Origin of the sequence: Streptomyces sp. NPDC059861 (assembly GCF_042731435.1) — a bacterium.
In the GTDB taxonomy this organism is placed as follows: Bacteria; Actinomycetota; Actinomycetes; order Streptomycetales; family Streptomycetaceae; genus Streptomyces.
The window spans coordinates 1-56,977 of sequence record NZ_JBHWJQ010000047.1 but is presented as its reverse complement, the minus strand read 5'-3'; the positions used below and the strand labels follow the sequence as shown (position 1 = coordinate 56,977).

The following is a 56,977-nucleotide window of genomic DNA, read 5'->3' as shown; positions in this document are numbered from 1 at the left end:
CGCGGCCATGGCGTTGCCGAGGGCCAGCGCGCCCGCGGTGGCCACCACGGTGCCGAACGCGATGGCCGCCAGCTGTTGCAGGCCGTGCGCCAGCGACCGGTACACGGTCGACTGCACCAGGACTACCGCCACCCAGGGCGCGACGAACGCCATGGGTGCCTGGAGCCACCACCCCACCACGGCCCACGCCACCCACGCGGCCAACGCCGCCTTCACCGCCTGCACCGCCAGGTCGCGCTCCCGGCCCGGGGCCGCGCAGGCCCGCCGTACCGCGTCCACGGCGGCGTCATAGCCACGCCGCGCCTTGTGTCCTGTCGCGCGCATCGATCCCATACCCCCCAGGTGCCACGCATTCCGGGGCCTACAACCGGCCGGAAGACGAACGGGCACGAGGAGTGGTGTGGCGCGGATCACTCGGAAAGATCACCACTCGCCACATCGGGCCTCGCTGCGATTACCGAATATCGGACGCCGGGAAGTCGACTATGGAAGCTCGAAACAGCACCCGTATGCGACCTTTTAATCCAAGGTCTAACTACTCCCGCACCATCGAATGATCGAAACTTGAGCTCCGGTCTAGGCTTATGTCGTGGCGAGTCGGCACGGAAACCGCAGGAATTAACGTCCTGTTCATGAATCAGCTGGACGCACGGCCCCAGGCCGGAGACACGGACGCGGCCCCCGGCGGGGGGATGCGCGCCAAGGGCCTGAGCGGGAACTCCGTCGGCCTGCTGGGCAGCGCGGTCATCGGTGTCTCCACCGTGGCCCCGGTGTACTGCCTCACCTCCACGCTCGGCTCCACCGCGGGCGAGGTGGGCGTGCAGATGCCCGCCGTGTTCCTCGCGGGATTCCTGCCGATGCTGCTGGTCGCCTTCGCGTACCGCGAGCTGAACAAGGTGATGCCGGACTGCGGCACCTCGTTCACCTGGACGGTCAAGGCGTTCGGGCCGCGTGTGGGCTGGATGTGCGGCTGGGGACTGGTGATCGCCACGATCATCGTGCTGTCGAACCTGGCCGGCGTGGCCACGTCGTACTTCTGGCTGCTGGCCGGTGAACTCACAGGCAGTGAGTCCGTCGCCGCGCTGGACGGGAACAAGGCCGTCCACATCCTCACCTGTCTCGCGCTGATCGCGATCGCGACGGTGATCAGCTTTCGGGGGATGACCGCGACCAAGGGTGTGCAGTACGCGCTGGTGGCGCTGCAGCTGGTGGTGCTGGCCGTGTTCGTGGCGATGGCCTTCAGCAAGGCGGGCAGCGTCGACTTCCCGACCTCGGCTCCGTTCTCGTGGTCGTGGCTGAATCCGTTCGCCGTGCAGTCCTTCGGCGCGTTCACCGCCGGCCTGTCGCTGTCGATCTTCATGTACTGGGGCTGGGACGCCTGCCTGACCGCCAACGAGGAGACCAGCGGCAGCAGCCGCACCCCCGGCCGCGCGGCCCTGGTCGCCATGGTCGTGCTGGTCGGCTCCTACCTGGCCACCGGCGTGGCGGCACAGATGGTCGTCGGCTCCGGCGACCAGGGGCTCGGCCTCGCCAACCCCGAGACCTCCGACAACGTCTTCGCCGCGCTCGCCGGCCCGGTGATGGGCCCCGCGCTCGGCATCCTGCTCTTCGTCGCCGTGCTCGCCTCGGCCGCGGCCAGCCTTCAGACCACGTTCATCCCGGTGGCCCGTACCGTGCTGGCGATGTCGACGTACGAGGCCCTGCCCGCCTCGTACGCCCGGGTGCACCCCCGCTTCAAGACGCCGGGCCGGGCCACGGTGACCGCGGGGGTCGCGACCGGCCTGTTCTACACGGTGATGTCGCTGGTCAGCGAGCACGTCCTGGTCGACACCATCTACGCGCTCGGCCTGATGATCTGCTTCTACTACGCCCTGACGGCGTTCGCCTGCGCCTGGTACTTCCGTGCGGAGCTGCTGCGCTCCGGCCGCGACCTGGTCTTCAAGGGGCTGTTCCCCGTGGTCGGCGGCGCGCTGCTGGCGGCGGTGTTCGCCAAGACGCTGGTCGACATGTGGGACCCGGCCTACGGCAGCGGCTCGTCCGTGCTGGGGGTGGGCTCGGTGTTCGTGATCGGCGTGGGGCTGCTGGCCCTGGGCCTGGTGATCATGTCCGTGATGCGGCGGCGCAGCCCGGCCTTCTTCCGCGGCGAGGTGCTGACGGCGTCGACGCCGGCCCTGGTCGCCAAGGACTGACGCGCCGTCCAGCCCCCGAAAGGGGGTGGGCCTCCGCCGCGCGCAAGTCCCTGCGGGGCCCTGTGCCCCCGGTGTGGCGACGCGGTGCGCTCACGCCATCCGCACGGGACGTGCCCGCCTGGTCACGCTGTGAGTTTGACCGAGAACGTTCGTAGCAACCGTCGGGGGCGGGGTGAGCGCCCGCGGGTACCGCCGCACATGCGAGGAGCGGGTCCCCTCGTGCAGGGGACCCGCTCCTCCTTCGACCGTTCAGTGCTTGAACGTGTCCTTGGTCTTCTCCTTGGCCTGGCGAGCGTCACCCTTGGACTGTTCCGCCCTGCCCTCGGCGGTCATCCGCTCGTTGCCGACCGCGCGGCCGGCCGCCTCCTTGGCCTTGCCCTTGGCCTGTTCCATCTTGGCCTTGGCCTTCTGCTCTCGCGCCACGATCGTTCACTCCAAGCGTCGACGGCATTCGCTGTCACTGTCCGGGTGGCCCGATCAGCGAGGCTCAAACGCCGCTCACCCCCCGTCCGGTGGACCACGTGAAAGGTCCCGCCGTTCCAGCGGTCGTACCGCCGTCAGAGGTCCCGCCGTTCCAGCGGTCGTACCGCCGGGCCCTGGAGAACCTGGCCGTCCGGGGCGAAGCGGGAGCCGTGGCAGGGGCACTCCCAGGCCTGTTCGGCCCGGTTGAACGCCACCAGGCAGCCAAGGTGGGTGCAGCGCGCCGACACGGCGTGCAGCCGCCCGTCCTCGTCACGGTGGACCGCGCAGCGCCGGCCGCCGACGTGCACGACGGCGCCGTCACCGGGGGCGAGGTCGTCCACGCCCGGCCGGGTCAGGCCCGGCAGCCGGTCGCCGACGAAGTGCCGGGCGACGGTGGCCTGATGGCGGATGAACTGGCCGCCCTCGCGCAGCACCGGGGCGATGCGGCGCGGGTCGTACAGCTCGCTCCACGGCGGCGCCTCACCGCCGGTGATCTCGTCGCAGAGCAGCCGGCCGGCCATGATGCCGCCGCTCAGGCCCCAACCGCCGAAGCCGGTGGCGACGTAGACGTGATGGCTCGCGGGATGCAGCGGGCCGACGAGCGGCACGTGGTCGGTGGAGTCGTTGTCCTGTGTGGCCCACCGGTGGCTGAGGTGCAGCGTGCCGAAGTGGCGCTCGGCCCAGCCGGTGAGGGTCGCGAACAGTTCCTCGGTGTCCTTGCCGCTGCCGGGGGTGAAGTGCTCGCCGGTCACGATGAGCAGGCGTTTGCCGTCGGCGTAGGGTGCCGTGCGCACCGAGCGGGTGCGGTGCTCGGGGGTGATGTACATGCCTGTGGGCGCCTTGGCCGCTTCGACGGGAGCGGCGATCACCAGTTCTCGGCGGGGCGAGAGCCGGGTGAAGAGCAGGGCGCGGTCGAAGATCGGGTAGTGCGTCGCGACGACGACCGCCCGGGCGGTCACCCGGGTTCCCTCCTGCGTGGTCAGCACGCACGGCTCCCCCTCGGTGAGCCCGGTGACGCGCGTCCCCTCGTACAGCTGCCCGCCCCCGGCGCGAACGGCGTCGGCCAGCGCCAGCAGGTACTTGCGCGGATGGAACTGGGCCTGGTCCGCGACCCGCACCGCGCCCTCGACCGGGAACGGCAGGTCCGTCTCGGTGACGAACCCGGCGGTCAGTCCCGCCTCGCTGGCCGCCTCCGCCTCGGCCCTCAGCTCGGGGACACGGCGGCGCCCTTGCGCGAAGGTGTAGGCGGCGGTGTCCTCCCAGTCGCACGCGATGCCCAGTTCGCGCACGATATCGGCGGCGTGGTGGATGGCCTCCGTCTGCGAGCGCGCGTAGAGGCGTGCTCCGTCGACGCCACGGGTGCGGCGCAGCCGGTCGTAGATCAGGGTGTGCTGGGCGCTGAGCTTGGCGGTGGTGTGCCCGGTGACGCCGGCGGCGATCCGGTCGGCCTCCAGCACGGCGACCCCGTGCCCGCGCCGGGTCAGCTCCCATGCGGTGCTGAGCCCGGCGATGCCGGCGCCGATGACGGCGACGTCGACCTGGAGGTCACCGGCGGGCGGGGGTGCCGGTTCGCCGGGCGGGACCGTGTCGAGCCAGTACGACGCGTGGGATGCTGCCTGCTCGGTCATGGCGGCCGAGTTCCCGGGGCAGGTGCCGGTCACACGGAACCGTTCGTGCGAGGCCCGAGGCACCGGTCGTGCGCGGCCGAACGAACCGGTCGTGAGAGGTCAATGGCGCCGGAGCCGCCACACGTTGTCCTCGCGGAAGCCCTCCTCGCCGTCGGGCGAGACACTGGCCCGCCGTACCGTCTCCGGCGTCTCGACCGTCCAGCTCGCCTCCGGCAGGGCCAGTTCGGCCAGGACGCTGTCCCGCGTGGGGAACACGTGCGCGAAGGGCGGTTCGGTCTGCCAGGAGGGCCAGCCGGCGTGCATCACGATCAGGAGCGTGCCGCGCTCGGCGACGGCCTCGGCGGCGCACCTGAGCACCGCCTCCTGGTCCAGCCCGACCGGCGACTGAAGGTACTGCGCGTTGACCAGGTCGAAGGTGCCCTCGGGGAAGGTGTGGCCGAGTTCGTGCCGTTCCCAGGCGGTGCGGTCGCCGACACCGGCGTCGGCGGCGTGCCGGGCCGCGCGTTCCAGGGCGGTGGGCGAGATGTCGACGCCGGTGACCCGCCAGCCCTCGGACGCCAGCCACACCGCGTCGGCGCCCTCCCCGCAGCCCAGGTCGAGGGCGGTGCCGGGGCGCAGGCCGGTCACCTCGCGGACGAGCAGGGCGTTGGGGCGGCCGCTCCAGACGCGGTCGGTGTCGCGGTAGCGGGCCTCCCAGAAGGCGGCGGGCTCGGTGGGCGCGGGGAGTTCGGTCACGGGGTCTCCTCGGAGGCGACGAAGCTGGTCGGCGCCGGTTGGGCGCCCGGGGACCGAGCCTGTCCCGGCCGGGAAGAGCTCGACAAATGCCTTTGCCGATACCGCAAATGCCCTCCTTCGGCGCTGTCGTACGGTGGTGGCCGTGCAGAACAGCGACCAGGGGCCCGAAGCCGCGGCGACCCGCTTCACCGGGCGGGCGGTGACCGGTGTGCGACCGGTCTCCGGCACGCTCGCCGAGGTCACCCTCGACGACGGGCGGGTGGTGATGGTGAAACGCCAGGAGGCGCCGGGTGGCGCGGGAGCCGAGGCGGCGGGACTGCGGTGGCTCGGCGCCGCGGGCGCGGTGCGCGTTCCGGTCGTGCACGGCCACGACGCGCGCTGGCTGGTGACCGACCGGGTGCCGGACGGGCGGCCGGACACGCGGGCGGCGCTGCGGTTCGGGCGGGACCTGGCCACGCTGCACTCCTTTGGCGCCGGGTCGTTCGGGGCTCCGCCGCCGGGCGGCCCGACGGACGCCTCGATCGGGCTCGCCCCGATGCGCAACGTCCCGGGCACCGACTGGCCCCACTGGTACGCCGAGCACCGCGTCCTGCCGTATCTGCGGCGCGCCGTGGACGACGGCACGCTGCGCGCCGCCGAGGCGGGCGTCGTGGAGCAGGTCTGCGAGCGGCTCCCGGGACTCGCGGGGCCCGCCGAACCCCCCGCCCGCCTGCACGGCGACCTGTGGAACGGCAACGTGCTGTGGGGCGCCGACGGGCACGCCTGGCTGATCGACCCGGCCGCGCACGGCGGGCACCGCGAGACCGACCTCGCCATGCTGCGGCTCTTCGGCTGCCCCCATCTCGACGAGGTGCTCCACGGCTACCAGGAGACCGCCCCGCTGGCGGGCGGCTGGCGCGACCGGGTCGCGCTGCACCAGCTCTTCCCGCTGCTGGTGCACACCGTGCTGTTCGGCCGGTCCTACGCCGTGCAGGCGCTGGCGGCGGCGCGGGCGGTCCTGGCCCGCTGAGCCCGACGGGCCCGCGCGCTGCCCGTGGGAGCGCCCGGGTTAGAGTTCCGCCTTCGATCGAGAGGAGACACCACGGTGCGGGTCGGGGCGGGGAACACGTGGCGGGGGCTGGTCCACGTGGCGTTGGTGGCGGGGCTGTTGACGGGCTGCGGGGCGGCGGAGGACGACTCCGAGGCGTCCGCGAGCGCATCGACGGCAGGCAATGCCGGGCAGGCGGACCAGGCGGACTCGGCGGGTGAGAGTGTCGAGAGCGGCGGCACGATCGGGGCCGCGGGCTCTCCCTGTGAACTGCCCGTCACCTTCGACATCGCGGCGAAGTGGACGGCGGAGTCCACCAGCGTCCCCGGCGAGGACGTACCCGAGGATCTCGCCGACATGATGTGGCGGCAGGGGCCGGTCACCGCCGCCTGCGAGGTGGACGCCAAGCCCGCCGGGCACATCGGCTTCCTGCGGGTCTGGAGGGGTGAGCCGGGCGCCGCCGACGCGCGCGCCGTACTGGAGGGGTTCGTAGGCGCCGACACGGGCGGGAGCGAGGCGAAGTACCGGCCGTTCGAGGCGGGGGACCTCGCCGGCACCGAGGTGGAGTACCGGTACACCAGCGAGCTGCTGGACGAGACCAAGACGGAGCGCGCGCTCGCCGTCGTGACGCCGGACGGCCCGGTCGTCCTGCACCTCGGTGGGCTGGACACCGCCGAGCACGAGGCGATGCTCCCGGCGTACGAGCTCGCGAAGCGGACGTTGCGGGCATCCTGACCCTCGCGGTCACCGGCTCGGGCCGCTCGGCGCGCCCTTCGGCCGATCGGCGCCGTCCGGGCGGGTTCCGTGCGACCGCCCATGGCGTACGCTCCGGATCCACGCCCGCCCGGGTGCGGGCAAGGGGCGTCGTGGCGCATTCTTGCTGTGTCGCCTGCGCGACGGCGCGCATGGACGGGGTAGGGCCGATGACTGGGAGCGCCGAAGGCCGGAACGGGACACCCGGTGGGCTGGCCACGCTGCTGGCCGACGCCGCCGGTGCGGCGGTCCGCGCCGCCGACGGCCGCGCCGCGGGTGTCTATCTTCCGTCCGGCAGTCCCGGTGTGCTGCGGCTGGCCGTCCTCGTGGGTCTGCCCGGTCGGCTGTACCGGCCGTGGTGGCGGCTGCACGTGGACCGCCGGTTCCCGGTCGCCGACGCCTACCGGCTCGGCGTGAAGGTGGTGCTGCCGAACAGCACCGAGAGCATGCGCCGCTATCCGCAGTTCGCTGCCGGGCTGCCGTTCCCGGTGGCGACGATCAACGTGCCCGTCATGGGGTCGGCGGCACCCTTCGGCGTACTGACCGTGCTGCTGCCGCCGGTCTCCGACGCCACCGAGCTGCTGGCCCGGCGGGACCGGCTGACCGAGATCGCCGAGGAGCTGGCGACCGGTGTGCGGCGGCTGCAGGCGACGGGGGTGGCGCTCGTCTGGGAGGACGAGCCGCTGTGCATGCGACCGCCCGGAACGCGCCCTGCGCCGGGGCGGATCGGGCGCTTCGCCTGGCAGCCGACGACCGATGTCGTGACGCCGGACGACAGCGCCAGAATCCTGCTCCGGCTGGCCGAAGAGGAACGGCCGTGGGCTTCGGAGGCGCTGGTGCGGGCCGTGGCCGCGGAGGACGCGGAGGGGCTCGCGGACCTGCTGCGGGCGGCGGCCGGCGGCAAGCAGCCGCGCGGTCCGCTGCGCGTGCGCACCGCCGAGGGCGCGCCCCGGGTGGTGGAGCTGTGGAGCCCGGACGCCGCCGTGCACGGCCCGGACCAGCCGGTCGGCGGAATCGTGCTCGACGCGAGCTCGATGGCCGACGCGGCCGCCGACCAACTGCCCCAGGGCGTGTTCTGCATGGACCGGCTGGGGCTGATCGTCTACGCCAACCCGCGCGCCGCCGAACTGCTGGCCGAACCGCGGGCGCGCTTCCTCGGGCGTGCGCTGTGGGAGGGCGTGCCGTGGCTGGGGCAGTCGGCGTGCGAGGACCATCTGCGGGCGGCGCTGCTGTCCCCCGAGCCCGTGCACTTCCACGTCAGACGGCCACCGCCGGGCGAGCGGGAGACCTGCGCCGAGCCGTCCGAACCGTACGACGGTGACTGGCTGTCCGTCTCCGTCCACCCCGGCCCGGACTTCCTGACCTGCACCGTCGCCCCCGCCAGTCGCGGCACACAGGTCCCGGACCCGCCCGAGGCACCCGCCGACGTGGCGACGGCCGACGTGCCCGGCACCGACGTGGCCACGACCTCGCTGGTGCTCCGGCCGATCGTCCTGGCCATCGCGCTCACCGAGGCGACCACCGCGCGGCAGGTCTCCGCGGTGGTGATGCAGGAGCTGCTGCCCGCGTTCGGCGGCCGCCGCCTCGCCATCTATCTGCTTCAGGAGCGGCACCTGTACCTGGCCTGGGAGACCGGCTTCCCATCGGGCTTCCTCGCGCCGTTCGAGGGGGTGGGCCTCGACGCCCGGCTGCCCGGCGTGGAGACGCTGACCACCGGCCAGCCGCTGTTCTTCGACTCCATGCACCAGCTGGCGGACACCTACCCGGGCATCCCCCTGGACGCCACCGAGGGGGCACGCGCCTTCCTGCCGCTGATCGCGTCGGGACGGCCGGTCGGCTCCTGCATCCTCGGCTTCGACCGGCCCCGCAGCTTCAGCACCGAGGAACGCACGGTCCTCACCGCGCTCGCCGGGCTGATCGCGCATGCCATGGAGAAGGCCCAGCGCTACGAGACCGAGGCCGCGCTCGCGCGCGGCCTCCAGCGTGCCCTGCTCCCCCGGCGGCTGCCGGTGCATCCCCGGGTGGAGACGGCGGGCCGGTATCTGCCGGGCACGCAGGGCATGGACGTCGGCGGCGACTGGTACGACGTCGTCGAGGCCGGGGACGGACTCGCCCTCGTGATCGGCGACGTGCAGGGGCACGGGGTGCAGGCCGCGGCGACCATGGGTCAGCTGCGCAGCGCGGTGCGCGCGTTCGCGCTCGACGACCGGCCGCCGGACGAGGTGCTCAGCGGCACCAACCATCTGCTCATCGACCTCGACCCCGGCCAGTTCGCGACGTGCTGCTACGTCCGTCTCGACCCGCTCACCGGCAGGGCCATGGTGGCCCGCGCGGGGCACCCGCCGCCGCTGCTGCGCCGCCCGGGCGGCCGTACGCTCGTGCTCGACATTCCCGGCGGTGTGGTGCTCGGCGTGGATCCGCTCGCCCATTACCCGGTGACCGAGCTGGTGATGGACCCCGGAGCCGTGCTCGCGCTGTACACGGACGGCCTCGTCGAGCGGGCCGGCGCCGACATCGACGAGGGGATCAGCGCGCTGCGGGTGGCGCTGGCCAAGGCGGGCGGCGCCGCGGCGAGCGGTCGGGGCGGCCGCTCCCTGGTGACTCTCGCCGACCGGCTGACGGCCGTCGCCCGGCATTCCGCGAACCGCCCCGACGACATCGCCCTGCTCCTCGCGGCCCGCCGGCCCGGCAGGCCGAGCTGAGGGCCCCGGACCCGGGGCGGTGCCGTACAGGCAGGCCGGGCATCGTCCCGCCGCCCCGGAAAGGCGGCCAAGGACCGTATCTCCGGGCCCCGTCACATGGCACAAGCGGCTCACCACACGGCGTGACTTCCCTCGCCTCCGCGGGCTCGGGAGTGTAGACAGGGCACATGGTCCGCCCCCTGGGCCGATCGCGGACTCGGCCCACCCGTCCTCCCGCAGCAGAGCACGCCGCACGCACGCCTGTTTCCGGGCCGAGCGAGCGGCGGACGCGGTCTGCCGCGAACGGCGGGCCCGACGGGCCGCTGCGCGGCGGCCGTTCGCGGTGGAGTCCCGCCACGGCGGTGCGCTCCGCGCTCAGCGGGCGCAGCGTCGCCGGACAGGTCTTCGTCTTCCAGGTCCTCATCGTGCTGTTGCTGGTCGTGGTGGCCGTGGTGGCACTGGTCCTGCAGAGCCGCAGCGACAGCACCGAGGAGGCCCGCAACCGGTCCTTGGCGGTCGCCGAGACCTTCGCCAACGGGCCGGGCACCCGCGAGGCGCTGGAGAGCCCCGACCCGTCGGCCATCCTGCAGCCGAGCGCCGAAGCCGCCCGCAAGGCGACCGAGGTCGACTTCATCGTCGTGATGAGCACGGACGGCATCCGCTATTCGCACCCGATCCCGGACCGGATCGGCAAACCGTTCGTCGGCGATGTCGGGCCCGCGCTGGCCGGCGGGACCGTCGTCGAGGAGGTCGAGGGGACGATAGGCCAGCTGGTGCAGGCCGTGGTGCCGGTCAAGGACCCCGACGGCAAGGTGGTCGGCCTGGTGTCGGCCGGCATCACCACCGAGCACGTGGGCGGCGCGGCCAACCGGCAACTGCCCCTGGTGCTGTTCACCGCGGCGGGCGGGCTGGTCATGGCGACGGCCGGCACGGCGCTGGTGAGCCGGCGGCTGCTGCGCCAGACCCGGGGCCTCGGCCCCCGCGAGATGACCCGGATGTACGAACACCACGACGCGGTGCTGCACGCGGTCCGCGAGGGCGTGCTCATCGTGGGCGCCGACGGCGGCCTGCTGCTCGCCAACGACGAGGCCCGCCGGCTGCTCGGCCTGCCCGACGACGCCGAGGGCCGCGGCGTCCACGACCTCGGCCTGCCCGCGGACATCGCCGAGCTGCTGGCCTCGGGGCAGGTCGTCACGGACGAGGTGCGGCTCGTCAAGGACCGGCTGCTGGCGATCAACCAGCGGCCCACCCATCTGCGCGGCGGCCCGCACGGCAGCGTCGCGACCCTGCGCGACTCGACCGAGCTGCGCGCCCTGTCCGGCCGGGCGGAGCTGGCGCGCGAACGTCTCGACATGCTGTACGCGGCCGGTGCGGGCATCGGCACCAGCCTGGACGTCACCCGGACCGCCGAGGAGCTGGCGAATCTGGCCGTGCCCCGGTTCGCGGACTTCGCGACCGTGGACCTGTTCGACGCCGTGCTCAGCGGTGAGCAGCCCGAGGCCGCGACCGAGATGCGCCGTACGGCGCTGGCGGGCGTACGCAAGGATCCGCCGCTGTACCAGGTCGGCGATCGGATCCAGTTCGTGCGCTCCTCGCCGCAGGCCCGCAGCCTGCGCGCCGGGCAGGCCACCCTGGAGCCCCGCCTGCGCGACGCGCCGGGCTGGCACGCGCAGGACTTCGAACTCACCTCGCAGGCCCTGGACTACGGAATCCACTCGCTGATCACCGCGCCCCTGCGGGCGGGCTCCCTGATCCTCGGAATGGTCACCTTCTGGCGCGGGGCGGGCTCCGAACCCTTCGAGCCGGAGGACCTGACCCTCGCCGAGGAACTGGTCGCCCGCGCCGCCGTGTCCATCGACAACTCCCGCCGCTACACGCGCGAGCACACGATGGCGGTGACGCTCCAGCGCAGTCTGCTGCCGCGCAGCCTGCCCGAGCAGAGCGCCCTCGAGATCGCCTACCGGTATCTGCCGGCCCAGGCCGGGGTCGGCGGCGACTGGTTCGACGTGCTGCCGCTGTCCGGTGCCCGCGTCGCCCTCGTCGTGGGGGACGTGGTGGGGCACGGGCTGCACGCCGCGGCCACGATGGGCCGGCTGCGCACCGCGGTGCACAACTTCTCCTCCCTGGACCTCGCGCCCGACGAACTGCTCGGCCTGCTCGACGAACTGGTCGCCCGGATCGACCAGGACGAGGAGACCGAGGGCGGCACCGCGCCCGTCACGGGCGCGACCTGCCTGTACGCGATCTACGACCCGGTGGTGCGGCGCTGCGCCATCGCCCGCGCCGGGCATCCGCCGCCGGCACTGGTCCGGCCCGACGGCAGTGTGGAGTTTCCCGACGTGCCCGCCGGCCCGCCGCTGGGTCTGGGCGGTCTGCCGTTCGAGACCGCGGAGATCGAGGTGGCGGAGGGCAGCCGGCTGGTCCTGTACACCGACGGGCTGGTGGAGGACCGGGACCGCGACATCGACGTCGGCCTCGAACTGCTGCGCACCGCGCTGGAACAGGCCGGGCCGTCGCCGGAGGACACCTGCCGGGCGGTGCTGGACTCACAGCGGCCGGCCCGGCACAACGACGACATCGCCCTGCTGGTCGCCCGCACGCAGGCCCTCGGGCCGGACCGGGTGGCCGCCATCGACGTGCCGTCCGATCCGGCGGCCGTCGCCGAGGTACGTGCCTCGGTCACCCGGCGTCTGACGGAGTGGGGCCTGGAGGACCTGGCGTTCACCACGGAACTGATTCTGAGCGAGCTGGTCACCAACGCGATCCGCTACGGCGGCACGCCGATCCTGGTACGGGTGCTGCGGGACCGGAGCCTGATCTGCGAGGTGTTCGACGGCAGCAACACCGCCCCGCACCTGCGGTACGCGGCCATGACCGACGAGGGCGGCCGGGGCCTGTTCCTGGTCGCGCAGCTCGCCGAACGCTGGGGCACGCGCTATCTGCCGGGCGGCAAGGTGATCTGGGCCGAGCAGCCGCTGCCCTGAGCTGAATCGCGCACTGGTCCGTACCTGATTCCGTCCGAGGCGTTCTCAGCTCGCCCGGCTTCTGGTAGGAAACTTTCCTGTCGGTCCCGGGTCACACATGAACCACGGAACCCGCAGCACGGCACTTCCCCCACCCCCCACCTCACCGGGAGCCCCCGTGACACCCCCCTCGCACGAGCGCGTGCCTCGCGCCGTACCGTCATCGGACTCATCGGCGCCTCCCTGGCCGCCGTCCCGCTGCTGGGCGGCGGATCCGCCTCCGCCGCCGTGACTCCCGGGACACGGGCGCCGGGACTGGACGACCCGGCCAAGAAGGAGATCGCCATGAAGCTGGTCTCCAGCGCGGAGAACTCCTCGCTGGACTGGAAGGCCCAGTACCAGTACATCGAGGACATAGGTGACGGCCGCGGCTACACCGCCGGCATCATCGGCTTCTGCTCCGGCACCGGCGACATGCTCGACCTGGTCGAGCTCTACACCTCCCGCAAGCCGGGCAACGTGCTGGCGTCCTACCTTCCGGCACTGCGCAGGGTCGACGGCACCGACTCGCACACCGGACTCGACCCGAACTATCCGAGGGACTGGCGCAGGGCGGCGCAGGACACCGCGTTCCAGCAGGCGCAGAACGACGAGCGCGACCGGGTGTACTTCGACCCGGCGGTCGGGCAGGGCAAGGCCGACGGGCTGCGGGCGCTGGGCCAGTTCGCCTACTACGACGCCATCGTGATGCACGGCGACGGCACCGACCCACTCAGCTTCCGCAACATCCGCGAGCGCGCCCTGCGCAGCGCGGTGCCGCCGGCGCAGGGCGGCGACGAAGTGCGGTACCTGAACGCCTTCCTGGACGCGCGGGTGTGGGCGATGAGGCAGGAGGAGGCCCACAGCGACACCAGCCGGGTCGACACGGCCCAGCGCGTGTTCCTGCGCAACGGCAACCTGGACCTGAACCCGCCGCTGGACTGGAAGGTGTACGGGGACAGCTTCCACATCGGCTGACGGCGCCCGCACGTGCGAGAGCCCGGACACCGGCGCGTCGTCGGTGTCCGGGCCCCGGCCGCCCGGCGGGCCGCGTCGACGTCCGGGCAGGCCGTGCCGCGGACGGGATCAGCCGCCGCCGAGGCGGGAACGCAGCAGGGCCTTGCCCAGTTCGGCACCCTTGCGGCTGTCCGCCTGGGCCTTGCGGAACAGGTCCGCGACCTCCGTGTCCTTGTCGCGCTCCGCGTCCGCGATGTACGTGTCCAGGCGCAGCGCGTTGTTGAGGCACGCCTCCACGTACCAGATCAGGTTGTAGTCCTTGTCCGGGGTGCCGGTCACGCCGCCGGCCTCCGTGCCGCTGGTCATCCTGGCATCCTCCTTCACCGGTTCGGCGAGGCCCTTCGGGGGTGGGCCCCTCGGTGCGGCTCGGGTACCCCTGCGACCCCCGGGCACACCGCTGGGCCCACGCGGCGGGCGTCGCGCAGACGGCCGAACGTCGAACGGAACCGCCATGAACGCCAGCCCGCGCCACCCCTTCCGCCGCATAGAAATATCTACCAGCATGCATATGCCGGATCGGCCCCCGCCGGGACCGGACGGCCATCCCCCGGAGCGGAACATGAGCGATCTCGGCTGGACGCGCGGAGTGGAGTGGCTTGCCGCCGCCGCTCCGGATCCCAGGGCATGCAAGCGCGACTGGGACCGGGGCGAGGGCGTCGCCCTGCTGGAGGCCGGGCGCTTCTGGGACGTGCTGAGCGTTCCCGACCAGTTGGGTCTGCTCGCGCTGGACCTCCTGTGGCGGCCCACGCTGCCCCTGCCGGGACCGACGCTGGTGGACATCGCCGCCCACCGGGTCGGCTTCTTCCTGCCGCCGGACCCGGACAGCAAGTGGATCGGCGCCGGCCTGCGCAACGCCGGTCGCGGGGCGTGGGTGGCGGTCCCGCCGCCGTACCGGTCCACCCGGTGCCTGGAGTGGCTGGTCCCGCCCGACGGAACGGGCGCGCTGCACTCGCCGACCACCCTGGAACTGGCGCTGCGCCAGGCGAACAGCAGCCTCACCGTGCCGGCACCGCTCTGCGGCACCTGACGCCGCTCGCAGATCAACTCACTTGCTGAGCACGGCATTTCAGACAGTTGCCACAGAAGCGAACAGCGGGCGAGCGGATTCGGAACCAAGTACCACCTCACCGTGCGAGATCGGTCGCTGACGGTTGTACTGTGCTCCGAGTGCCTCGCCCCGGGGCCTCGGATTCCGCTCTGCCCGACCTCCCCTGGAACCGTTTCGATGATCGAACTACCGGACCTGGCCGCCGGTGCGCTCGCCGTCGGCACACTGTCCGCGCTCGCCCTCGGTGGCGGGCTCGTGCGGGCCCGCCGTCAACAGGCCCGGCAGCGGGTCCAGATCGCGTCATAACGGCGGCCCTTCGGCATGACCGGCCGCCCAGGCGGCCGCCCCCTGGTACCCGCGTATCTGGCGACGGGCGGCGTGGCCCGGCCGAGCCGCCCCCGGCTGGAGCGGCTCTCGGTGCTCACCGGCACCGGCGAAGCTCCACCGGCCGATCTGCCGGCCGCTCAGCTGGCCCTGCTGGACGAACTGGCCGACGGCGCGCTGACGGTGGTGGAGGCCGCGGCGCTGCTGCGGCTTCCGGTCTCCGCGGTGCGGGTGCTGGCGGCCGGGCTCGTCGTGTCGGCGTAGTAGCGGTACGGGCCACTACACCGAGGAGCAGCTGCGCACCGCGCTCGACCTGGATCCGGGCACGCCGACGGTGACGTGCGACGCCCGGGAGCGCGACTCCTCCCTCGACGCGCTGCTCGCCCTGGTACAGCATCTGATCGACCGCCATCTTCCGGAGTCCCGGTGACCACCTATCCCCCTGCCCTCGAGGCCTTCTCCCGCTCGGTGCCCGTGCGGCTGTGGGAGGACGGCTTCGCGCTGGATCCGTACCGCTACTACGCCGACCTGCGCGCCCAGGGCCCGATCGGCTGGGCCGAACTGGCGCCGGGCGTACCGGCGTACGTCGTCGTCGACCGGCGGGCCGCACTGGACCTGCTGCACGACACCGGGACGTTCTCGCACGACCCCCGGCCGTGGGAGGCGACCGTCGCCGACGACGCGCCGGTGCTCGGCATGATGCGCTGGCGGCCCAACACCCTCTTCGCCGACGGTGCCGACCACGTGCGCTACCGCAGCACGCTGATCGACACCTTCGACCTGGTCGAGCCGCACGACCTGCGGGCGCGGGTGCACCGGGCGGTGCATGTGCTGGTGAGCCGGTTCGGGCCGCGCGGCGAGGCCGATCTGGTGGCCGACTTCGCCCGCCCCCTGATGGCGCTGGTCTTCAACAGCCTCTTCGGGATGCCGGACAGCGAGAGCGAACGGCTCAACGCCGCCCTCGGCAAGGTGATCGAGGGCGGCGCCGGGGCCGCCGAGGGCGAGGTGGAGTTCGGCGACTACGTCATCGGGCTGATCGCCGCCAAGGTCGAGCAGCGCGGCGACGACCTGCCGAGCCGGCTCCTCGACCACCCGGCGGGACTCACCCCCGAGGAGGTCACCTGGCAGGTGTTCCTCACCCTCGGTGCCGGGCACGAACCGACCTCGAACCTGGTGTCGAACGCCCTGTCCCGGATCCTCGGCAACACGGCGTACTACTCGACCCTCACCAGCGGGGCCCGGCCCGTGAGGGCGCGGTGGTGGAGGTGCTGCACCACGAGACGCCGCTCGCCGACTACGGCATCCACTTCGCCCGCAAGCCCGTCTCCTTCCACGGCGTGTGGATCCGGGCGGCGGTGCCGGTGGTCATCTCCTACGGTGCGCTGGCGCACTTCGCGGAGCAGGAGCACGGCGACACCCGGCGCCCCGGGGACGCCTCCCACCTGTCCTGGTCGGCGGGCCCGCACGCCTGCCCGGTCAAGCAGCACACGCTGCTCATCGTCACGGAGGCGATCGAGCGGCTCACCCAGTGGCTGCCCGACCTGGAGCCCGTCGTGCCCCGGGAGCGCCTGACCTGGCGGCCGGGTCCCTTCCACCGGTCGCTGACCGCCCTGCCCGTGCGTTTCACCCCTCGCTCGCCCGACCAGCCAGGAGACCGCCAGTGACCGAGACCGAGCGCATCGCCATCGACCCGTTCAGCGCCGACATCTCCGCCGAGACCGCCCGGCTGCGCGCCCTCGGCGCCGTGGTGCCCGTGGAGCTGCCCGGCGGCATCCCCGCCTGGGCGCCCACCGGCTACGACGTGCTCAGGGAACTCATCCTCGATCCGCGGGTCAGCAAGGATCCCCGGCTGCACTGGAGGCTGTGGCCCCACATCGCCGGACATCCCTCCTGGGGCTGGATCCTGGGCTGATCGGCGTGGTCAACATGCTCTCCACCTACGGCGCCGACCACGCCCGGCTGCGCAAACTGGTCTCGCCGAGCTTCACCCACCGGCGCACCGAGGCGATGCGCCCGCGCGTCGAGGCGGTCACCGCCGAACTGATCGACGCGCTGGAGACGGCCGGGGCGGACGGTGGTGTGGTGGACGTGAGGGCCGGGTTCGCCCAGCCACTGCCGATGCGGATCATCTGCGACCTGTTCGGTGTGCCGGACGAGATGCGGGACGACACCAAACGGATGATCGCGGCGATCATGGACACGTCCGACCCCAGCCCGGAACACGCGGCCTCCGTGCAGCGGCAGATCGGCACGGTGCTGCCGGCCCTGATCGCCCACCGCAGCGAGCACCCCGGCGACGACCTCACCACCGAGCTGATCCGGGTGCGCGACGAGGACGGCGACCGGCTCAGCGACGAGGAACTGCTGTACACACTGCTCCTGGTGATCGGTGCCGGGTTCGAGACGACCGTGAACCTGATCGGGAACGCGGTGGTCGCCCTGCTGCGTCGGCCCGAGCAACTGGCGGCGGTGCGGGCCGGGGAGATCACCTGGGACGCCGTGGTGGACGAGACGCTGCGGGTGCACCCGTCCATCGCGTCGCTGCCGCTGCGGTTCGCCGTCACGGACATCGAGGTCGGCGACGTCACCGTTCCGGCCGGGGACGCCATCATCACGACGTACGCCGCCGCCGGTCTCGATCCCGCGCACTACGGGCCGGACGCGGACGTCTTCGACGCCACGCGGGGCGCGGACGACCATCTGGCGTTCGGGATCGGCGTGCACCGGTGCATCGGCGCGCCGCTGGCCCGGTTGGAGGCGCTCACCGCGCTGCCCGCGCTCTTCGAGCGCTTCCCGAAGATCCGGGCGGCCGAGGGCGAGATGCGACAGGTGCCGTCGTTCATCGCGTTCGGCTGGCAGGAGGTGCCGGTACGGCTGCGGGGCTGACACGGGGGACCGCCCGGGGCGCGACCGGTCCCCCGTTCCGGTCGTGCCCCTGCGGCCCGACTCGAACCTACGTGCATGGTCGGCTCCTTGTGAATCGCGTCCATGCCCGTTCCGGCGCCGCGAGGACTCAACCGTGCACAGGTGCGTCCGGATGGCCCGAATTCGCCCCCTGCAGGTCGGGCTGGTCGAGGTCACCGAGCGCCAGGTGGGCGAGCACAACCTCGTAGAGGTCACTGCCCCCGGCCAGAAGCTGCCGTTCGAGGACGGGCTCGGCGCTGCGGACGTGCTCGCGCACGGTCTGCGCGTGGACGCCCAGGAGCTGCGCGGCGCGTTCGGAGTTGCCCCCGGCCGCGATCCAGGTGCGCAGTGTGCGGCGCAGGTTGCGGGTGTCGGTGTCCAGGCGGCACAGCAGTTCGCCGGCCCAGGTGCGAAGGGCGGGACCGGCCAGCAGATCGGCCAGCCGGGTGTCCGCGCCGCCGTCGCCGTCGGGCAGCTGGGCGTGGCCGGCCTGGGTGTTGAGGGCCAGGTGGACGGTGGCCCGGACGGTGAGGTCGGACAGGTCGGTGCCCAGCAGGCCCTCGGCACGTTCCATCCGGGCGCGGACGGTGTTGCGGCTGACGCCGAGCACCGCGGCCGCGTTGACGGCTGTGAACTCCAGCCCCAGCCGGGTGGTGGCGAGGAGTTCGGCGCGGGTGTGGTGGGGCAGCGCGTCGAGCGGGCGCAGGACGCGGGCCGCCCAGTCGCGCAGGGCGGCCGGGTCCATGAGCCGTTCGGGGTGCGTGCGTTCGGCGTACACCGCCGACCTGTCCGGGCGGAAGTGCGCGACGGCGAGGGCACTGACGGCCTGGCCGTACGCGGTGGCGGTCCGGGCGAGGCTCTGCCGGGCGCTGCCGCCGAGGAAGGTGCCGGGGCGGTCGCCGACCAGCTCCCGCAGCTCCGCGGCGGCCCCCTCGCCCGGCGTCACGACGATCACGTGCGCGTCGACGGCCGGGCAGCGCACGACGAGGGCCTGCTCCGACGTGGCGCTGACGCACTCCTCGGCCAGCCGGTCGCGGTCCTCGGTGCGGCTCTCGGCGACATAGACGCAGGCCGTGTCCGTGTCGAGGAGGCCGGGCCAGAGCCCGGCGGCGACCCGGCGGGCGGAGACGGTGTCCTCGACCATCAGAAGCTGCAGGATGGCCAGCCGCAGGTCCGACGTGGCGCGCCGCAGCCGGCGTCCGGCGGCCGCGGTCTCCCGGGCCCGCAGCAGGAGTTCGAGCACCCCGGCGGTGTGGGTGACGATGTCCGCGGTGCGCCGGTCGAAGGGCGCGGGTCGGGCGACGGCGAGGACGCCCGCCGTGGCGGGGTGCGGGAGTTCGACCCGGACCAGCCGCAGATGGCGGTCGTGGTCCTGGAGCGCGGCGGAGGCGATCCGGCCGGTGGTGATGTCGGCGACCAGGGCCTCGTCGAGGGGTGTGCGGATGCCGGCCAGGAGGTTGCCGGCGTCGTCCTGGAGCGCCACGTCCGCCTGCGCGGCACCGGCGAGCCAGGCGACCACCTTGCGCACGTCACGCCCGGACGGCCGCAGATGGTCGAGCAACTCCTGCGCCCATGTCACGTCCGCGCCGTCCGCCATCTCCGCGCGACGGCCCTCGCCCTCTCGCCCGGCCACGTCGTCTCCCTGCCCCTTCACCTCGCTTTGCGCCCGCACCGGGCACACCGGTCGGGGACCTTACCTCACGGTGGGCCACGGAGCTCCGCGACTCTTGCGTGACGGACGGCCGAGCGGGCGGGGAAACGGGCGAAGAACGGGCATCGCACGGCGCGCCGCCCCGTCAGCCGGGCGGCGGCGTGGAGGCGGCCGGTCAGCGAGGTGGGCGCGCCGAGGACCATGAACACGCCGCGGCGGCCTCACGCACGCACCGGAGCCAGGAGGTCGCCCCGCGGCCTCCTGGACCGCCGCCCCGCCCCGCCCGTTCGGCCTCGCCCGCTCCCGCGGCATAAGCTCGGCAGATGGCGAAGTACTACGACGTGCACCCCGACAACCCCCAGCCGCGCACCATCACCCAGATCGCCGACAGTGTCCGGTCGGGGGCGCTCATCGCATACCCCACCGACTCCTGCTACGCGCTGGGCTGCCGGCTGGGCAGCAAGGACGGCACCGACCGGATCCGGTCCATCCGCCGGCTGGACGACCGGCACCACTTCACCCTCGTGTGCCAGGACTTCGCGCAGCTCGGCCAGTTCGTGCGGGTCGACAAGGACGTGTTCCGCGCGATCAAGGCCTCCACGCCGGGCAGCTACACGTTCATCCTGCCCGCGACGAAGGAGGTGCCGCGCATGCTCCAGCACCCCAAGAAGAAGACGGTCGGGGTGCGCATCCCCGACCACGTCGTCACCCAGGCGCTCCTCGCCGAGCTGGGCGAGCCCCTGCTGTCCAGCACGCTGCTCCTGCCCGACGAGGACGAGCCGATGACGCAGGGCTGGGAGATCAAGGACCGGCTCGACCACGTCCTCGACGGGGTGGTCGACTCCGGGGACTGCGGGACCGAACCGACGACGGTGATCGACTTCTCGGAGGGCGAGGCCGAGATCGTACGGCGCGGGGCGGGTGACACCACCCGGTTCGAGTAGCCCGGGCAAACGGCAAAGGCGGGCGGGTCGGCCGACGGGGCTCTTACCTGCGCGTGTCACGATGACCGCCGTCGGGCCCGCCGAACCGGCGGGCCCCTCGTCGTCGAACGCGCAGAGAGGCAGCCCCGCCATGACAGCCGCACAGGGAACGGACATCGACATCCCCACCGAGGACGGCATCGCCGACGCCTATCTGACCCGCCCCGGTGACGGCGGCCCGCACCCGGGGGTCCTGTTCTACATGGACGCCTTCGGCCTGCGGCCACAGCTGAAGTCGATGGCCGACCGGCTGGCGGGGGCCGGCTACACGGTCCTGGTGCCGAACCTCTTCCACCGTCATGGGCGCGCCCCCGTACTCGAGTTGCCCGAGTTCATCGACGACGCGTCACGCGGCGGACTGTTCCAGCACATCCTGCCGATGATGCAGCCCCTGACGCCCGAGGTGGCGATGCGCGACGCCGGGGCGTACCTGCGCAGGCTGGCGGAGCTCCCCGAGGTGGCGGACGGCCCGGTCGCGGTGACCGGCTACTGCTTCGGCGCACGGCTGTCGCTGATGACCGCCGGGGCGTATCCGGAGCGGGTCGCGGCGGCGGCCGGTTTCCACGGCGCCCAGCTGGCGACCGACGCGCCGGACAGCCCCCATCTGGTGGCCGACCGGGTCACCGCGGAGCTGTACTTCGGCCACGCCGACCACGACCCGTCGCTTCCGCCCGAGCAGGTCCAGCGCCTGGAGGACGCGCTGACGGCCGCGGGCGTACGGCACCGCTGCGAGGTCTACCCGGACGCGCCGCACGGTTTCACGCAGGCCGACACCGCGTCGTACCAGGCAGAGGGCGACAAGCGGCACTGGGCCGCCCTGCTGGACCTTCTCGACCGCACCTTCTGAACCGCCGCTTCTGAACCGCCGCTTCTGAACCGCGCCTTCCGACCGACCCCGTCCCCTCTCGGCAACGACGCACGGCGGCGCCCGCAACAGACGGGCGCCGCCTTTCTGTTGTCGGAGTCATTGACATGTTCGCGCCCTGGCGTAAATCTGAGAGCGCTCTCAAAATCAGGTACGGACCAACTCCCCCCACACCCGCACGGAGGTGGAGAGTGCTCGCAAGCCTCAAACACCGGCTCCTCACGGCAGCCGCGGCGTCCACCCTGCTCGGCGCCCTGCTCACGTTCGGCGCCTCACCGCCCGCGGACGCCGCGGTGCCCGCCACGATCCCCCTGAAGATCACCAACAGCTCCGGCCGGGGCGACCCGGTGTACGTCTACACCCTCGGCACCTCGCTGACGACGGGTCAGCAGGGCTGGGCCGACGCCAACGGCACCTTCCACGCCTGGCCGGCCGGCGGCAACCCGCCCACCCCGGCACCGGACGCGTCGATCCCCGGCCCGACCGCCGGGCAGTCCAAGACGATCCGGATCCCCAAGCTCTCCGGCCGGATCTACTTCTCGTACGGCCAGAAGCTCGACTTCCGGCTCACCACCGGCGGTCTGGTGCAGCCGGCCGTGCAGAATCCCAGCGACCCGAACCGCAACATCCTCTTCAACTGGTCCGAGTACACCCTCAACGACTCCGGCCTGTGGCTCAACAGCACGCAGGTCGACATGTTCTCGGCGCCGTACTCGGTCGGGGTGCAGCGCGCCGACGGCAGCGTGGGCAGCACCGGCCGACTGAAGGCCGGTGGCTACACCGGGGTGTTCAACGCCCTGCGGGCCCAGTCGGGCGGCTGGGGCGGCCTCGTCCAGACCCGCTCGGACGGCACGGTACTGCGGGCGCTGTCACCGCTGTACGGGGTGGAGACCGGGGCCCTTCCGGCGTCGGTCATGAACGACTACATCGACCGGGTCTGGCAGAAGTACGCCACGACGACGCTCACCGTGACCCCGTTCTCCAACCAGCCGAACACGAAGTACTTCGGGCGGGTCTCCGGCGGCGTCATGAACTTCACCAACAGCGCCGGCGCGGTCGTCACCAGCTTCCAGAAGCCCGACGCGAGCAGCGTCTTCGGCTGTCACCGGCTGCTCGACGCCCCCAACGACCAGGTGCGCGGGCCCATCTCCCGCACCCTGTGCGCGGGCTTCAACCGCTCGACGCTGCTCACCAACCCGAACCAGCCCGACACCTCGTCGGCCAACTTCTACAAGGACGCGGTGACCAACCACTACGCCCGGATCATCCATGACCGGATGGCCGACGGAAAGGCGTACGCCTTCGCCTTCGACGACGTCGGCAACCACGAGTCCCTGGTCCACGACGGCAACCCACAGCAGGCCTACCTGACGCTGGATCCGTTCAACTGACGCGGGGCACTTCGCACCGCCAGGCCGGGGCCCGCGGGCCCCGGCCCTCGCCGTCCGTCCGCGACGTCAGTGGACGACGGAGAAACTGCGCCACAGGCCCGTGGAGCGGACCGCGTCGTCCGATGTTCCCGTGGTCAGGTACACGCTCTGCCCGCCCCGCGGTTCGGTGCAGTCGGGCGTCGTGTACAGGATGATGTCGTTGAGCGTTCGATTGTTGACGTGCACCACCCCTTCACGGAAGCGGTGGCACCCGTCGACCGACGGGTCCGAGAGGGTCTCGACAGTCTCGCGCCCGGTACGCAACTCGATCGTGCCGAGCGCGTGATCCTCGCAGGCTGTCACCACGAGGCAGAGCACCACGACGCCGGTGAGCGCGGTCAGCGACCGTCTGGCGGCCATCGAACCTCCTGTGCGTGGCGAGAGCCGGCTGGGACGTCGTCCCGGCACCACTATCCGTCGGCGTCGCCGGATGCGCCCGGCGGAGACGGCCGTTGCGGGGACACGGGCGGCCGACGGCCGGCTCGCGCGCGGCGCGCGCGGACGTATCAGGTGATAGTGGACTCAAGGGCGTTTCCGGTGTCACTGCGGGAGGCTGGTTGGCCGACATGGTCCCTAGGGCGCGGGTGGTGATCGTCATGGGTGTGTCGGCCTCCGGGAAGTCCACCGTGGGCGCCCGCCTCGCGCAGCAGCTGGGCGTGCCGTTCCTGGAGGGCGACGACCTCCACCCCGCGGCCAACCGTGCCAAGATGGCGTCCGGGCACCCCCTCGACGACGCCGACCGCCGGCCCTGGCTGGCGGCACTCACCGAGTGGATCCGGTCGGCCGCGGCCACCGGGCGCGGGGGTGTCGTCACCTGTTCGGCGCTCAAGCGGGAGTACCGGGACCAGTTCCGGCGCACGGGGGCGGACGTCTGGTTTCTCCATCTGGCACTCGACCGTGCGGTGGCCGCGGAGCGGATCGCGCACCGGAAAGGGCACTTCATGCCGCCGCGGCTGCTCGACTCACAGTTGGACCTGCTGGAACCGCTGCAGGCCGACGAGCCGGGCGCGACCGTCGACGCGTCCGGCAGCCCGGGACACGTCCTGGCGGCGGCGCTGCGGGTGGTGGCCGAGCGCGACAGGCAGCGGGCGGCGCGCCGGACCGACGGCCCTGGAACCTAGGCCTCGCCCTCGGGAGGTGTCCGGATGAACTTGATCCACTTCCGCATGGTCATGCCGCGCACCCTCACCCAGCCGGTCGTCGATGGGCTCGGTGCGAACAGCCATGTGCTCAACCTCGTGGTCGTCACGTCGGCCCATGTGCCGGACCGCGACGCCCTGGAATGCGACGTGGTGCAGGGCGCCGCGAACGACGTGCTGGGCGAACTGCGCGAACTGGGCGTCGACCGTGCCGGGTCCATCGCCGTGGACGGCGTCGGCCTCATGTTCTCGCGGCAGGCGGAGCAGATCGAGGCGGGGCAGCCCGGTGTGCTGGTCCGGACTCCGCTGTGGGCCGCCGTGGACGCGCGCATCCGGGCCGAGGCCACGTACGCGCCGTCCTTCTACCTGTTCCTGGTCGTCGCCGGGCTCATCGGCGCGGTCGGCATCATGACGAACTCGCAGATCCTCATCGTGGCGGCCATGGTGGTCGGCCCCGAGTACAACGCGATCACGGGCATCGCCCTCGGTCTGGACCGCCGGGACCGCCGCAGGGTCCGGGAGGGGACACGTGCGTTCACGCTCGGTTTCCTGCTCGCCATCGTGGTCACGCTGGGTTTCGCCGCGCTGTCCCGGGGCGCCGGACTGCAGTCCGAGGCCTTCGAGCTGGGTCTACGGCCGGTCTCCCATCTCATCGGCACGCCGAACATCTTCTCCGTCGCCGTGGCGTTCCTGGCCGGCGTCGTGGGGATCGTCTCGCTCACCGAGGCGCGCGGCAGTGCCCTGCTCGGGGTCTTCATCTCGGTGACCACCATCCCCGCCGCCTCGGACATCGCCGTCTCGCTGGCCTTCGCCGGCTGGCACCAGGCGTGGGGCTCGCTGATCCAGCTGCTGCTCAACGTGCTGGTCCTCGTGGCCGTCGGCATTCTCACCCTGCGCGTGCAACGCCGCGTGTGGCACCGCGCGACACGCCGTGCCACCGCGCGGCCAGCGCGGTAGCGGGCCGGGATCGCCGTCCGCCGGGCGCTCCCGGCCGACAGGCCGAACCCGTGCCTGCGGCTTACGCTGATCCGGGGGGCGCATTCGGGTGAATCGCACACCGGAAGGGGCCGCCCCGATGGACGACTACCCCCTGATCGAGGATCACGGGCTCATCGGCGATCTCCAGACCGCGGCGCTGGTGACGACCCACGGGACCGTCGACTGGCTCTGCGTCCCGCGTTTCGACTCGCCCAGCGTCTTCGGCGCGCTCCTCGACAAGGACAGGGGCGGCGAATGCACCGTCCGGCCGCTGCACACGACGTACGCGACGAAGCAGTTGTACTTCCCCGACACGGCGATCCTCATCACCCGGTTCATGACCGAGGCCGGGGCCGGTGAGGTGATCGACTTCATGCCCGTGACCGGCAAGACGGCCGCGGCGAGCCACCGGCTGGTGCGCATGGTCCGCTGTGTGCGCGGCAGCATGACGTTCGAGATCGGCATCTCCCCGCGCTTCGACTACGGGCGCACCCCCCACCGGCTGCACCTCACCGAGCAGGGCGCGGTGTTCGCCGCGGAGGACGGCACGGAACTCACCGTGCACCCCATCCGCGAACCGGAGGACGAGCGGCTGCTGGACATCCTCATGGACCGGCAGAACGACCTGCACCTCAAGCTGACCCTGCAGGCCGGGCAGCAGCGCGGACTGGTGCTGGAGTCGGCCGCCGCCGGGCCGCCCCGCGAGATGCGCCTCACCGAGTACCAGCAACTCCACGACGACACCGTCCTGTTCTGGCGCTCCTGGCTGCGGCAGTCGCAGTACTCGGGGCGCTGGCGAGAGGTCGTGGAACGTTCCGCGATCACGCTCAAGTTGATGACGTACGCTCCCAGCGGCGCGCTGGTGGCCGCCCCGACGGCGGCGCTCCCCGAGCAACTGGGCGGCGAGCGCAACTGGGACTACCGGTTCACCTGGATCCGTGACGCGTCCTTCTCGGTGTACGCCCTGCTGGGGCTGGGCTTCACCGACGAGGCCCGGGCGTTCATCCAGTGGATCGGCGACCGAGTCAAGGAACGGGCCGGCCGGGACAGCGACACCGGTCCGCTGAACATCATGTACAAGGTGGACGGCTCCTCCGACCTGGACGAGGAGACCCTCGGCCATTGGGAGGGCTACGCGGCTTCCGCGCCGGTGCGGATCGGCAACGGCGCCGCCACCCAACTCCAGCTGGACATCTACGGCGAGGCGCTGGACAGCATCTACTTCGCCCACCGGCACGGTCTCCAGGTGGGGCACCGCGGCTGGAACGCGCTGCTGACGGACCTCGACTGGGTGTCCGACCACTGGGACAGGGGCGAAGAGGGCCTGTGGGAGACGCGCGGCGGCCGGCAGGACTTCACGTACGGCCGCGTGATGTCGTGGGTGGCCTTCGACCGTGCCCTGCGGCTCGCCGAGGCGACCGGCCGGCCCTCCTCGGCCGCACGCTGGAGCGGCACACGGGACGAGATCTACGAGCAGGTCATGGCCAAGGGATGGAGCGAGGGACGTCAGGCCTTCGTCCAGCACTACGGCAGCGACGTGCTCGACTCCTCGCTGCTGCGCATGGCGACGGTCGGGTTCATCACGCCCGGGGACCCGCTGTGGACGTCGACCCTCGACGCCATGGAGGACGAACTGGTCAGCGACAGCCTGGTCTACCGCTACAACCCCGAGGCCTCGCCCGACGGGCTGCGCGGCTCGGAGGGAACGTTCTCGCTGTGCACCTTCATGTACGTCGACGCGCTGGCCCGCGCGGGGCGGACCGAGCAGGCGCGCCTGGTGTTCGAGAAGATGCTGGGATACGCCAACCACCTGGGCCTGTACTCGGAGGAGATCGATCCGACAGGCCGCCAACTGGGCAACTTTCCGCAGGCGTTCACCCACCTCGCCCTGATCGACGCGGCGATCACCCTGAACGCGTCCCTGTGCCGGACGTAGCCGGCCGCGCCCCCCTTCAGCCGGTGGGCGTCCGCGCGGGCCCCAGGAGCACCAGCGCGTCGCCCTCCCCGGCGTCGGCCGGCACGGCCCCGGTGACCGGTTCCAGCCGGCCGTCACGCCGGACGACGAACAAGGGCTCGTACCCCGGCGGGGGTGGCACCGTCGCGGACCGCACGTGGAACGCGGCACCCTGCTGGTGACGCGTCGTCAGGGCGTGACGGGGGAGCCGCGGCCCGAAGACGGTGTCGCCGGCGGTGTACGGGGCGACCACGCCCTCGCTGTCCGGGGGCGGGCCGACCCGGTGGACCGGGCCGTCGACAGCGTCCCGCATGACGACCGAGGCGAGCGCGTTGAAGTCGTCGTCGTCCGTGAGCAGGTAGACCGACGTGACCCCCTCCAGGCGGGTCTCCGGCTCGGTGGCCACGGCCATGAACTCCCCTGCGGCCAGTTCGATCCCCGCGTCCTTGATCCGGCCGCGCTCCTCGGCGGCCCCCGCCCACATCAGCACACCGACTCCGGCGGCGCGCAGCGACCGGGCCAGATCGACGGCCCAGGGGGCGCCGCCCACCAGCAGCGGCCGGGCGCGCGAGGGCCGCACGACGCCCAGCCGGGCGGCCATGGGACCGGCGGTCAGCGCGTAGAACACGACCGTGCCGACGATCACCAGGAACGTGATGGGGAGGATCCGGTCGGCACCACGCAGTCCCGCCGTGGTGAGGGAGGCGGAGAAGGTCGTCGCGGTGGAGGCGGCGACGATGCCACGCGGTGCCATCCACCCGACGAAGGCACGTTCACCGGTGGTGAGGTCCGTCCTCATGGTGGACAGCAGGGCGACCAGGGGCCGCACCACCAGGACGAGCACCGCGACGAGGGCGAGCGCCGGCAGCAGCACCGGGGCGAGGGACATCGGCGTCACCGTGGCCGAGATGGAGACGAACAGCAGACCGATGATCAGCTGCACGAGCGTCTCGAAGAACGGCCTGCGTGCGGGCATGTCGAAGCCGGGCACGTTCGCGACGACGAGGCCGGTCACGATCGCGGCGATCAGCCCGGTGTCGTCGTACGCGAGGTCGCAGCCCGCGGCCACGACGACCACGGTGGCGAACTGTGCGAGCGTGCCGAGCGTCTCACCGAGGCGGAGCAGCCGGAGGGTGAGCCAGAGCAGCACGGCGCCCGCCACTCCTCCCACGAGTCCGATGGCGATGCCGCCGAAGAACACGCCCACCCGGAAGTGACCGGTCTGCAGCCCGCCCGCGAGCAGGGAGTGGAAGACGACGGCGCCGAGGATGCCCCCGACGGGGTCGATGAGGGACCCCTCCCACAACAGCACGCGCCGCACCTTGTCCGAGGGGCGGACATGCTCCAGCAGGGGGCCGACGACGGTCGGTCCGGACACCACGAGGATCACGCCGACCATGCTGGCCGCGGCCGACGGCAGACCGAACAGGACCGGCCCGAGCCCGAGGACGGCCGCCCACGTGAGGAACGCGCCGCACAGCAGCAGCCGCAGGACGACGTTGCGCGTCGCGCCCTCGAGGCGGCGCAGGTCCAGCGCCAGCCCGGCGTCGTAGAGGATGAGCGCCACCGACAGCGACACCAGGGCGGAGAAGTCGTCCCCCACGAGCTGCTCGGGGTGGACGACGTCGGTGAGGGCCCCGGCGGCGAAGCCGACCGGCAGCAGCACGATCAGGGCCGGGATCCGCAGCCGGCTCGCGAGGATCTGGGATCCGACGGCCAGGGCCACGGTCAGGCCGAGGCCCAGCAGGATCTCGTCCTCCGTCACGGTGTTCCCGCCCCTCGGGACGCACTTGGCGGCACCGCGGGCTCAGCCCTCGTCACCGGCACCACCGCGCCGCAGGTCGGCGTCGGTGAGGCCCTCCAACTCCCCGCGGGTGTCCAGCCAGTACAGCAGGGCGACCGCCGGGAGGATGAGCACCACCGCGACGAGGGTGACGAGGCCCAGCCAGCGCAGTGAGGTGTGCGCGCCCGCGCCGTCGGCGACGGTCAGGGAGGTCGGGACGAGGTACGGGCGCTGCGCCGTCCCCCAGGCGAGGACGGCCGACGCGACCACACCGACCGCCGCGACCCGGGACCAGGCGCCGGAGGGACGGATCAGCAGCCAGGCGGTGAGGAGTGTGGCCAGCGCCGCCAGGACGACGAAGAAGAGCCCCACGCCGTGCGTGAGCCCGTGCCAGACGTAGGGCGCGTCCTGATGGGTGACCGCCAGGGTGATCACGGCGAGCACGGCGACGACGGCCAGGGCGCCCAGGGCCCGCCGGCGGAAGTAACCGTCCAGGTCGGGCGTCTCGAACCGCCGGGCGTCCGCGGCCAGGAACACCGCCCCGAGCAGGGCCGTGGTCGCCACGGCGAGCAGGCCGAAGAGCACGGAGGTGGGGTTGGACCAGGCGTCCGCCGACGCCGTCGTCCCGGCCGCCACCCGGCCCGACGCCACTCCCCCCGCCGCGGCGCCGAGGAAGAACGGCGTCATAAGGGAGGCGACGGCGAAGATCGCGCCGTACAGGCGCCGCCCGGCCAGTCGCCGGGCGGGCTTGCGCAGGGCGAAACCTGCGCCGCGCAGCACGGTGCCGACGGCGGCCAGCGCCAGCGGCAGCCACATCGCGGTGAACACCTGTTGGAAGAGGACGGGAAAGCCGGTCCACATGATGACCAGCACGAAGATCAGCCAGACGTTGTTGACCTCCCACACGGGGGCCATGGCGTGGTCGATCAGCCGGCGGGGGCGCTTGCCGCGCTCCGCTCCGCCCGCGGTCAGGTCCCAGAATCCCGCGCCGTAGTCGGTGCCCCCGGCGCAGGCGTAGGCGGCGACGGCGAGCAGCAGTACGACGGCGATGACACCGGCGATCACGGACGCTCTCCCGGCGACGTGGCGGTTCCGTCGCCGCCGGGCCCGGCGGCGCTCCCTGCCGGAATCGTGGAGCGCGGTCCGTAGGGGGTGTCCGTCTCCGGTGTCCGCGCCGACGCCCCTGTCCCGCCCGCCTCGTCCGAGAGCCGCCAGTGAGTGCGCATCCGGAGCAGCACCGCGAGGAACGAGGCGAAGATGAAGACGTAGACCACGACGACGAGGCCGAACATGATCCACAGGCTGGTGGAGCGCGTCGAGGTCACCGCTTCGGCGACCCGCATGTTCTCGTAGACGATCCACGGCTGGCGGCCCACCTCGGTGGTGATCCAGCCGCATTCCACGGCGACGACGGAGGCGACCCCGGCCACGGCGGCACCCCGGTAGAACCACGGCGAGGCGGGCAGCCTGCGGCGGCGCAGCCACACCAGGCCGTACCAGAGGGCGAGCAGCGCCAGCAGGGAGCCGATGCCGACCATGATGTCGAAGGCCCAGTGGGCGATGGTCGCCTGGGTGGGGTTCGGCCGCTGGTCGGCGGGGACGGAGGTCAGCCCGGTCACCCTGGTGTCCGGGCTGAACCCGGCGAGGATGGAGTCGAGTTGCGGGACCTTGATGCCGCCGGAGACGGTCCCGTCCGGATGCAGCCGGCCGAAGAGGTACTCGGGGACATGCGTGTCGGTCTTCCAGACGATCTCCATGGCGGCGAACTTCACCGGCTGCTTCTGGAACACCTGCCGGGCGATGGAGTCGCCCAGCACGAACTGCACCGGTGTGAACACCGCGGCGACCGTGAAGGGGATCGTGAAGCCGAGCCGGTGGTAGCGGTCACGGCGGCCGCGCAGCCAGCCGACCGCGTAGACGCCGGCCACGACGTAGCCGGCGGTCAGGAGCATCGCCACGACGAAGTGCCAGTACTGGGGGCCGAACATGGGCGTGAAGATCGCCTTCCAGATCCTCACGTCCACCGGGTTGCCCACCGCGTCGAGGGTGAAGCCCCGCGGGGTGTTCATCCAGGAGTTGGCGGCCAGGATCCCGAAGGCACCGAGCAGGGCCGCGGCCGGCAGGGGCAGCCCGAGCAGGAAGTGGGTGCGGGCGGGCAGCCGTCGCCAGCCGTACAGATAGATGGCGATGAGGACGGCCTCCAGGAAGAAGGCCCATGCCTCGACCCCGAATCCGATGCCGAAGACATCGCCCCACCGGCCCATCAGGCCCGGCCACAGCAGCCCGAACTCGAAGGACAGCACCGTGCCGGTGACGACACCGATCGCGAACTGCACGGCCATGACCGCCGACCACCGCCGCGCCAGCAACAGGGCGGTCGCGTCGCCGCGGCGCAGCCCGTAGCCGTGCATGATGAGCGTGATCAGCGGCAGCGCCACGCCCAGGGGCACCAGGATGATGTGGGAGGCGAGGGTGAAGGCCATCAGCGATCTGGCCGGGAGCAGTTGAGCGGGGGCGTCCGCCAGCAACTGGACCGTGTCGTGCATATGACTCCCTCAGTAGGGCCGGCCGGTGGCAGCCGAGGCGAGTGAGGTGAGTCAGCCGCCGGTCGCGAAGCCGGGGAAGAGAGTCATCCCGCCGTCCACGTAGAGGGTGGTGCCCACCACGTAGTCCATGAGGTCGGAGGCGAGGCCGACGGCCACGTGGGCGATGTCGTCGGGCTCGCCGATGCGCTCGTAGGGGATCAGCTTCAGGAGATCCGTCTGGGCGTCGGGGGTCTCCCAGGCGCTGCGGTTGATGGGGGTCTTGATGGCTCCGGGGGCGATCGCGTTCACCCTGATCTTCTTCGGCGCGAGTTCCTGGGCCAGCGTCTCCATCATCATCTGCACGCCGCCCTTGGACGCGGCGTAGTTGACGTGTCCGGCCCACGGGATGATCTGGTGCACGGAGCTCATGCAGATGATCTTGCCCGCGGCGCGCGACACCTCGGGGACGACCCCGCGCCGCACGAACTCCTTGACCGCCTCGCGCGCGCAGAGGAACTGCCCGGTGAGGTTGACGTCCAGGACCTTCTGCCACTGGGCGAGCGTCATCTCGGTGAAGGGGGCGTCGCGCTGCATGCCGGCGTTGGCGACCAGGATGTCGATGGTGCCGAACTCCTCGACCATCCGGTTCGTCATGGCGACGACCTGGTCCTCGTCGGAGACGTCCGCCTGGTAGGCGGCCGCCCGCACGCCGAAGGAGGCGATCTCCTCGACCACCTTGTCCGCCTCCTCGGGGCCGGCCACGTAGTTCACCACCACGTCGGCGCCGGCCCGGCCGAGGGCGACGGCGGTGGCCTTGCCGATGCCGGAGTTGGCGCCCGTGACCAGAGCCTTCTGGCCCCTGAGCAGTTGTGCGGGGATCATGCCCTGGGGTGCGCCCTCGGGGGAACTCACGATGACTGTCTCCTCGGCTGGTGGCCCGGACCGGCCGGGCCACCGGGCCCGGACGTTCAGCGGCACACAATCACCGGGGCCGGGCGGCGGAACGCCGGGCACGTGCCCGTTGCGCCGACCGGCGGAGGATCTTCACCCGGGCGGAACGCCGCGCCGGCGGGGGCTCTCAGCTCAGGCGCTCCACCAGGTGGTCGCCCACGCGCAGGGCGTTCGCGATGGCGGTGAGGGACGGGTTGACCGCCCCGATGCTCGGGAAGAAGCTGGTGTCGACGACGTACAGGTTGTCCACGTCGTGGGCCTTGCAGTCGACGTCCAGGGCGGAGCTCGCCGGGTGGGTGCCGAAGCGCACCGTGCCCGCCTGGTGGGCGGTGGCGCCGATGGGCATGCCCTTGTGCAGGTAGATGCTGTGCGACAGCAGTTGGTGCTCGTGCATGCCGAGGCGACCGAGCATCTGCTGGAGTTTGTGCCGCAGGCGCGCCAGGCCGGCGGTGTTGTTGTGCTCGTCGAGCGTGAGCCGGATGCGGCCGTCGCCGTCGAGGGTGATCCGGTTGCCGGGCTGCGGCAGGTCCTCGCCGCACAGCCAGAAGTCGACGGCGTGATGGGCCAGGACCTCGAAGGGCATGTCCGGCGCCACCGCGCCGGCCCAGCGGGGTGCCTCGCCGTGGATCTGCTCGGCGTCCGACTTGCCGAGCATCTGGATGCCGCCGAGCGGGTACTCCCAGTCGTCCGCGCCCAGGTACCAGTCGTGCAGGGCGAGGGTCTTCTGGAACTGGGTCTCGTTCGGCTCCTTCGAAACGGCCATCAGGGCGAGGTTGTTGTGCCGCATGTAGTGCCGGCCGACCACGTCCGAGCTGTTCGCCAAGCCGTTCGGGTGCGCCTCGCTCGCCGAAGCCAGCAGCAGGGCGGCGGAGTTGACCGCGCCGCAGGCGACGACCACGACATCCGCCGAGAAGCGGGCCTCCTCCTCGCCCTCGAACCGCACGACGGCCGCTGTGACGTTGCGTCCGGTCGGGTCGGTCTCCAGCCGCGTCACCCGCGCATTGGTGATCATCTCGACATTGGGCTGCAGCAGGGCGGGCTCCACACAGATCACCTGGGCGTCCGACTTGGCCCGCACCAGGCAGGGGAATCCGTCGACCCGGTTGCAGCGGATGCAGGCGCTGGTGTGCGTGGGCCGGCCGCCGTCGCCCTGGGTCAGGTCGACCCCGATGGGCAGGTGGAAGGGGTGCAGTCCCTGCTTCTCCAGGTCGTCGCTCAACTGCTGGATACGCGGCTCGTGTTCGACCGGCGGATGGGCGTACTGAGCGCTGCACCGCCCCTCCCAGGGGTCCTCGCCGTGCCGGCCGTGCACACGGTAGAGGTGCTCCGCCTGCGTGTAGTATGGCTCCAGGTCCTCGTAGCGGATCGGCCACGCGGGAGAGACGCCGTCGTGGTGGCGCAGATCCCCGAAGTCCTCGGGGCGCAACCGGAACAGTGCCGCGCCGTAGAACTTGGTGTTGCCGCCGACGTAGTAGTTCACCTCGGGCGGGAACTCGTTGCCGTGTCGGTCGAGCCAGAACTCCGGGGCCCGGTACTTGCCCTTGACGAACACGGCCGTCGAGTCCCAGTTGTCGCGTTCGCGCGGCAGGTAGTCGCCGCGTTCGAGGATGAGGACGCGCTTACCCGAAGGGGCGACCCGGTGGGCGAGCGTGCCGCCGCCCGCACCGCTGCCGATGACGATGACGTCGTAGTGGGGGAAGTCGCCCATGGCGGCCCCCTTTCCTGCTTTCGCGCTCTCCGGCGGCTGCCGGAACGCTGCGGCCCTGGCCCCTTTTCGAACGTACGCGCCCTGCGGTGATGCGGCACTTCGGGGCCGGGCGCGGGCGCGGCAGGCTCACAGGACGGCGATCGGGTTCACCGGGGAGCCGGTGGCCGCCGGCAGCCGCAGCGGAGCCGCCACGCACAGGAAGTGCCATCGGGACAGCCGTTCACACTCCGCCGCCAGTTCCTCGAGGTCCAGGTAGTCGAGGAGATGCACCCCCATGGCGTGCACGGCGAGGACATGCATCGGGAACTCGATCCCGGCCACCGCGCTGGGTGCCGTGTCGTTGTTGCCGTCCGAACCGAGGACGGCCACGCGTCGCTCGGCCAGGAAGCGCGCCGTCCCGGGGTGCAGGCCCGCCCGTGCCCGTGCCGCGTCCCAGGCGCCGAGACCGCGGCGTCGGAGACGGTGCCCGACGCGCACGAACAGCAGGTCGCCCGCGCCGACCGTGACGTCCTGCGCCGCCTCGGCCGCCACGAGGTCGTCGGTGGTCACCTGGTCGCCGGGCTCCAGCCACCGCACCCCGCGCAGCCGCGGGACGTCCAGCAGGACGCCACGGCCGGTGATGCCGTCGGCCGCCAGGTCCACCGTGAGCGCGCCGGCGCCCTCCGGCGTGACGGTCGAGGCCGGGACACCGCCATAGAGCGTGCCGTCGAACATGACGTGACAGAGCGCGTCCAGGTGGCTGTCCGCGTCCCCGTGCACGTTCATGGCGAACCGGTCGCGGGCGAACGCGAGGCCGGCCGAGGGGCGTTCCTCACCGGCGGCCGGTGCGGTCATCCGGTGCGACGCCGGTTCCGCGTCGTCCGGGCCGGGACGTGTCTCGACGGGGGCGGCCAGCGACACGGCGCGTCCGTGGCGGACGTCCTGGGCGGCGGCCACCACATCGGCCGGTGTGATCCGGCTCAGCGCGCCGCGCCGACGGTCCGCCTCGTCCAGGTCTTCCGCCGCGAGCTCGCGCACGCTGCGGTACAGCGAGCGGAAGGCCGCCTCGGACATGCGCTGCGGCGCCTCGGAGCGCGGCGCACCCGAAGGCGGCGGTGCGGGAGGCGGCGGTGCGGGGGGCGGGCTCATGGCGACCGACGACCTGAAAGGGCGGCGTGGCCCAGCCCGTCGGGACGCCACACCGGGCGCCGCCGTGACATGGGTCGTACGTCCGGCCCGCGTGCGTCTGCCCCTGCGGGCAGACCGGTTGCCCGCACCACCGGCACACCGACTCCCCGCACCACCGGCACACCGACTCCCCGCACGACCCGCACACCGACTCCCCGCACCACCGGCACACCGACTCCCCGCACCACCGGCACACCGACTCCCCGCACGACCCGCACACCGACTCCCCGCGCCACCGGCACACCGACTTCCCGCACCACCGGCACACCGACTCCCCGCACCACCGGGGCCGGTCGTTCCCCGGGAGCTCGCCGGGCGGCTGTCACGTCGCCCCCTTCCGGCCCACCGCCGGTGGCACAGGGCGCCCGGCCGGCAGCAACTGGACCGTCACGAAGGCCACGACGGACGCGATGATCACCACGGGGATCACCTCCTCGCTGCGCAGTACCAGGACCACCAGCACCACGCTGCTGACCGGCAGCTGCAGCATGGCCGCCGCCGCGGCCGCCATGCCCGCCGCCATGCCGGGCGCGACTCCCAGTCCGGGCAGCGGTGCCACCAGCACGCCCACCGCGGCACCGAAGAACAGCGCGGGAAAGATGGGACCGCCGCGCAGGCTGCCGAGACACAGCCCGTACGCCACTCCCTTGCACAGGAGCACGGCGACCAGGGCTCCGACGCCCCAGGAATGCGGTTCCTCGGCCATCCGGGCCAGCAAGGCCTGGCCGGACGACGCCACGTCCGCGGGACTCCGCCCGACGGCCAGTGTGTACACCGCGGCACACGCCCCGGCGGCGAGGGCGCAGATCACCGTGCCGGTGATCGGCCGCCCCGAGACGAGTCCCGCCGCCCGCCGCCCGGTGGCCCGAACCCTGTGAAGTGCGACGGCGATACCGACGGCCATCACCACGGACCAGAGCACGTCCCCCGCATCGAGGCGGGGGATCGGAACGCCCAAGGTCAGTGAGAGGTTTCCCGTGGAAAGTCCGGTCCAGCGGCCGAATCCGGTGAAGACGAGGGCCCCGATCCCGCTGGACAGAAGTGCCGGCAGCATGACCGCGAACAGCTGGGGGCCACCCACTCCGGCCATCTCGATGAGGATCACGGCGGCGGCGAGCGGATTTCCGAAGATCGCGGCCAGCGCCGCAGCGGCACCGGCCGCGCCGAGGAGCGCCGAGCCCTGCGGTGTCTTCAGCGACCGCATCAGTTCCGCGAGCAGCAGTGCGAGGCCGCCGCCGAGTGCGATCAGCGGAGCTTCCGGGCCCAGTGTGGCGCCGAGCGGCAGGCTGACCACGGCCGCGAGGATCACCCCCGGCAGGGCGGCGGGAGTCGTCCCCTTGGCGTTCAGGCCCGCGGCGGGGATGTGGCCGCCGGCGCCCGGCAGGTGCTTGACGACGAGCCCGACGGCGACGCCGGCGACCGCGAGCAGGGGCAGGGGCCACCACCAGGGAGGAATGCCCCAGCCCAGCCGCGCCGGCAGTTCCGCCCACATCAGGTGCTCCAGCTCATGGAGCGCGGCGAGGAACCAGAACGCGGCGAGGGAGACCGGGACACCGAGGAGCGCCGAGAGGAGGAGGGCCTTCTGATAAGCCGGGGTGCGCAGCAGATCACGTAGCCGCTCCGCCTCGTCCGGCTGGGTACCGGCGGGGGCCGCGGTGGCGGGAGCCGGATCCCGCGCGGCTGCTCGCCCCTCCGGCTCAGGCAAGGACCCGGCGCTTCTGGGCGTCGAACTCCTCCTCGGTGAGCACTCCCTGGGCCTTGAGGTCGGCGAGCTGCTTCAGTTGGTCGATCTTGCCGGTCATGTCGGCGGCGGCAGGCTCGGGCGCGGCGGCAAGGGGTGGTGCGGCGGCAGGAGGTGCGGCCGGCTGCTGATACGCGGGTTGTGGCTGGCTGCCCTGTTCGGCCCACCGGCCCGCCTGCCGCCGCGAGACGCGGTTGGACACCGCGGTGGCGGTACCCGCGACCACGGCGGTGCGGGCCACGCCACGAAGAAGTCCTGGCATGCTCACTCATCTCCCATGCGGTCGGTACGAAGTGCGGCGAGGTGCCGGCGGAGGTCCGGCTCACCGGAGGGCCAGGGGTCCGCTCAGGGCGCCGCCGACTCGGTCGCGTCCAGCGACGCCACCAGCGCGTCCACGGAGATGCGCCCGCTCGCCACCAGTTGGGCCCCGCCGCGCCGCAACGCGCGGGCCATCGGCGCGGCCCACACGTTCTCGTACACGAGGATCGCCGCGGAGTTGCCGGCGTCCAGCGCGGCACCGGCGTCGTCCAGGTCGCCTTGGTCCAGCAGCCCGGAGGAGGCCCCCTCGAACACCGTCAGATCGAGCTCGTCCCCGACCTCACGCAACTCGACGACGCCCACCGACCCGTCGGCGTCCTTGCGCACGAAGACCAGGTCGATGATCCGGATGATGCCGCGCTCCACCAGATCGACGAGCAACGGGAACCCCTCACCCGTCATACGGTTGCCGGGGAACTCGATGATCAGATAGTCGATCGGCCCCATTTCCTCGATGTCCTGGTTCACGGCCACTCCTCGGAGACGGATACGGGCCCGGCCGACGCCTCCTTCGACGCCGGGCGCCCGGGCGCGGCCGGGAGGTGGCACCTCCCGTCATTGCAACACCCGATCAAGGGCCCCGCACTTCCACGCCTGCCCCGGGCGGGGAACACCGCAGGCCGCCTTCCTGTTGGCACCGCTGCAGAACAGGTTCGACAGACCACGGAGGAACCGGGTGCCGCCGACATCACGACCGCTGCGCAAGCTGGGTTTCCTCACGATCGGGCTGTTCGACGAGGCGGACCCGCGCCGGGGCCACGAGTCCACGCTCCAGCTGATCGAGCTGGGCGAGCGGCTGGGCTTCGACAGCGCCTGGCTGCGCCACCGCCATCTGCAGTACGGCATCTCCTCACCCGTCGCCGTCCTGGCGGCCGCCACGCAACGCACCCACCGCATCGAACTCGGCACCGCCGTCACCCCGCTCGGCTGGGAGAACCCGCTGCGGCTCGCCGAGGACCTGGCCACCGTCGACATCCTGTCCGGGGGCCGGCTCAACCCGGGCGTCAGCGTCGGCCCGCCGATGCACTACGACCAGGTCAAGGACGCGCTCTACCCGGACACGGCGGACGCCGAGGACTTCGGCTACGGGCGGGTGGAGCGGCTGCTGGACTTCGTCCGGGGCGTACCGGCCACCGGCTTCAGCGGGGTCGAGGGCATCGAGGTGTTCAGCGACCGGGTGCAGCCCCACTCGCCGGGGCTGGACCGGCGCATGTGGTACGGCGGCGCCGGCCTCCGGTCCGCCCGGTGGGCCGGTGAGCACGGCATGAACCTGCTGACCAGCAGCGTCGTCAAGGCCGAGGGCGGCGAGGACGAGCCCGTGGACTTCGCCGAGATCCAGCTCTCCCACATCCGGGCCTTCCGCGCCGCCCACCCCGACGGCGAGGCCGCCCGCGTCTCCCAGGGGCTCGTCGTCATCCCCACCGACTCCGCGTCACCACAGCAGCGCGCCAAGTACGAGGAGTACGCCGCCGGGCGCCTGGCCCGTACGGCGTCCCCGCAGGGCCCGGCGCGGCTGCTGTTCGCGCCGGACCTGGTCGGCACGTCCGAGGAACTCGCCGAACGCCTCGCCGCGCACGCCGCGTTCCGGGAGGTGGACGAGGTGGCGTTCGCGCTGCCGTTCAGCTTCGCGCACGAGGACTACGAGCAGATCCTCACCGACGTGGCGACGAAGCTGGCCCCGGCGCTGGGGCGGCGGCCGGGCGCCTGACTCACCAGCGTCCCGGCTCGGTGCCGGTGATCGGCTCCGAGGGCTTGCCGTCCACGCCGACGGGGACGTCACCGGCGAGCATCACCCGGTGCATGATCCGGGGGTGATCGAGGTGGGCGTTGTCGCTGGGCGCCAGATGGATGGTGGCGCGGTTGTCCCAGAAGGCCACGCTGCCCGGCTCCCAGCGGAAGCGGACCGTGTACTCGGGGCGGACGGCCTGTTCCAGCAGCATCTCCAGCAGCAGCCGGCTCTCGGGGCGGGAGACGTCGGTGATCTGCTCGACGTAGTAGCCGTTGACGTACAGCACCCGCTCACCGGTCTCGGGGTGGACACGCACCAGTGGATGCCGTGAGGCGACCTGACGGTCCAGCAGGTGGCGCAGGTAGGCGTCGTCGCCGGGCCGGGGCTGGTAGCCGACGCCGAGCCGGTGCTCGGCCCGCAGCCCGTCCACGAAGTGCCGCACCGGCGCGGACAGTCCGGCGTACGCCGCCGCCAGGTTCGACCAGGTCGTGTCGCCGCCGTACGGCGGGACGGTCTCGGCGCGCAGGATCGTCGCGGCCGGCGGGTCGATCCGGGCGCCGTGGTCGCAGTGCCAGCCGCGCAGCAGGGTGTGGCGGCGGCGCTGGAGCCACTCCTCGTGCTCCATGCCGAACCGGCCGCCCAGCTCCAGCCGGTCGGCGGTCGTCTCGATCTCCGGGAAGCCAGCCGGTGAGGCGCTGCCCCGCCGCCCCAGGACCACCGGCTCGCCGAACCGCCGTGCGAACGCCACATGCGCGGCGTGGTCCAGGCGCTGCCCCCGGAAGAACACCACCTTCCAACGCAGCACCGCCTCGCGAATAGCGGCCACCTGGGCGTCGTCCAGCTCGCCGGCCAGGTCGACACCGGTGATCTCGGCTCCGATGTACCCCGCGACGGGGTTCACCTCGACTCCCGCGGCCCGCTTCCCCGCCATGGCCCTGTCCGTCGTCATGCGCACTCCGTTGGTCGTCCGGCCGGCTCCGTCGAAGAGCGTGACAGCGATCATCCACCGTGGGCAACGAGGCGGGCCGTCGGCCGTTCCGGGCGGCGGCCCGGCACGCGGGTTGCCGGTCGCGGCGGCGGGCCGGGCCGGGCCCGCCCATACTGGCGGTACGGCACAGCAGAGCGGAAGGGTGGACCGTGAACGGCATTCCGGCGCACACGCTCAACGACGGCACGACGCTCCCCGCCATTGGCCTGGGCACCTGGCCGCTGGACGACGCGCACGCCGAGCGGGCGGTGCTCACCGCCCTGGACCTGGGCTATCGCCTGATCGACACGGCGACGAACTACCGCAACGAGACCGGCGTGGGTCGCGCGATCGCCCGCAGCCCGGTCCCGCGCGAGGAGATCGTGGTGACGACGAAGCTCCCGGGCCGCCACCACGGCTACGAGGAGACCCTCGCCTCCTTCGAGGAGTCCCGGCGTCGGCTGGGCGTGGAGCAGGTGGACCTGTATCTGATCCACTGGCCGCTCCCCCGCGTCGGCAAGTACGTCGACTCCTGGCGGGCCATGATCAAACTGCGCGAGGAGGGCCTCGTACGGTCGATCGGGGTCTCCAACTTCACGGCCGAGCACATCGAGCGCCTGGAGAAGGAGACGGGCGTGCTGCCCGCCGTGAACCAGATCGAGCTGCATCCGTACTTCCCGCAGGAGGAGGCACGGGCCTTCCACGCCGACAAGGGCATCGTCACCGAGAGCTGGACCCCGCTCGGCCGGGGCACCGACCTGCTCCAGGATCCCGTCGTCGTCACCATCGCCGAGACGCACGGTGTGACGCCCGGTCAGGTCGTGCTGCGCTGGCACACCCAGTTGGGCGCGCTGCCCGTCCCCAAGTCGGCGGACGCCGAGCGGCAGCGGCAGAACCTCGACGTCTTCGGGTTCACCCTGGGCCCCGCCCAGATGCAGGCCATCGCCGACCGCGCGCCGCAGCGCACCGGTGGGGATCCCGAGGTGCACGAGGAGTTCTGAGTCCGGTGGGCCCGGGTACCCGGCGGCGCGGACGCACGGAAGGAGTCACGGGTGGTGACGGCGACCGGCTGCGGACCTACCGCGGCAAACGTGATTTCGGACGGACCGGCGAGCCCGAGGGGCGTGCGGGCCCCCCGGGCGACGCCCCCCGGTTCGTGGTGCAGATCCATGACGCGAGCACCTTGCACTTCGACTTCCGGCTGCAGGTCGACGACGTGCTGAAGTCCTGGTCGGTCCCGAAGGGGCCGTCCGCCGACCCGAAGGACAAGCGGCTCGCGGTGCCGACGGAGGACCACCCGCTGGAGTACGAGGAGTTCGAGGGCGTCATCCCGGCGGGCGAGTACGGCGGCGGCACGGTGATCGTCTGGGACATCGGGACGTACGAGCCGATGAGCCACGACCGCAAGGGGCAGCCGGTCGACTTCGGGGAGTCGCTGGAGCGGGGGCACGCCACGTTCCGGCGCAACGGCTCGAAACTGCACGGCGAGTACGCGCTCACCCGGTTCCGGGGAGATCAGGGCGACGCGGAGGCCTGGCTGCTGGTGAAGGCCGGGCACACGGGTGCGGGGCGGGGCACGCCGGACCCGCGGCGGGCCCGTTCGGTGCGCAGCGGCCGCACGCTCGCCCAGGTCGCCGCGGACGACCGGGAGGACTGACCCGCGTGGCCCGATGCGGAGTGCCCCGCCCGGCGTCAGCGCAGGTGTCGTCCGAAGAAGTCCATGGTGGCGTCCATGGAGGCCCGCCAGCGGGCGTAGAACGTGTGGCCCTCCCCCGGCTGCTTCACCAGCCGGACGTCCTTGCCCGCCGCCTCGAACGCGGCCGCGGTCCGCTCGGACCACTTCAGCGGGCAGGTGGCGTCGGCGGTGCCGTGCTGGATGAGGAGCGGTTCGGTCACCCGGTCGGCGTAGGTGACCGGTGAGACCTCCCGCCAGAAGTCGGGGTTCTGCTCGGGGGTGCCGTGCGCGGCCTCGATCTCGGCGACCACCGGGTCGCCGTCGGGGCGCTGGAACCGGTCGATGTTCTCCTCGGGACGGGAGCTGACCGGGGCGTGGACGACGGCGGCGTCCACCAGGCCCGGCGCCACCACCAGCGCGTTGTACACGACGCCGCCGCCCATGGAGCGGCCCAGCAGGCCGATCCGGTTCCCGTCGATCTCCGGGCGGCCGGCGCCGCGCAGGGCCTTGACGGCGGCGATGACGTCCTCGGTGTAGCCGAGGCGGAGGGTGACGTCGTTGTCCGGGTCGTCGTCGGAGCCGGCGTGGTTGCGGTAGTCGGTGTGCAGGACCACATAGCCGTTGCGGGCGAGCAGGTCCTGCTCGCGGGCCAGTCCGCGGCCGGTGGTGTAGACGGCGGGGTCGATGTAGCCGTGCGCGAGCACGAGCGCCGGGAAGGGGCCCTCTCCCTCGGGCACGTTCATGAGGCCGGAGATGGTGAGGCCGTTCGCCTCGTAGGTGACGGCGTACTGGGTGTAGGCGCCGGTCCGCATCCGCACGGCGCCGAGGCGCAGGCCGGAGCCCGTGTGCTCGCGGGCGATGAGACCCGGGAGGGACACGGGGTCGGGCGGTTCGGGCGTCGGGGTGGTGGCGGTGGCCGGGCGCTCGGTGCGGGTCGCTGCCGGTTCGGACTTCTCAGGAGCGGCGGCTTCGCCGTTCGTGCAGCCCATCGCGGCCGCCAGCACCATGCAGGCGGTGACGCAGGCCGTGCCTCGCAGCCGCATGGGCCCAGTATCGCGGATACGACTCCGTCAGTCAGTGGCTCCCGCGCCCCGGTGCGCACGCAGGGCGGCGAGGGCCCGGTCGGCGTGGGTGTTCATACGGAGTTCGCTGCGGACGACCTCCAGGACCGTGCGGTCCTCGGCGATGACGAAGGTGACCCGCTTGGTCGGGGCCAGCTGGAAGCCCCGCTTCACACCGAACCGTTCACGGATCGCGCCGTCCACGTCGGACAGCAGCGGCATGCCGAGCGTGTACCGTCCGGCGAACTCCGCCTGCCGCTCGACCGGGTCACCGCTGATGCCGACGGGCCGCCCGCCGGCGGCGGCGAACTCCGCCGCCAGATCCCGGAAGTGGCAGGCCTCCGTGGTGCAGCCGGCGGTGAGGGCGGCGGGGTAGAAGAACAGCACGACGGGTCCGTCGGCGAGCAGTTCTGTCAGCAGGCGGGGCGTGCCCGTCTCGTCCGGCAGCTCGAAGTCCTCGATCTTGTCGCCGACCAGCGGCTGGGACGGGGGCACGGTTCCTCCTCGGATCGCCTGCCGCGAGATACTACTCGCCGGTAAGGCGATGGCGGCACCCGTGTGTGCCCGCGGCTTCAGGAAGTGCCCGCCTCCGCGGTGGCCCGTTGGTCCGAGTCGTCGTCGATCGACACCGCGAGGAAGTCGTCGACCATCCGGTGGAACAGCGTCGCGAGCCGGCGCAGTTCCTCGGGTGACCACTCGGACAGGGCCAGTTGCATGCCGCGCGCGCCGACGTCGCGGATCCGCTCGATGGCCTCGCGCCCGGTGTCGGTGAGTTCGATGCGCTGGGCGCGCCGGTCGTCGGGGTCGGGGACACGGGTGACGAACCCGGCGCGCTGCAACTGCTGCACCGTGCGCGTGACATGCGAGGCCTCCACGCCGAGCCGGTTGGCCAGCTCCCCCGGGCGCAGCGGCTCCGAGTCCGCGATCTGCCGCAGCAGCGCCACTGCCGCGCGGTCCAGCGGCACTCCGGCCAAGGCCATCAGGCGGTCGTGCTGCCGGGCGCGGGTGCTGAGGTACGTGATGCGCGTGAGGGCCCGCTCGATCTCGACGATCTCGGGGGACACGGGGCCCGGGGGGAGCGGCGGTGAGGGCATGCCACCCACTTTACCATTTATTGCCTAACTCAAGTAATTCGCTGTGCCCGCGGTCGGCGGGGCGGCACGGCACGGACGATCAAGCGGCACCCGCTCCGGCCGCGGCGGGCCGCATGGACTCCGCCCAGTCGGCGCCCGACGCGATCGCCTGCCACCACGTCCGGATCGTGCGCGGCGGCGTGCCGACGGCGAGCACTCCGGTCAGCCGGTCGCCCCGGCGATACGCGGCCACGAACCGGCACTCCCCCACGTCGCCTTCCACGAGCGCCACTTCGTCGTGCCCGCGCAGACTGCCGTAGGCCTGCACCTTGAGGTCGTACTGGTCTGACCAGAAGTACGGCACCGGCGCGAACGGCTGGCGCGCCCCGGCGCCGAGCAGGTTCCGGGCGGCGGCCATGCCCTGCTCGGCGGCGTGGGTGCGGTGCTCGATCCGCATCGGCGCCCCGAACAGCCGGTGGTGCCAGCGGGCGACGTCACCGGCCGCGTACACGCCGGGCGCCGCGTCGCAGACCACGCCGTCGCCCAGCGTCAGTCCACTGCCGTCGAGCCACTCGGTGTTCGGCTGCGAGCCGAGCGCGACGAGCACCTCGTCGGCCCGGACGACCTCGCCGTCCGCGAGCCGTACGCCGCCCTCGGGCACCTCGGTCACGGCCACCCCGCAGCTCCACGCCCCGGTCCAGGTGGACGGCATGCCCAAGTGGTGCGCGGCGTGCCGCGAGGTCCGCCACGCGCGAGCCACACCGGGCGGGCGACGCGCCGCCGAGGCCCCCACGCACGAGCCCCCCAGCGGGCGGCGCGTCGCGCAGGCGCCGTGCCCGTCCGTCACACCCCGTCAGGCGCAACGGCCGCCGGGGCGCTTGCCGAGATCCGCCACCTGCAAGGCACGCCCGGTCCGTGGCCCGCCCCTGAAGCCGCCACCTGCACGCCACGCCCGTCCGTCGCCCGCCGCGTGCAGGCCACGGGCGGTGCGCGACGCGCCAGGGGGCGGGGTACCTCGCGCGGATGACATGTGCCGACGGCAGGGGAAGCCGACCGGCCTTATCCGTGGAGATCGCCCACCATGGGACAAGACACCCGATCGGAGATCCCGGCCGGCCGGGATCACGTCACCGACGAGGTCACCACCGCGCCGCCGCCGCACCCCCGCTCCCCAGGCAAGGGAAGAACGCACCTCATGACCATCCGCGTGTTGCTCGCCGACGACCAGGCCCTGCTGCGGGCCGCCTTCCGGATCCTGATCGACTCCTGCGACGACATGGAGGTGGTCGGCGAGGCCGTCGACGGCGCCCGGGCGATCGAGCTCGCCCGGGCCCACCGGCCCGACGTCGTCCTGATGGACATCCGCCTGCCCGGCAGTGACGGACTGGCCGCCACGTCCGCCATCTGCGCCGACCCGGACCTGTCCGCGACCCGTGTACTGGTCCTCGCCACCTCCGAGATCGACGAGGACGTCGCCGAGGCACTGGCGGCCGGGGCCAGCGGCTTCCTCGGCAAGGAGGCCACCCCCGACGCCCTGCTCGACGGCGTCCGGACCGTGGCGGCCGGCGAGTCCCTGCTCTCCCCGCTCGCCACCCGCGCCCTGATCACCCGCTTCCTGTCCGCGCCCGAGGAGGGCGCACGGCTCGCGGCTCCAGAGGACCTCGCCGCGCTGACCGCCGAGGAGCGCGAGGTGATGGGCCGGGTGGCCGAGGGCCGGACCAACGCGGAGATCGCGGAGAAGCTCCTGGTGAGCACGCCGGAAGTGCGCTCCCACGTGGACCGGGCGATGGCGAAGCTGGGCGCCCGCGACCGTGCCCAACTGGTCGTCATCGCCTACCAGTCAGGGCTGGCGGGAGCCATGCCGCCGCCGTCCGCGGCGCTCTGACCGCGCCCTCCGTTCAGGGGAAACCTGCGGGCGGGGCGCGTGGCGCCGCCCCGCCGCGTCGACACCTCAAGCCGTGACCCTGCCGCTGATCGCCCCCATGCTCGCCACACCCGGCGCCCTGCCACCCGCCGCCCAGGACGCGCGGTGGGCGTACGAGACCAAGCAGGACGGCCAGCGCGCGGTGGTGTATCTCCCCGGCGACGGAAGCGTGGTGCTGCGCGCGAGGTCCGGCGAGGAGATCACCGGCGCCTACCCCGAACTGCTGCCGCTCGGTGCCGCCCTCGGCGGTACGGCCGCGGTGCTGGACGGGGAGGTGCTGGCCCTGGACGAACAGGGGCGCGCCGACTTCCAGTTGCTCCAGTCCCGTATGGGCCTCGCCCATTCGCCCGTACGGGCGGCGCGCCGGGCGGCTCAGGTGCCGGTCCATCTCGTGCTGTTCGACGTGATGCACCTGGCCGGGCACTCCGTGACCGGGCAGTCCTACGCCCGGCGGCGTGCCCGGCTGGAGGAGATGGGCCTGGCCGGACCGTTCTGGTCCACGCCGGGCGCGCTGGTGGGCCATGGCGCACAGGCGCTCCAGGCCACCCTCGACCACGGTCTTGAGGGCCTGGTCTGCAAGCGGCTGGACTCGGTGTACGAACCGGGTGTGCGCTCCCGCGCCTGGATCAAGATCCGCAACATGCGCGGCGAGGACGTCGTCGTGGGCGGCTGGCAGCCCGGCAAGGGCCGGCTGACCGGCCTGCCCGGCGCGGTGCTGGTCGGCCAGCGCGACGCCGCCGGACGGCTGCGGTACGTCGGCGGCGTGGGCACCGGCTGGAGCGAGGCCGAACGGACTGAACTCGCGGCGCTGCTGCGGGAGCACGCGAGCGACGTCTGCCCCTTCGATCCGGTACCGCCGGCGCCGGGAGCGCGCTGGGTGCTGCCCCGGCTGGTCGGTGAGGTCCGCTACAGCACCCGTACCCGGGCCGGGCTGCTGCGCCAGCCGTCCTGGCTCCGGCTGCGGCCCGACCTGACGCCCGAGGAGTCCACGGCCGACCTGCCGGAGCACCTCGGCTGACGTCGTTTCAGCAGACAACTATTGGGCTGTCCTTCACCAACGGGACGCCTGCGACCTCTTGGCGCGGAAGGGCATTCCGGGGAAGCTGAACTGCCTTTCCCCCCACAGCCCTTGGGCTGCGCCCGAACCAGGAGGAGGACGCAGTGTCGTCACAGAGGTCCGTCACACACCGCAGGAGATGGCTCACCGTGCTCGGTGGTGCCGCCGCGCTCGTCATAGCCTTTCCCGCCACCGCCTTCGCCGCGCCGCCGCCGGCGTTGCCCGGCAACGCCGACAGCCTGGAGCGGACGTTCCAGCCGGCCTTCGACTACGACACGGACGGCTGTTACGCGACGCCCGCCATCAGCGCGGACGGCACCGTCAACGGCGGCCTCAACCCGACCGGGGCGCTGAACGGCAACTGCCGCGACGCCTCGGACCTGGACAACACGAACAGCTACTCGCGCTACAAGTGCAACAACGGCTGGTGCGGCATCGTGTACGGCCTGTACTTCGAGAAGGACCAGGCCCTGCCGGGCAGCAGCATCGGCGGGCACCGCCACGACTGGGAGCACGTCGTGGTGTGGGTGCAGGACAACCAGGTCAAGTACGTCTCGACGTCCAACCACGGCTCGTTCACCGTGCACAACGCCTCGGCCATCCGCTTCGAGGGCACGCACGCGAAGGTCGTCTACCACAAGGACGGCATCAGCACGCACTGCTTCCGTGCCGCCAACTCCAACGACGAGCCGCCGGAGAACCACAAGGGGACCTGGCAGTACCCGACGCTGGTCGGCTGGAGCGGCTACCCGGCGGGCGTGCGGGAGAAGCTGACGTCGTACAACTTCGGCAGCGCGAACTTCGGCCTGAAGGACAGCAGCTTCGCCTCCCACCTGGCCTCGGCGAAGCCGTCCGGCATCCCGTTCGACCCCAACGCCTGACAGGCGCTCTCGTGCACGGCGGGGGCCGGTGACGGTCTATCGTGTCCGCATGCCGGTCCCCGCACTGATCCGCATCGTCTCCCGCGACTCCCCGATGGCGCTCGCCCAGGTGGCCCGCGTCCAGGCCGGGTTGACCGCCCGCTACCCCGAGGTGAGAACCGAGGTGCTGCCGGTGAAGACCACCGGCGACAAGTGGCTCGGCGATCTCTCCCTGGTCGAGGGCAAGGGCGCGTTCACCAAGGAGGTCGACGCGGCACTGCTGGCCGGTGAGGCCGATCTCGCGGTGCACTGCGTCAAGGACGTGCCCGCCGACCGTCCGCTGCCGGCCGGCACGGTGTTCGCGGCGTTCCTGAAGCGCGACGACATCCGTGACGCCCTGGTGCATCCGGGCGGGCTCACCCTGGACGAACTCCCGTCCGGCACCCGTATCGGCACCTCCTCGGTACGCCGGGTCGCCCAGCTGGCCGCCACCCATCCGCACCTGGAGTGCGTGCCCTTCCGCGGCAACGCGGGCCGACGGCTGGACAAGCTCGCCGCCGGTGACGCGGACGCGCTGCTGCTGGCCGTCTCCGGTCTGGAGCGCCTGGGCCGCCAGGACGTGATCAGCGAGGTCCTCTCCCCCGAGGTGATGATGCCGCCCATCGGCGCGGGCATCCTCGCCCTCCAGTGCCGCGAGGGCGACGGCGATCTGATCGACGCGATCAGCGCGCTCGGCGACCCCGGCACGCACCGGGAGGCGACGGCGGAGCGGATGTTCCTGCACGTGCTGCAAGGGCACTGCAACAGCCCGATCGCCGGGTTCGCGCGCATCGACCACGGCGAACTCTCCCTGCGGGCCTGCGTGTTCACTCCGGACGGCAAGACCCGTCTGAACGCCCACGAGTGGGCGGGGCGGCTCGACCCGGCCACCCTCGGCACATCGGTCGCCGTGGCACTGCTGCGTCAGGGCGCCCGCGAGATCATCGACGGCATTCCGCACTGACCGTCGTCGACGACCGTCGTCAGGCGGTGCCCTCCTCGGCCTGGTCGCGCAGGAACTTGCTCACCTGGTGGGCGAGGCTCTCCCGGCCGGCTCCGGCCGGAGCGCAGGGGGTCGCCTCGTCCAGGCCGATGCCGCCCGTCCACAGCCGGCGGTCGGCCCAGTCGTCGTCCACCCGCATCTGGATCTGGACGTCCACCTGTCCCAGGGCCGCCTCGGGCGCCGCCCCGTACATCACGGCGGTGGCCCGGCGCAGCGGGTAGACGTCGTAGCCCTCGATGAACTGCGAGTTGCGCCAGTCGACGAACGCGCTCTCCCCGTCGGGTCCGATGCGTACATCGATCTGGCCGTCCTCCAGGTGGATGCCGAAGCGGTTCTCACCGCGGTTCTCGACGGTCACCCGCAGCCGGAAGTACGTCAGTCCCTCGGCGGCGTCGTCGCGTCCGCGCGGCGGCTCGGCCCGCTCCAGACCGTGGACGCGAACGCGCAGACCGGCATGCTCGTCGTACTCCTGCCAGTCCCCGACCACGTTCGGCTCGTACACACTCCACCTCTCGACCTCTCGAAGCTGCTTCCTATCCGTGGGCTCAGCGCAGTGTCAAATGAGCGGAATGGGCTGTGGCCAGGGATTTCCCGCACGTGATCGCTGATCAAGCCGTGCGCAGGGAGAATCCGCACCGTCCCCCTCCCGGGCGTGCCGCACATCACGTTCGCGCCCCGGGTCAGCGGGCCGGCCGGCCCAGCGGGAAGGAGGCCGCGGCGATGCCGAGCGCGGCGGCGACCGCCGGCTCAGCAGTCGCGGGGCGCTGAACGAACGCCTGGGCCAGTTCCTGCCGGCGCACCATGCCGCCGGAGCAGGTATCGGCGAGCCGGTCGGCGGCGTCGGCGGGACCGACGGCGGTCAGCGCCAGGGGGACGCGTTCTGCACGTTCGGGGGCGAGCACGTCGAAGATGAGAAATCAAGACGGAGAACACACTGCAGACCTGAAGTGTGTTTCGTGTGTGTTTATGCCGGGGAAGACCTATTTGAGTGCTTCGGACAGGAGGCACGTCCGTGGGACCGCCAGCCGTTCCCGCACTACTCCTGTGCGCGGTGCGGGCGCGGCGCCCACGGTGTCTGTCCACCCGGCACCTGCTGAGGGAGGCGCGCACATGCGTACCGCCAGCAGAACGAAGCAACATCCCCACGACGACGCACCAGACACGGCCGCCGATTTCGTACACCTGCGCGAGCTGCCGGACGGCCCCGAGCGCAAGGCGCTGCGGGACGAACTGGTCCGGGTCTGGCTGCCCATGGCGGAGCGGATCGCCGTCCGCTTCCGGGGCCGCGGCGAGGCCCTGGAGGATCTCTACCAGGTCGCCGCCCTCGGTCTGGTCAAGGCCGTCGACCACTACGACCCCGAACGCGGCCGTGCCTTCGAGGCATACGCCGTGCCGACGGTCACCGGCGAGATCAAGCGCCACTTCCGTGACCACATGTGGACGCTGCACGTCCCGCGCCGCGTCCAGGACCTGCGCAACCGGGTGCGGCGCGCCACGAAGGAGCTCTCCCAGACCACCCCTGGGCGGCCCCCCACCATCGCCGAGATCGCCGCGTACGCGGAACTCAGCGAGGACGAGGTGCGCACCGGCATGGAGGCCTTGGAGTGCTTCACGGCGCTGTCCCTGGAAGCCGAGATGCCCGGGACCGACGGCTACGCACTCGCGGACGCGATCGGCGGGCTGGACCCGAGCTACGACATCGTGGTGGACCGGGTCGCCGTGGCGCCCTGTCTCCAGGCCCTGCCCGAGCGCGAGCGGACCATCCTCTATCTGCGCTTCTTCCAGGGGATGACACAGAGCTGCATCGCGCAGCAGCTGGGCATCTCGCAGATGCACGTCTCCCGGCTGCTCAGCGCCTGCTTCGCCAGGCTGCGCGAGGAACTGCTCGCGGGGACACCCCGCTGAGGCCAGGACGAGTCACTCCTGCGGAGGTGCACCGGGGATCTGTGTCGGACCGTAGCGGTCCAGGGCGTCCTCCAGTTCGGCGCGGATCTCCGGGGGCATCTCCCCCTCGCGGCCCCAGGCCAGCACCAGCTCCGCGACCGTGCGGAGCTTGGTGTTCGTGTGCTGGGACACCTCCTTCAGCACCGCCCATCCCTCGTCCGGCGTCACCCTTCCGAGTGCCACCATCATGCCGATCGCCTGGTCGACCACGGCATGCGAACAGACGGCCTCCTTGAGCTGGACGATCTCGTCCTCCAAGGCCCGGAGCCGGTCGGTGTCGCCGGCGGGCTCGTGCGGTACTCCTGCCATCCCCCCATCCTCCCCATTGGGAATGACGCCTGCCACCGGGGTACTCGGCAGGCGCCATGACCGGTTCCGGTTGGACACTGGTGTCGAACCGGTGGCTACCGGTCGACGAGACCAGGACGACTGCCATGCGACATGACTCGACACCCACGGCCCGCGCGACGGACGTGGTCTCCACGAAGGACGCCTTCGGTGCGCCCTGCTGGGTGAGCCTCACCAGCCGGGACATCCGCGCCACCGAGGAGTTCTACACCGCCGTGCTGGGCTGGGAGTGGCGGAAGGCCAAGCTCGGCGACCACTTCCGGATCGCGCTCGTGGACGGCGCGCCGGTGGCCGGAATCGCCGCGGTCGCCGCCATGTGGCAGATGGCCGTCGCCTGGACGCCCTACTTCGCCGTCCCCAGCGCGGACCTCGCGGTGGCCAGAGCGCAGGAGCGCGGCGGTACGGCGGCGGTGGGACCCATCTCGCTGCCGCCCGGCCGGGCGGCGCTGCTCGCCGACCGGGACGGCGCGACCTTCGGCATCTGGGAGGGCGAGCTGGTCACCGACTGGGAGACCTGGCACCGCGCCGCGCCGGCCTTCATCCGGCTGCACACCCGGGACGCCTTCGACGCCGCGATCTTCTACGGCGAGGTCCTGGAGTGGGCCTCGGCGGCCCGCGGCCGCTGCGAGATCAACTACGAGGGCGAGGAGGTCGTCCTGCGCAGCGGAGGCGATGTGGTGGCCCGTATCGAGTCCGGCGCCCTGGGAGCGGCTCCCGATCCGACGATCCGCCCGCACTGGCAGATCCACTTCGCCGTCGCCGACGTGGCGGAATGCGCCCGGGCGGCGGAACACCACGGCGGCAGCGTGCTGCGCATGAGCGCCGAGGAGGCGGTGCTGCGCGACCCCGACGGGGCGCAGTTCACGGTGACGTCGCGCCGGGCACCGTGAGGGCCTCCCGGCGCGGGCACCGAACGCCGCCTACGAGGGTGGCGCGCTCCGTGACGGCCGGGACAGCAGGACGAGGCTGCGCGCCTCCACCGTGAGGGCGGTCGCCGCCTTGTGCTCGGTCTCGTCCGGCGGCCCCTCAGGGTCGGCGGTGTCGATGAGGGTGGTCCAGCGTTCGCCGTACGTGCTGTCCGGGAGCCGGAAGTCCACCGGCTCCCAGTAGCTGTTGAGCAGCAGCAGGAAGGAGTCGTCGACCACGCGGCGCCCGTAGGCGTCGGGCTCGGCGATGGCGTCGCCGTTGAGGAAGACACCGACGGTGTGCGCGTCGGAGCGCTGCCAGTCCTCGTCCGCCATCTCGGTCGCGTCCGGCTGCAGCCACACCAGGTCCGGCAGCGGCTGCCCGGCGTGCCTGACCGTCTCGCCCCGGAAGAAGCGCCGCCGGCGCAGCACCGGGTGGGCGGCGCGCAGCGCGATGACGTACCGCGTGAATTCCCGCAGCTCCCGCTGCTCACCGGTCAGCCGCCAGTCGATCCAGGAGACCTCGTTGTCCTGGCAGTAGGCGTTGTTGTTGCCGCCCTGGGTGCGCCCGATCTCGTCGCCGTGACAGAGCATGGGGATGCCCTGGGACAGCAGCAGGGTGGCGAGGAAGTTGCGCTGCTGGCGGGCACGCAGGGCGAGCACCCCCGCGTCGTTCGTTTCGCCCTCGGCGCCGCAGTTCCAGGACCGGTTGGTGCTCTCTCCGTCCCGGTTGCCCTCGCCGTTGGCCTCATTGTGCTTGTCGTTGTACGACACGAGGTCACGCAGGGTGAATCCGTCGTGCGCGGTGACGAAGTTGACACTGGCGCGGGGGCGGCGCCTGCTGTGCTGGTACAGGTCGGAGGAGCCGGTCAGCCGGGACGCGAACTCGCCGAGCGTGTGTTCCTCGCCGCGCCAGAAGTCCCGTACGGCGTCGCGGTACATGCCGTTCCACTCCGACCACAGCGGCGGGAAGTTGCCCACCTGGTAGCCGCCCTCGCCGACGTCCCAGGGTTCGGCGATCAGCTTGACCCTGCTGATGACGGGGTCCTGCTGGATCAGGTCGAAGAACGCCGACAGCCGGTCCACCTCGTGGAACTGCCGCGCCAGCGTGGCCGCGAGGTCGAAGCGGAAGCCGTCGACATGCATCTCGGTGACCCAGTACCGCAGCGAGTCCATGATCAGCTGGAGCACGTAGGGATGCCGCATGAGCAGGCTGTTGCCGGTGCCGGTGGTGTCGTAGTAGTGCCGCCAGTCCCCGTCGACGAGGCGGTAGTACGAGGAATTGTCGATGCCCCGGAAGGAGAGCGTGGGGCCCTTCTCGTTGCCCTCGGCGGTGTGGTTGTAGACCACGTCGAGGATCACTTCCAGCCCGGCCGCGTGGAGCGCCTTGACCATCGACTTGAACTCGGTGACCTGCTGGCCCCGGGTGCCGTGCGCGGCGTAGGCGTTGTGCGGAGCGAAGAATCCGATCGTGTTGTAGCCCCAGTAGTTGGCCAGACCGCGGTCCTGGAGCACACCGTCCTGCACGAACTGGTGCACCGGCATCAGCTCGACCGCCGTCACGCCCAGCGAGGCGAGGTGCGACACGACGGCGGGGTGCGCGAGTCCCGCGTAGGTGCCGCGCAGCTCGGGCGGCACGTCGGGGTGCGTGCGGGTCAGTCCGCGCACGTGCGCCTCGTAGATCACCGTGTCGGCGTACGGCCGTCCGAGTGGGCGGTCGTCGCCCCAGTCGAACGCCGGGTCGGTGACCACGCCCAGCATGGTGTGCCCGGCGCTGTCGGCCGGGTCCGGCCCGGACGCCGCGCGCTCGTACAGCGAGGGGTGGTTGTCGAACTGTCCGTCCACGGCCTTGGCATACGGGTCGAGCAGCAGCTTCGCGGGGTTGCAGCGCTGACCGGCGGACGGATGCCAGGGCCCGTGCACCCGGTAGCCGTACCGCTGGCCGGGCTTGACGTCGGGCAGGCAGCCGTGCCAGACGAAGCCGTCGACCTCGGTCAGGGGGACCTCGCGGTGGTTGCCGCGGTCGTCGACCAGGACGAGGTCGACGCGTTCGGCGACCTCGCTGAACAGCGCGAAGTTCGTGCCTTTGCCGTCGTGGGACGCGCCCAAGGGATAGGGGTGCCCGCTCCACGCGGGCACCCCGTCCTTGCCGTTCGGCTTCTTCTTCGTCACCGCGCGTCCTCCAGGGCGCCGTCGGCCGGCAGCATCGGGGTGGCGAGGGCGGCGACCGGCATCTCGCGGGGCACCTGCAGCCCCTCGCGCAGATCGGGGGCGGGCGCCTTCGGCACCAGCGGGACGCGCTCGCCGGCGCGGGCCCGCTGCGAGAACCAGATGACCTTGCTGCCGGTCTCGGTGGCGCAGCAGCCCCAGCCGTCGCTCATCGCGGCGATGTGCTCCAGGCACGCCCGCAGATCGAGGTCGGGGCGGAGTGCCTGGTCGTTGTCACCGACGGCGGTGATCAGGTGCTGGCCGTTCCACCACATCTCGATGGATGTGTGCTTGTCCGTCGCGTGCTCGTCGATGGCCTTCAGCAGCAGCTCGGCGCTGCCGCAGACGGGCTTGACCAGCGGGTCGAGGTCCCAGTACTTCAGGTGGGCCGCGAGGATGCGGCTGACCTGTCCGACGCGTTCCGGGCTGACTTCCACGTCGAGGTGGTAGTAGCAGGGCACTGCGGTCTTCATCGTGGCTCCTCACCGGCGAGGCTCTCGCACCCTCGCCCTCGCAAGCCGATCCCCGAACACGAAGTGTGAGCACTGTTCGCCTCGGAGTCACAACTACAGTGCGGGTGCTAGTCCATTCGTGCAACACGAGCGAACCATCGTGATGGTTGAAGCTCTAACAAGACGCTGAGTCGTCGTACGTGCACCATGAGTGAAGGTGCCTCGATCGCCGTAACGGATCCGTGCCCCCTCGCGGGCACGGCCGCCGGCCCGACCGTCGGGAACGTGCCCATCGAGCGCCCGGAAGGTGAACGGCGCCATGCTGCTACCAGCCAGAGCCGAGGTCACCCGGCAGCTGCGGCGGTACCGGGCCTGGGAGCGTGCGACGCTCGCGGCCCCCACCGACAGCGCGGTGCGGACCGGCTTCGAGGACTCGGGCTACACCCTCTGCGTGCTGATGGGAAAGCGCTGCGCGCGTGAGGCCGCCGAGGCGGCCGAGCGCTACTTGCGCACGACGCTGGCCACCTACCTGCGGGACGAGACCTGCCGACCGCGTCCGGGCCGGGTCCCCCGGAGGGGACCTCCCTCGGGAAAGCGTTCCCGGGCGGGGCTCTAGCCCCCTTTTCAGGTGCAGTATCCCGAGCCGGGCCGAGGGGCCCGGCTTCGAGTACGACGGAGGTGAGACCCATGAGTACGACTGAGGCCATCGGCCGCATTCCGGTCCGGGACGTCCATCCCGCCGTGGAGTGCGGCAGGCGCCCGGCGAAGGCCGTGCCCGGAGAGACGTTCCAGGTCACGGCCACCGTGTTCCGCGAGGGACATGACGCGGTCGCCGCCGATGTCGTCCTGCGGGATCCCGAGGGCCGCCCCGGCCCCTGGACACCGATGCGCGAACTCGCCCCCGGCACCGACCGCTGGGGCGCCGAGGTCACTCCGGACGCCGTGGGCCTGTGGACGTACTCCGTCGAGGCGTGGAGCGATCCCGTCGCCACCTGGCGGCACATCGCCGGGATCAAGGTGCCGGCGGGCATCGACACCGGGCTGGTCCTCGAAGAGGGCGCCGAACTGTACGAGCGGGCCGCCGCCGGAGTACCCGAACGCGCGGCCCGCAAGGTCGTGCTCGCCGCCGCGCGGACCCTCCGGGACGACTCGCTGCCGGTCGCCACCCGCCTCGCTGGGGCGCTGACGCCGGAGGTGGACGCGGTGCTCGCGCGGTATCCGCTGCGGGAGTTGGTGACCGCGTCGCAGCCGCTGCCGCTGCTGGTGGAGCGGGAGCGGGCGCTGTTCGGGTCCTGGTACGAGTTCTTCCCCCGCTCCGAGGGAACGCGGGAGCGCCCGCACGGCACGTTCCGCACCGCCGCGCGGCGTCTCCCGGCGATCGCCGCGATGGGTTTCGACGTGGTCTACCTGCCGCCGATCCACCCGATCGGCAGCACCTTCCGCAAGGGCCCCAACAACGCGCTGTCCGCCGGACCGGACGACGTCGGCGTGCCGTGGGCGATCGGCTCGTCCGAGGGCGGGCACGACGCCGTCCACCCCGACCTGGGCACCCTGGACGACTTCGACTGGTTCGTCGCCCAGGCCAGGGCCCACGGGCTGGAGATCGCACTCGACTTCGCGTTGCAGTGCTCACCGGACCACCCCTGGGTGGACAAGCACCCGGAGTGGTTCCACCACCGCCCCGACGGCTCCATCGCCTACGCGGAGAACCCGCCCAAGAAGTACCAGGACATCTACCCGCTCGCCTTCGACCGGGACATGGACGGCCTGGTCACCGAGACGCTGCGGGTGCTGCGGCACTGGATGTCCCACGGCGTGCGCATCTTCCGCGTCGACAACCCGCACACCAAGCCGGTGGTCTTCTGGGAACGCGTCATCGCCGACGTGGGCCGCACCGACCCGGACGTGATCTTCCTGGCGGAGGCCTTCACCCGCCCCGCGATGATGCACACCCTGGCCCAGATCGGCTTCCAGCAGTCGTACACCTACTTCACCTGGCGCAACACCAAGCAGGAACTGACGGAGTACCTGACCGAGCTCTCCGGTCCGGCCTCGGCGTACATGCGGCCCAACTTCTTCGTCAACACGCCCGACATCCTGCACGCCCACCTCCAGCACGGCGGCCGGCCCGCCTTCGAGGCCCGTGCCGTCCTCGCCGCCACCCTCTCCCCCACCTGGGGCGTCTACTCGGGCTACGAACTCTGCGAGAACGTCCCCCTGCGACAGGGCAGCGAGGAGTACCTCGATTCGGAGAAGTACCAGCTCAAGCCACGTGACTGGGACGCCCCGCACAGCATCGCCCCCCTCATCACGCGGCTCAACGCGATCCGGCGCGACCATCCCGCCCTGCACGGGATCCGCAACCTCCGGTTCCACCACACGGACAACGACGCGGTCATCGCGTACAGCAAGCGCACCGGCTCCGACATCGTCCTGGTGGTCGTCAACCTCGACCCGCACCACACCCAGGAGGCCACGGTCTCGTTGGACATGCCGCAACTCGGCCTGGACCGGCACGCCTCCGTGTCCGTGCACGACGAACTGACGGGTGAGACCTATCAGTGGGGCAGCACCAACTATGTGCGCCTGGAGCCCGGCCGGGCTCCCGCCCACGTGCTCCATGTCCACAGGCCGCCCGTCTCGCCGCAGAACGGAGGGTCAGCAGCGTCATGACCGTCAACGAGCCCGTGCCGGACACCTTCGAGGACACCCCCGCCAAGGACCGGGACCCCGAGTGGTTCAAACGTGCCGTCTTCTACGAAGTCCTCG

Annotated in this window: 50 protein-coding genes and 5 pseudogenes (1 of these 55 cut by a window edge); 29 read left to right on the top strand and 26 right to left on the bottom strand. The window is 72.2% G+C overall.

Annotated elements, in window-relative coordinates:
- Positions 1-324 carry the start of an aromatic acid exporter family protein gene (locus ACFV6X_RS31285; RefSeq protein WP_385389300.1) on the bottom strand. The gene continues 819 nt to the left of window position 1, outside the view, so 324 of the gene's 1,143 nt are visible here — the first part of the coding sequence; its start codon is at positions 322-324; its stop codon lies off the left edge, out of view.
- Positions 325-632: 308 nt separating this feature from the next.
- On the opposite strand from ACFV6X_RS31285, the gene ACFV6X_RS31280 reads away from it, so the two are divergent.
- Positions 633-2,189 carry an APC family permease gene (locus ACFV6X_RS31280; RefSeq protein ID WP_385389297.1) on the top strand — a complete coding sequence of 519 codons (1,557 nt, stop codon included), beginning with the start codon at positions 633-635 and terminating at the stop codon, positions 2,187-2,189.
- A 249-nt stretch (positions 2,190-2,438) separates the two neighbouring features.
- Here the strand turns inward: ACFV6X_RS31280 and ACFV6X_RS31275 are convergent, their stop codons facing one another.
- From ACFV6X_RS31275 to ACFV6X_RS31265, 3 genes are all read right to left on the bottom strand, one after another.
- The gene (locus ACFV6X_RS31275) at positions 2,439-2,612 is read right to left on the bottom strand and encodes a CsbD family protein (protein WP_385389295.1); all 174 of its coding nucleotides are present in this window, start codon (positions 2,610-2,612) and stop codon (positions 2,439-2,441) included.
- Positions 2,613-2,746: 134 nt separating this feature from the next.
- Entirely contained in the window at positions 2,747-4,279 is a 1,533-nt protein-coding gene (locus tag ACFV6X_RS31270; protein ID WP_385389293.1) for an FAD-dependent oxidoreductase, read from the bottom strand.
- 99 nt (positions 4,280-4,378) lie between these two features.
- On the bottom strand, positions 4,379-5,014 hold the full coding sequence (locus ACFV6X_RS31265) for a class I SAM-dependent methyltransferase (protein ID WP_385389290.1): 636 nt from the start codon (positions 5,012-5,014) through the stop codon (positions 4,379-4,381).
- Between the two features lie 142 nt (positions 5,015-5,156).
- Between ACFV6X_RS31265 and ACFV6X_RS31260 the strand changes: the two genes are divergently transcribed.
- From ACFV6X_RS31260 to ACFV6X_RS31240, 5 genes are all read left to right on the top strand, one after another.
- The gene (locus ACFV6X_RS31260) at positions 5,157-6,023 is read left to right on the top strand and encodes a fructosamine kinase family protein (RefSeq protein WP_385389289.1); all 867 of its coding nucleotides are present in this window, start codon (positions 5,157-5,159) and stop codon (positions 6,021-6,023) included.
- Between the two features lie 75 nt (positions 6,024-6,098).
- Positions 6,099-6,776, top strand: a complete 678-nt coding sequence (locus tag ACFV6X_RS31255; RefSeq protein ID WP_385389287.1) for a lipoprotein — start codon at positions 6,099-6,101, stop codon at positions 6,774-6,776.
- A gap of 188 nt (positions 6,777-6,964) precedes the next feature.
- Positions 6,965-9,496, top strand: coding sequence for a SpoIIE family protein phosphatase (locus tag ACFV6X_RS31250; protein WP_385389285.1), 2,532 nt, complete (start codon positions 6,965-6,967; stop codon positions 9,494-9,496).
- Positions 9,497-9,663: 167 nt separating this feature from the next.
- Positions 9,664-12,459, top strand: a complete 2,796-nt coding sequence (locus ACFV6X_RS31245; RefSeq protein ID WP_385389284.1) for a SpoIIE family protein phosphatase — start codon at positions 9,664-9,666, stop codon at positions 12,457-12,459.
- A gap of 201 nt (positions 12,460-12,660) precedes the next feature.
- Positions 12,661-13,455 (top strand): chitosanase, encoded by a 795-nt coding sequence (locus ACFV6X_RS31240; protein WP_385389323.1) that lies wholly within the window; start codon positions 12,661-12,663, stop codon positions 13,453-13,455.
- A gap of 108 nt (positions 13,456-13,563) precedes the next feature.
- Here ACFV6X_RS31240 and ACFV6X_RS31235 read toward each other — a convergent pair whose 3' ends face one another.
- Entirely contained in the window at positions 13,564-13,800 is a 237-nt protein-coding gene (locus ACFV6X_RS31235) for a hypothetical protein (protein WP_385389282.1), read from the bottom strand.
- A 253-nt stretch (positions 13,801-14,053) separates the two neighbouring features.
- Here ACFV6X_RS31235 and ACFV6X_RS31230 point away from each other — a divergent pair, with 253 nt between their 5' ends.
- The 6 genes and pseudogenes from ACFV6X_RS31230 (at position 14,054) to ACFV6X_RS31205 (ending at position 17,752) form a co-directional block, all read left to right on the top strand.
- The gene (locus ACFV6X_RS31230) at positions 14,054-14,521 is read left to right on the top strand and encodes a hypothetical protein (protein WP_385389280.1); all 468 of its coding nucleotides are present in this window, start codon (positions 14,054-14,056) and stop codon (positions 14,519-14,521) included.
- A gap of 198 nt (positions 14,522-14,719) precedes the next feature.
- On the top strand, positions 14,720-14,848 hold the full coding sequence (locus tag ACFV6X_RS31225) for a hypothetical protein (protein WP_385389278.1): 129 nt from the start codon (positions 14,720-14,722) through the stop codon (positions 14,846-14,848).
- Between the two features lie 15 nt (positions 14,849-14,863).
- A pseudogene (locus ACFV6X_RS31220) lies at positions 14,864-15,118 on the top strand (DUF742 domain-containing protein); the annotation flags it as partial.
- A gap of 25 nt (positions 15,119-15,143) precedes the next feature.
- Positions 15,144-15,296, top strand: a pseudogene (locus ACFV6X_RS31215) (ATP-binding protein); the annotation flags it as partial.
- Positions 15,293-16,530 (top strand): annotated as a pseudogene (locus ACFV6X_RS31210) (cytochrome P450). The pseudogenes ACFV6X_RS31215 and ACFV6X_RS31210, both read left to right, overlap by 4 nt.
- Positions 16,527-17,752, top strand: a pseudogene (locus ACFV6X_RS31205) (cytochrome P450). Before ACFV6X_RS31210 ends, ACFV6X_RS31205 begins: the two co-directional pseudogenes overlap by 4 nt.
- Positions 17,753-17,879: 127 nt before the next feature.
- Here the strand turns inward: ACFV6X_RS31205 and ACFV6X_RS31200 are convergent.
- Positions 17,880-19,403, bottom strand: coding sequence for a helix-turn-helix domain-containing protein (locus tag ACFV6X_RS31200; RefSeq protein ID WP_385389276.1), 1,524 nt, complete (start codon positions 19,401-19,403; stop codon positions 17,880-17,882).
- 341 nt (positions 19,404-19,744) lie between these two features.
- Here ACFV6X_RS31200 and ACFV6X_RS31195 point away from each other — a divergent pair, with 341 nt between their 5' ends.
- From ACFV6X_RS31195 to ACFV6X_RS31185, 3 genes are all read left to right on the top strand, one after another.
- Positions 19,745-20,365: an L-threonylcarbamoyladenylate synthase gene (locus ACFV6X_RS31195; protein ID WP_365451216.1), complete on the top strand. Its 621-nt coding sequence runs from the start codon at positions 19,745-19,747 to the stop codon at positions 20,363-20,365.
- A 130-nt stretch (positions 20,366-20,495) separates the two neighbouring features.
- Positions 20,496-21,251, top strand: a complete 756-nt coding sequence (locus ACFV6X_RS31190; protein WP_385389273.1) for a dienelactone hydrolase family protein — start codon at positions 20,496-20,498, stop codon at positions 21,249-21,251.
- Positions 21,252-21,460: 209 nt separating this feature from the next.
- Complete coding sequence (locus ACFV6X_RS31185; protein WP_385389270.1) at positions 21,461-22,660, top strand: glycoside hydrolase family 64 protein; 1,200 nt, start codon at positions 21,461-21,463, stop codon at positions 22,658-22,660.
- A 66-nt stretch (positions 22,661-22,726) separates the two neighbouring features.
- On the opposite strand, the gene ACFV6X_RS31180 is transcribed toward ACFV6X_RS31185, so the two are convergent.
- Positions 22,727-23,059: a hypothetical protein gene (locus ACFV6X_RS31180; protein ID WP_385389268.1), complete on the bottom strand. Its 333-nt coding sequence runs from the start codon at positions 23,057-23,059 to the stop codon at positions 22,727-22,729.
- Positions 23,060-23,265: 206 nt separating this feature from the next.
- Here ACFV6X_RS31180 and ACFV6X_RS31175 point away from each other — a divergent pair, with 206 nt between their 5' ends.
- From ACFV6X_RS31175 to ACFV6X_RS31165, 3 genes are all read left to right on the top strand, one after another.
- Positions 23,266-23,820 (top strand): gluconokinase, encoded by a 555-nt coding sequence (locus ACFV6X_RS31175; protein WP_385389320.1) that lies wholly within the window; start codon positions 23,266-23,268, stop codon positions 23,818-23,820.
- A gap of 24 nt (positions 23,821-23,844) precedes the next feature.
- Positions 23,845-24,795, top strand: coding sequence for a DUF389 domain-containing protein (locus ACFV6X_RS31170; RefSeq protein WP_385389266.1), 951 nt, complete (start codon positions 23,845-23,847; stop codon positions 24,793-24,795).
- Positions 24,796-24,913: 118 nt separating this feature from the next.
- The gene (locus ACFV6X_RS31165; RefSeq protein WP_385389263.1) at positions 24,914-26,752 is read left to right on the top strand and encodes a glycoside hydrolase family 15 protein; all 1,839 of its coding nucleotides are present in this window, start codon (positions 24,914-24,916) and stop codon (positions 26,750-26,752) included.
- A 16-nt stretch (positions 26,753-26,768) separates the two neighbouring features.
- Here ACFV6X_RS31165 and ACFV6X_RS31160 read toward each other — a convergent pair whose 3' ends face one another.
- From ACFV6X_RS31160 to ACFV6X_RS31120, 9 genes are all read right to left on the bottom strand, one after another.
- On the bottom strand, positions 26,769-28,535 hold the full coding sequence (locus ACFV6X_RS31160) for a cation:proton antiporter (RefSeq protein WP_385389260.1): 1,767 nt from the start codon (positions 28,533-28,535) through the stop codon (positions 26,769-26,771).
- Positions 28,536-28,577: 42 nt separating this feature from the next.
- Positions 28,578-29,618, bottom strand: coding sequence for a cytochrome d ubiquinol oxidase subunit II (locus tag ACFV6X_RS31155; RefSeq protein ID WP_385389258.1), 1,041 nt, complete (start codon positions 29,616-29,618; stop codon positions 28,578-28,580).
- Entirely contained in the window at positions 29,615-31,099 is a 1,485-nt protein-coding gene (locus ACFV6X_RS31150; protein WP_385389256.1) for a cytochrome ubiquinol oxidase subunit I, read from the bottom strand. Before ACFV6X_RS31150 ends, ACFV6X_RS31155 begins: the two co-directional genes overlap by 4 nt.
- Positions 31,100-31,150: 51 nt before the next feature.
- Positions 31,151-31,960 (bottom strand): SDR family oxidoreductase, encoded by an 810-nt coding sequence (locus tag ACFV6X_RS31145; RefSeq protein WP_385389318.1) that lies wholly within the window; start codon positions 31,958-31,960, stop codon positions 31,151-31,153.
- Between the two features lie 196 nt (positions 31,961-32,156).
- A complete protein-coding gene (locus tag ACFV6X_RS31140) occupies positions 32,157-33,737 on the bottom strand; it encodes a GMC oxidoreductase (RefSeq protein WP_385389254.1) in 1,581 nt (526 codons plus the stop codon).
- 126 nt (positions 33,738-33,863) lie between these two features.
- Positions 33,864-34,790, bottom strand: coding sequence for a cyclase family protein (locus ACFV6X_RS31135; RefSeq protein ID WP_385389252.1), 927 nt, complete (start codon positions 34,788-34,790; stop codon positions 33,864-33,866).
- A 436-nt stretch (positions 34,791-35,226) separates the two neighbouring features.
- On the bottom strand, positions 35,227-36,609 hold the full coding sequence (locus tag ACFV6X_RS31130; protein ID WP_385389249.1) for a chloride channel protein: 1,383 nt from the start codon (positions 36,607-36,609) through the stop codon (positions 35,227-35,229).
- Positions 36,602-36,907: an SHOCT domain-containing protein gene (locus tag ACFV6X_RS31125; protein WP_385389246.1), complete on the bottom strand. Its 306-nt coding sequence runs from the start codon at positions 36,905-36,907 to the stop codon at positions 36,602-36,604. The genes ACFV6X_RS31130 and ACFV6X_RS31125 overlap by 8 nt, the downstream gene beginning before the upstream one ends.
- An 83-nt stretch (positions 36,908-36,990) precedes the next feature.
- Entirely contained in the window at positions 36,991-37,410 is a 420-nt protein-coding gene (locus tag ACFV6X_RS31120; RefSeq protein ID WP_385389316.1) for a DUF6325 family protein, read from the bottom strand.
- A gap of 229 nt (positions 37,411-37,639) precedes the next feature.
- Between ACFV6X_RS31120 and ACFV6X_RS31115 the strand changes: the two genes are divergently transcribed.
- On the top strand, positions 37,640-38,671 hold the full coding sequence (locus ACFV6X_RS31115) for an LLM class flavin-dependent oxidoreductase (protein WP_385389244.1): 1,032 nt from the start codon (positions 37,640-37,642) through the stop codon (positions 38,669-38,671).
- Position 38,672: 1 nt separating this feature from the next.
- On the opposite strand, the gene ACFV6X_RS31110 is transcribed toward ACFV6X_RS31115, so the two are convergent.
- Positions 38,673-39,641, bottom strand: coding sequence for a TauD/TfdA dioxygenase family protein (locus ACFV6X_RS31110; RefSeq protein ID WP_385389241.1), 969 nt, complete (start codon positions 39,639-39,641; stop codon positions 38,673-38,675).
- Positions 39,642-39,829: 188 nt separating this feature from the next.
- Here ACFV6X_RS31110 and ACFV6X_RS31105 point away from each other — a divergent pair, with 188 nt between their 5' ends.
- Both ACFV6X_RS31105 and ACFV6X_RS31100 read left to right on the top strand, forming a co-directional pair.
- On the top strand, positions 39,830-40,660 hold the full coding sequence (locus ACFV6X_RS31105; RefSeq protein WP_385389239.1) for an aldo/keto reductase: 831 nt from the start codon (positions 39,830-39,832) through the stop codon (positions 40,658-40,660).
- A 68-nt stretch (positions 40,661-40,728) separates the two neighbouring features.
- Entirely contained in the window at positions 40,729-41,316 is a 588-nt protein-coding gene (locus tag ACFV6X_RS31100) for a DNA polymerase ligase N-terminal domain-containing protein (protein WP_385389313.1), read from the top strand.
- Positions 41,317-41,351: 35 nt separating this feature from the next.
- On the opposite strand, the gene ACFV6X_RS31095 is transcribed toward ACFV6X_RS31100, so the two are convergent.
- The 4 genes from ACFV6X_RS31095 to ACFV6X_RS31080 form a co-directional block, all read right to left on the bottom strand.
- On the bottom strand, positions 41,352-42,377 hold the full coding sequence (locus tag ACFV6X_RS31095; protein WP_385389237.1) for an alpha/beta hydrolase family protein: 1,026 nt from the start codon (positions 42,375-42,377) through the stop codon (positions 41,352-41,354).
- A gap of 27 nt (positions 42,378-42,404) precedes the next feature.
- Complete coding sequence (locus ACFV6X_RS31090; RefSeq protein ID WP_385389234.1) at positions 42,405-42,890, bottom strand: peroxiredoxin; 486 nt, start codon at positions 42,888-42,890, stop codon at positions 42,405-42,407.
- A gap of 77 nt (positions 42,891-42,967) precedes the next feature.
- Entirely contained in the window at positions 42,968-43,489 is a 522-nt protein-coding gene (locus ACFV6X_RS31085; protein WP_385389231.1) for a MarR family winged helix-turn-helix transcriptional regulator, read from the bottom strand.
- A gap of 79 nt (positions 43,490-43,568) precedes the next feature.
- Positions 43,569-44,180, bottom strand: coding sequence for an oxidoreductase C-terminal domain-containing protein (locus tag ACFV6X_RS31080; RefSeq protein WP_385389229.1), 612 nt, complete (start codon positions 44,178-44,180; stop codon positions 43,569-43,571).
- A 483-nt stretch (positions 44,181-44,663) separates the two neighbouring features.
- Between ACFV6X_RS31080 and ACFV6X_RS31075 the strand changes: the two genes are divergently transcribed.
- The 4 genes from ACFV6X_RS31075 (at position 44,664) to hemC (ending at position 48,312) form a co-directional block, all read left to right on the top strand.
- Entirely contained in the window at positions 44,664-45,353 is a 690-nt protein-coding gene (locus tag ACFV6X_RS31075) for a response regulator (protein ID WP_385389227.1), read from the top strand.
- A 73-nt stretch (positions 45,354-45,426) separates the two neighbouring features.
- Positions 45,427-46,410: an ATP-dependent DNA ligase gene (locus tag ACFV6X_RS31070; protein WP_385389224.1), complete on the top strand. Its 984-nt coding sequence runs from the start codon at positions 45,427-45,429 to the stop codon at positions 46,408-46,410.
- A gap of 143 nt (positions 46,411-46,553) precedes the next feature.
- Positions 46,554-47,330 (top strand): NPP1 family protein, encoded by a 777-nt coding sequence (locus ACFV6X_RS31065; protein ID WP_385389222.1) that lies wholly within the window; start codon positions 46,554-46,556, stop codon positions 47,328-47,330.
- A gap of 49 nt (positions 47,331-47,379) precedes the next feature.
- Complete coding sequence (gene hemC, locus ACFV6X_RS31060) at positions 47,380-48,312, top strand: hydroxymethylbilane synthase (RefSeq protein WP_385389220.1); 933 nt, start codon at positions 47,380-47,382, stop codon at positions 48,310-48,312.
- Positions 48,313-48,331: 19 nt separating this feature from the next.
- On the opposite strand, the gene ACFV6X_RS31055 is transcribed toward hemC, so the two are convergent.
- Both ACFV6X_RS31055 and ACFV6X_RS31050 read right to left on the bottom strand, forming a co-directional pair.
- Entirely contained in the window at positions 48,332-48,853 is a 522-nt protein-coding gene (locus ACFV6X_RS31055; RefSeq protein WP_385389217.1) for a hypothetical protein, read from the bottom strand.
- Positions 48,854-49,066: 213 nt separating this feature from the next.
- A pseudogene (locus ACFV6X_RS31050) lies at positions 49,067-49,262 on the bottom strand (ABC transporter ATP-binding protein); the annotation flags it as partial.
- A 199-nt stretch (positions 49,263-49,461) separates the two neighbouring features.
- Between ACFV6X_RS31050 and ACFV6X_RS31045 the strand changes: the two are divergent.
- Positions 49,462-50,256 (top strand): RNA polymerase sigma factor SigF, encoded by a 795-nt coding sequence (locus ACFV6X_RS31045; RefSeq protein WP_385389215.1) that lies wholly within the window; start codon positions 49,462-49,464, stop codon positions 50,254-50,256.
- Between the two features lie 12 nt (positions 50,257-50,268).
- Here ACFV6X_RS31045 and ACFV6X_RS31040 read toward each other — a convergent pair whose 3' ends face one another.
- The gene (locus ACFV6X_RS31040; RefSeq protein ID WP_385389212.1) at positions 50,269-50,604 is read right to left on the bottom strand and encodes an ANTAR domain-containing protein; all 336 of its coding nucleotides are present in this window, start codon (positions 50,602-50,604) and stop codon (positions 50,269-50,271) included.
- A 125-nt stretch (positions 50,605-50,729) separates the two neighbouring features.
- Here ACFV6X_RS31040 and ACFV6X_RS31035 point away from each other — a divergent pair, with 125 nt between their 5' ends.
- Positions 50,730-51,533: a VOC family protein gene (locus ACFV6X_RS31035; RefSeq protein ID WP_385389210.1), complete on the top strand. Its 804-nt coding sequence runs from the start codon at positions 50,730-50,732 to the stop codon at positions 51,531-51,533.
- A gap of 30 nt (positions 51,534-51,563) precedes the next feature.
- Here ACFV6X_RS31035 and glgX read toward each other — a convergent pair whose 3' ends face one another.
- Both glgX and ACFV6X_RS31025 read right to left on the bottom strand, forming a co-directional pair.
- Positions 51,564-53,720 carry a glycogen debranching protein GlgX gene (gene glgX / locus ACFV6X_RS31030; RefSeq protein ID WP_385389207.1) on the bottom strand — a complete coding sequence of 719 codons (2,157 nt, stop codon included), beginning with the start codon at positions 53,718-53,720 and terminating at the stop codon, positions 51,564-51,566.
- Positions 53,717-54,229: a pep a2 gene (locus ACFV6X_RS31025; RefSeq protein WP_385389205.1), complete on the bottom strand. Its 513-nt coding sequence runs from the start codon at positions 54,227-54,229 to the stop codon at positions 53,717-53,719. The genes glgX and ACFV6X_RS31025 overlap by 4 nt, the downstream gene beginning before the upstream one ends.
- Positions 54,230-54,527: 298 nt before the next feature.
- On the opposite strand from ACFV6X_RS31025, the gene ACFV6X_RS31020 reads away from it, so the two are divergent.
- Both ACFV6X_RS31020 and ACFV6X_RS31015 read left to right on the top strand, forming a co-directional pair.
- Positions 54,528-54,824, top strand: a complete 297-nt coding sequence (locus ACFV6X_RS31020; RefSeq protein WP_365451253.1) for a DUF5133 domain-containing protein — start codon at positions 54,528-54,530, stop codon at positions 54,822-54,824.
- 71 nt (positions 54,825-54,895) lie between these two features.
- Entirely contained in the window at positions 54,896-56,881 is a 1,986-nt protein-coding gene (locus ACFV6X_RS31015) for an alpha-1,4-glucan--maltose-1-phosphate maltosyltransferase (RefSeq protein WP_385389202.1), read from the top strand.
- The last annotated feature ends 96 nt before the right edge of the window (positions 56,882-56,977 follow it).

Bases quoted from the DNA above. Each gene is read 5' to 3' on its own strand.
- ACFV6X_RS31145 (WP_385389318.1), bottom strand. From the start codon at position 31,960: ATGATCCCCGCACAACTGCTCAGGGGCCAGAAGGCTCTGGTCACGGGC.
- ACFV6X_RS31025 (WP_385389205.1), bottom strand. From the start codon at position 54,229: ATGAAGACCGCAGTGCCCTGCTACTACCACCTCGACGTGGAAGTCAGC.
- ACFV6X_RS31125 (WP_385389246.1), bottom strand. From the start codon at position 36,907: ATGCCAGGACTTCTTCGTGGCGTGGCCCGCACCGCCGTGGTCGCGGGT.
- ACFV6X_RS31235 (WP_385389282.1), bottom strand. From the start codon at position 13,800: ATGACCAGCGGCACGGAGGCCGGCGGCGTGACCGGCACCCCGGACAAG.
- ACFV6X_RS31120 (WP_385389316.1), bottom strand. From the start codon at position 37,410: ATGGGGCCGATCGACTATCTGATCATCGAGTTCCCCGGCAACCGTATG.
- ACFV6X_RS31250 (WP_385389285.1), top strand. From the start codon at position 6,965: ATGACTGGGAGCGCCGAAGGCCGGAACGGGACACCCGGTGGGCTGGCC.
- hemC (WP_385389220.1), top strand. From the start codon at position 47,380: ATGCCGGTCCCCGCACTGATCCGCATCGTCTCCCGCGACTCCCCGATG.
- ACFV6X_RS31095 (WP_385389237.1), bottom strand. From the start codon at position 42,377: ATGCGGCTGCGAGGCACGGCCTGCGTCACCGCCTGCATGGTGCTGGCG.
- ACFV6X_RS31170 (WP_385389266.1), top strand. From the start codon at position 23,845: ATGAACTTGATCCACTTCCGCATGGTCATGCCGCGCACCCTCACCCAG.
- ACFV6X_RS31045 (WP_385389215.1), top strand. From the start codon at position 49,462: ATGCGTACCGCCAGCAGAACGAAGCAACATCCCCACGACGACGCACCA.
- ACFV6X_RS31195 (WP_365451216.1), top strand. From the start codon at position 19,745: ATGGCGAAGTACTACGACGTGCACCCCGACAACCCCCAGCCGCGCACC.
- ACFV6X_RS31225 (WP_385389278.1), top strand. From the start codon at position 14,720: ATGATCGAACTACCGGACCTGGCCGCCGGTGCGCTCGCCGTCGGCACA.
- ACFV6X_RS31085 (WP_385389231.1), bottom strand. From the start codon at position 43,489: ATGCCCTCACCGCCGCTCCCCCCGGGCCCCGTGTCCCCCGAGATCGTC.
- ACFV6X_RS31135 (WP_385389252.1), bottom strand. From the start codon at position 34,790: ATGTCCGAGGCGGCCTTCCGCTCGCTGTACCGCAGCGTGCGCGAGCTC.
- ACFV6X_RS31015 (WP_385389202.1), top strand. From the start codon at position 54,896: ATGAGTACGACTGAGGCCATCGGCCGCATTCCGGTCCGGGACGTCCAT.
- ACFV6X_RS31020 (WP_365451253.1), top strand. From the start codon at position 54,528: ATGCTGCTACCAGCCAGAGCCGAGGTCACCCGGCAGCTGCGGCGGTAC.
- ACFV6X_RS31175 (WP_385389320.1), top strand. From the start codon at position 23,266: ATGGTCCCTAGGGCGCGGGTGGTGATCGTCATGGGTGTGTCGGCCTCC.
- ACFV6X_RS31035 (WP_385389210.1), top strand. From the start codon at position 50,730: ATGCGACATGACTCGACACCCACGGCCCGCGCGACGGACGTGGTCTCC.
- ACFV6X_RS31075 (WP_385389227.1), top strand. From the start codon at position 44,664: ATGACCATCCGCGTGTTGCTCGCCGACGACCAGGCCCTGCTGCGGGCC.
- ACFV6X_RS31110 (WP_385389241.1), bottom strand. From the start codon at position 39,641: ATGACGACGGACAGGGCCATGGCGGGGAAGCGGGCCGCGGGAGTCGAG.
- ACFV6X_RS31270 (WP_385389293.1), bottom strand. From the start codon at position 4,279: ATGACCGAGCAGGCAGCATCCCACGCGTCGTACTGGCTCGACACGGTC.
- ACFV6X_RS31140 (WP_385389254.1), bottom strand. From the start codon at position 33,737: ATGGGCGACTTCCCCCACTACGACGTCATCGTCATCGGCAGCGGTGCG.
- ACFV6X_RS31040 (WP_385389212.1), bottom strand. From the start codon at position 50,604: ATGGCAGGAGTACCGCACGAGCCCGCCGGCGACACCGACCGGCTCCGG.
- ACFV6X_RS31150 (WP_385389256.1), bottom strand. From the start codon at position 31,099: ATGCACGACACGGTCCAGTTGCTGGCGGACGCCCCCGCTCAACTGCTC.
- ACFV6X_RS31245 (WP_385389284.1), top strand. From the start codon at position 9,664: ATGGTCCGCCCCCTGGGCCGATCGCGGACTCGGCCCACCCGTCCTCCC.
- ACFV6X_RS31165 (WP_385389263.1), top strand. From the start codon at position 24,914: ATGGACGACTACCCCCTGATCGAGGATCACGGGCTCATCGGCGATCTC.
- ACFV6X_RS31230 (WP_385389280.1), top strand. From the start codon at position 14,054: ATGAGCGATCTCGGCTGGACGCGCGGAGTGGAGTGGCTTGCCGCCGCC.
- ACFV6X_RS31180 (WP_385389268.1), bottom strand. From the start codon at position 23,059: ATGGCCGCCAGACGGTCGCTGACCGCGCTCACCGGCGTCGTGGTGCTC.
- ACFV6X_RS31190 (WP_385389273.1), top strand. From the start codon at position 20,496: ATGACAGCCGCACAGGGAACGGACATCGACATCCCCACCGAGGACGGC.
- ACFV6X_RS31280 (WP_385389297.1), top strand. From the start codon at position 633: ATGAATCAGCTGGACGCACGGCCCCAGGCCGGAGACACGGACGCGGCC.
- ACFV6X_RS31080 (WP_385389229.1), bottom strand. From the start codon at position 44,180: ATGCCGTCCACCTGGACCGGGGCGTGGAGCTGCGGGGTGGCCGTGACC.